The sequence below is a fragment of the Vallitalea pronyensis genome (genome assembly GCF_018141445.1).
In the GTDB taxonomy this organism is placed as follows: Bacteria; Bacillota; Clostridia; order Lachnospirales; family Vallitaleaceae; genus Vallitalea; species Vallitalea pronyensis.
Genome location: NZ_CP058649.1, coordinates 3,030,902 through 3,088,572, shown reverse-complemented (window position 1 = coordinate 3,088,572; position 57,671 = coordinate 3,030,902). Strand labels below are relative to the sequence as shown.

Genomic DNA, 57,671 nt, shown 5'->3' with positions numbered 1-57,671 from the left:
TAAACATAATCCCAATTGTCATAAGCATCAATGTCACCGATAATGCTGAAATTGTAGGGTCATAATAATACTCCACATAACTCATCATTTTAATAGGCAGTGTGCTTACCCCCGGACCTGTCAAGAATATGGATATGGGCACATTGTTAAAGGAGTTGATAAAAGCCAGCATGAAAGCTGCAATAACCCCAGATGTTATATTGGGAAATACTACCAAAATAAACGTTTTCAATCGGCTTGCTCCCAGACTCACAGCAGCCTCCTCTATGGAATAATCAAAACCTTCTAAGCTTGAAGCAACAACTCGAATAATATAAGGTAAGATGACAATGGTATGACCGATTAATAAACTGGTGTAAATAGGTAATTTCCATTTGATAATCACAAAATTAAAAAGAGAAAAACCAAAAACAATCCCTGGTACAATGATTGAAGAGAAAAATATGTTTTTTATAAGACCCTTACCCTTATAATTAAATCGACTCATAGCATAAGCCGCAGGAACACCTATAATCAAGGCAATAATTGTGGCAATAACAGCTACTTGAATACTAATTTGAAAGGTTTTCATAAACATATCCGATGTGAAGATATTTGCAAACCATTTCATACTAAATCCCTTGACTGGAAAGGTAATCACGTCATCTGACCCAAAAGCTGTCATGATAATAATCACTATTGGGGCAAAAAGAAATAGGTAGACACAAATTGTAAAAAAGGTTAACCCTCTACTTCTTTTCATTTAAATTCCCCTTTCGTTTAATTTACCTGCTAATTTATTGATCACACCGATAACGGTTAACGTGGTAATAATCATGACGGTTGCCACCACTGAGGCACCTGTCCAATCCCCTAGTGTCATGGCCCTTTGGTAAACCAGGGTAGACAAGACAATATTTGTATTCCCACCTAACAGCTGAGGTGTTGTATATGCTGTAAAAGCACCTGTAAAAACAAGTACGCTTCCTACGATAAGTCCTGGAACACTAAGAGGAACAACCACTTTAAAAAAAGCGGTCAATCGGTTAGCCCCTAAGCTTTCAGCAGCTTCCAATAAATCATTTTCGATATTTTCCATTACACCCACTAAAGATACAACCATTAAGGGTAGAAATAAATAAACCGTACCGATGATAATGGCAAATTCCGTATAAAGGAGTTTTAAAGGGCTTCCTATAACATGAACATTCATTAATAGATTATTAATAACACCATTTTTCCCTAAAATGGTCATCCACGCAAAAGAACGTACCACGGAATTCGTTAACAAAGGGAAAACGGTACAAGCAATTAATACACCTCTTATACTTTTTTTACTTCTGGATATATAATAAGCAACAGGTATGCCCAAAATCATAGAAATAAGTGCCGTGATCAGTGCAATTTTAAGGGTTCTACTAAATATTTTTACATAATACCCATCTGTAAAAAAAGTAGTATATCGACTAAAAGTAAATCCTGAATCCCCAATAAATGTAGAGCCTATGGTATAGATGAGGGGAATGAATAAAAATAGGATGATGATCGTTAATCCAGGAACCAATAATGTATAAAACCATTTCTTTTTCATAACAATTCTCCTTCTAGCTTTTAATTAGTCTTTTACGTCAATGGCACCAGTAGAATCACGTATAATGAGTTTAGACCGTAGACTCACACTCTCACATGCTGAATTTGTTCCTGAAATATGTTTAATAATGGACTCTATTGCTAGCTGACTCATCCTCTTAATGGGATAAGATACCGTTGTCAGCTTAGGTGTAATGGATGAAGCCAAATCGATATCATCAAATCCAACAATTGACATATCTGTTGGTATCTTATAGCCAACGGCATTCAAATAGTTAAAGGCACCAATGGCCATTAAATCATTAGCCGCTACAATCCCAGTCATATGTCCATTGGATTGCATGAGTCCTTTTGTAGCGTTATACCCAGATTGCATTGTAAAATCACCATGTTTGACAATCGTCTCATCATAAGCCATTTTATATTTTTCTAAAGCTCTTTTGTAACCTTTATGACGGTTGATGGAAATTTCCATATTTTTTGTGCCCCCTATAAAAGCAATGTGTTTATGCCCTAATTGAATAAGGTGCTCCGTGGCTAAAAATGCGGCATGATCATTATTCACTACAATGGTGTCTATTTCCATATCTTGAATTTCACGGTCTAATACCACAATGGGAATGTTATTTCCTTTAACGCGGCTGATAACATCCAAAAAACGATAAGAGGATGTGTAAATAACCCCATCTACCCGACTACTAATAAGGTCCAATAGGAAATCGCCACCATCGTTCTTTAACCCACTTACGTTTATCAACAAGATGTTATACATCAACGTATTGGATATCTGACTTATTTCCTTTGTTAGTTTGGCAAAAAATGGGTTTTCAATGTCTGGGACAACAAGTGCTATGGTTCTTTTGGTGTTAGTTTTTCCGTCTCTTTTAAGGGGCCGATAGTCCAGTTCTTTTACTGCTTTTAATACTCTTTGCTTCACTTCACTGCTCACATAGCCTGTTTCATTAATGACGCGAGAGACTGTGGCCGTTGATGTTTTTGCTAATGCAGCTACCTCTTTAATATTATGCATCCTTTCACCTCTATCTCCTGTGTAACACTTTACATATTTTCATGTAAGGCGTTACATGAAATACAACAGAAAATGAATAACCTCTATATAACCACTAGAAGCGTATTCATTTACTTCACAAAACATTTCTATGTAACTTTGATTATTATAGTATACCATGTCGAATGATGAACGTCAATGTCATGTTATCTTCCCAATCTAACCACTTACACAGTCCCAAGGCATCAATCAAACAAAGTTAGTTGCTCCTGCCCTGCTTGTAAGCGGTAGTTCTTGATAATATCACTCATTTTATAATATAACCCATGTTCTTTACAGCTTGCTCGGAATTGTTCACCAAGTTCTTTGGCGTGTAAACTATGACATCTATAGTCATCCCTAAAATGCTGCATATAAAGCTGTTTAACGCCAGGAAAGGCTGTATCAAGCTGTTCATAGTAATAATAGCGCTGATTTTGTCTAAGGGTAACACCCAAGCCAGGGTATATGAATTTTACCCCAGCTTCACTGGCCCTTTTAACAATTCCTTCAATGTTGTCCCATGTATCATTAATAAAGGGTAAGATAGGCATGAGTAAAATACCAGTAAAAATCCCTGCATCTGCTAGAATCCTTAAAGTTTCAAACCTTTTTGATGATGCATCCACATAAGGTTCAATCTTGCGACTTAGCTGATCATCTACTGTGGTAATGGTCATCTTAATGCATACAGGTGAATGACCGTTAATGGATTTGATGATATCCATATCACGTTTTAGCAAAGAACTCTTAGTGGCTAAACCAAGGCCAAATCCATAGTGATCAATGTGTTTAAGAGCCTGCCTTGTTAATCGGTGCTCTTTTTCAAAAGGATTATAAGGGTCACTCATGGCTCCTGTACCTACTACACCCCATTTTTGTTTGGTACGAAGTTCCTTTTCAATGATGCTTGTTGCATCTTTTTTAGCTCGTACACGGTCAAAATCTTCAATGCCATAGCAATCGCTTCTTGAGTCACAATAAATACAGCCGTGACAACAACCTTTGTATATGTTCATGTTATAGTCATGACCAAACCAATATTCTGGATTTTTATTTCTTTGGATAATGGTTTTTGCTGGTATATAATCCATTGGTTATGCCTCACATAGTGTTTCTATTGTCTTGGTAAACTTTTTCTCAGCCATCAGTTCTTGTGTGATGAATTTACCTTTATAAAACAGGCTGTATATGGTAAATGGGGAGGGGTTATCCATTGCTTTTTCTTTACTGTCAAGTAAGATAGCTTCATAGGGTATATGATGCTCATCGGCTACCTTTTTTTGCAGATTTACATAATAAGACATGTAAGGACATTGATGTGAATAAAAGACTGTAAACCCTCCGTTATCCTGACATTCACCTTCTTTTACCGTATCTCTAAACACAGGTTTTTCCACATTCTCTTGTAATGGCATGTATAATAACTCAAAGTAAGGCTTCGTCTGATCACAAACCTCAAAACCCTGTTTCAAGAAAAATTTCTTATCCGACATGAAAGGTCGTTTTTTATCACTACATAGAACCACAATCCCTGCTTTATCTTGTTTCTTACAATCCTCTATACACCGTTTTAGAAGCTCTTTTCCATGACCGGACCCTTTATATTTACCAGATATCCAGAAACAATTAATCACCATATAATTATCTGCTTTAACAGGTAAATAAGCAATTTCTGATGGGCAATATTCCATAAATACTTTTCCTCGAACATTGAGCTTATTGAATGTATATCCCTTGTCCAGTTGCTCTTTTAACCAAGCTTTTTTAGCTGCGTAGCCTTCTACAGATTTTTTATCCGATATGGCACAACATATATGTTCATCATCAATATTGTCTTTAGTAATTGTAACGTATTCCATAGGATAACACCTCCAATGTGTTTGTTTATTATATAGTATACCACTTTTAATATGACAGCTGCATGTCATATTTTACAAGTAAATGGTTGATTAAGGAAAAGCCAAGAATCACAGGTATACGTAAGATTCTTGACTTTTTTAGTCCTAACAGAGTGTATATAAAAGATTATTTTGAAAAAAACGCTTCGTCAATTAATATTTAAAGGCCATCATGCTATGGTGATAACGTCTATAGTGTCGTACACTTAATACAATGTAAGTCACACACAATCCCATATACACACCTAGCATTCCCCAATTTATAAGATTGCTTAGGGTATATATGAGTAGTATGCCTAATATATTAATGACCATACCATTGAGAAATACCCACTTTTCCTGACCTATACCTTGCAGGCTGTACTTATAGATTGTATTAGGAATTGTACAAATATAAGTGATAATTGCCATGAGTAGATAATTGATACCATGGGTAATCAGGTCTGTATCATTTGTAAGACCATGAGCTAGTGGATATTTAAATATCCATATGCCTATACCAAGGCTTAGACACCATCGTAAAGCTAGACGTAAAGCACATCTTGGAATATGCATTATTTTACTGTAATCTCTTTTTCCGCGGTGTTCACTGACAAATGTTAATGATGTAGAAGCGTATGCATACATGGGCATAAGAAGTATGTTCATCATGCCCAATAAAAAAGTATAGATAGATACTTCAAGGACGCCTATACGGGATAAAATAGCATTAATACATACAACTAGAATAGTTGATTCAAGAACCTCTTGACCCATAAGGGGGAATGAATCATTTATAAGCACTCTTCCTACTGCAACAAATTTTTTGATAGACAATATACCATAGGATACGAATTGATGCCTCTGTACAATCATGACATAAATAATCAAATTCAATGTTAAAGCAATCACAGAACCTATACCAGCCCCCTTAACCCCCATTGGTTCTATACCAAACTTACCAAAGATTAAGATATAGTTTAATATCACATTCGTTATGGTAGCTGTTATATTTCCTATGAATAGGTACCTGGTTTTATTAAGAATCTTAAACAAAGCTGAATGCATGAATAGCAGCATATTCAAACCAACTGACAGACTGAATACATGCAAATAATTAACAGATTCCTTCAGAATATTTCCTTTCAAACCATACCCATACTGTAACAAAGGTGTTCCAAAATATAGGCAAACAACCCAAAACGCTAGACCAATTATCCATGCAAGATAAGAACCCGTTAAAAAAATATCTCGCAATCCACATGGATTGCCTTGCCCTTTACATCTAGCACCAGCAATATTAAAGGCGATTGAAATTGCACCTAATACACCTGTTATACTATTAATGGTGGAACTTATTAACCCAACTGCTCCAAAGGCTTCCAATGATATTCGCCCGATCATAGCCATATCAATAAGACCTATAAGCATCCCAATAACCGAATTAAAGAGCATGGGTATTGCCATCTGATTAATTTCCCTAACCATTAATGTATCTATTTTTATGAAGTTTTTCATTTTTGTCTCCCTTCTTTTTTAGCTCATTAAAAAAGAAGGGATGTTACAGGCGCATAATACATGTTGAAGCCTCCTTTGATGTTTAACTATTGTATATCATACACTCTTATTTCCGGTTGACTATTTATTCTGAGGGGTATCCTGGATGTTCCAAGTCCCCGATTAATGGTAAACAACATGGTGCTATTTAACCGTTTATCTCCAATGTGATAATGACCATATGGAAATTTCACGTGCTTACCTAGATTAATTTGTTTTCCATGGGTGTGACCCACTAATAAATGATTAAAGCCAATACCATGTTTTCGTATATAATGCATAATATAGGGTGAATGGGCTAACACAATACGATACATGGACGTTTGTTTATGAATATGAAAAGCTTCATTACCATATTGTGACTGATCAAACCCATAGATTTGAACTTCCTTATTCCCATGATGATACACCATGGGTTCATTCATGAGCAAATGAATGTGCTTGTATTTTTTTACTTCATCTAAAATCATGTCAAAGTTAATGATTTCTTTTTTAAAAGGATTGTTAACAAAGTTCTTATACTCATAATTTCCTAATACCATATAGATTGGACTTTTTATAGTACCTAACGCTTTAAATACCCTTGGGTATTGACGTATGTTATTGGCTAAATCTCCTGTAACCAAAACAAAATTAGGGTTAATTTTGTTAATTTTATGGGCTAATTGTCCATTGGTAAATTTGATCTTACCATGGATATCTGTAATATGCACATAGCTTAGACCACTTATCCTCTTATCTTTTATGACTTGCTTATTTATTGTAACACGGTTGGTTGAAAACTGATACATTCTCCATATGACGAACACAAAACTTATAATCCAATACATGACTCATTTGCCCCTTATCTTCATACATTTATCCCATTTATTATCTATAGTATGTACATGTCTCATTATACTATATACTTAATAAGTCATCATGACAATACTTATGTATATAATCTTGTTTGAAACGAAATTAGTTGGATGGTTTATGGCTATACAGATTGGACTTAGTTAATGCATGCATTAACTAAGTCCAATCTTATGTTTACTATGATACTCTATACATTAATTCAACCCAGAAAAGTATTCTTTTACAACTTCCTGCATACCTTTAGGTATGTCGGAGCTGTTCATGGTTTCATAGGCTTTGCTTTCATATTCACCAATAATTCGATCATAAGGTATTTTTTCACCGGCTATGGATACACCTTCACGGACCAATTGCAAATCTGAATCTTTGTCACCTCGTTGACCATTTACTTGTTCGTCAGACGTTGTACCATCAACCCGTTGTCCATCCGTACCTTGATTAGCACTACCACTTCCCCGTCCACTTCCTATTCCAGAACCATTGCCATTACCGCCTTGCTGATTGCCATTTCCAGAACCGTTACTACCACTACCATTACCTGAGCCGTTTCCATTACCAGAATCGCTTCCGCTACCTGATCCACTACCATTGCCTGACCCATTATTGCCACCATTGTTTTGGCCACTATTGCTCGAACCGCTGTTACCTTCACTTGAACGATTCCCATTTGATGCACCAGGCTGTCCATCAGATGCATTGTTACCATTACTCAAAGCGTATTGACTGTTTCCTAACTGATTATTGGTAAGTTCCATATCACTGGCTAACTGATTAAGCGCATCAGATAACTGTTCCATGTCAATGCCTTCTAATTGCTCAGAGAGACTGCTCAATAATGCGTCATAATCCTCATCTGACATGTTGCTCATATCTTCCATAAGCTTGTTAATTTCCCTCTTTGCTAGATCGAAATCTTTATTTTCAAGAGCTTTACCAAGAGCTTCTGATTTCTGGTTAGCTAAAAGCTTTTCTGTGATATCCTTGAACCTTTTTTCTTTGGCTTGATCCTTTTTAAACTTCATGAGTTCTAGGTTTGCTTCTGCCCGCTTTTCCAATTCTTTTTCATTATCCGCATGGAGAATATCTTTGTTTAACTCCGATATGACTTTTTCCAAGTCTTTTTTTACTTCTTCTGTTAAGTACGTATCTTCTTTGATCTCTTTTTTAATCTTTTGAACGTCTTTTTGGATTTCCCTCTTAGCTATCTGTACTTTTTCTTTTTCTGCAACCCATGATTCGTGTTGGCTGGGAATCATCCATGTTATGATAAGTATGCCTAAGAGAGCTAATACCCTAGCCAAGCTTTTAACCGGAGGTAGGATAGGCATCATTGTCTTGGGTTCAATTTTACTAAGATGTGCATAAGCATCTTTTTTAATCAAGTCTCTATAGGGATGTGGGTATTGGCTTGACATGATTTCTATAGCTGTGATGGTTCTTTCCTTCAGACCAAAACCATCTATTGTCTTAGCTGTCTCCAACTCGCTTGGCAACCGTAAAAAGCTATAGATGAACCCTATTCCTAGACTTATTGCCAATAGAATACCCAATTTCGTATAGATGAACGTGATGGGTATGAAAAGACGCATCAACACCAATACAATCCCTATCATTAAGCCGCCACATAGCCCATATAGGCAATACTTGATTAACCTGCTTATGATCCATCGACGTCTTACACGGTGCACCATTTGTTTTATTTTTTTATCTATTTGCTCCATAAAATCATCTCCATACACGGGGCATTTTTATCGCTTTCTCCATTTTTTTCGGATAGGATTAAGAAAATAGGCGGATAACCCTATTAAGATGATGGATAAGACAACAAATATACCTGTACTGATTAACCAAAAATTTTCATTACGACCTATCATGAATGTAAATCTTTGTATGTCACCAAACTGTTTCATCAATATCGCCCAGAAAGTTAGTCCAGGGTTGAAGTAAAGGGGCCAAAACGTTACATGCTCATAATAATGATGTGCTCTTGTCATGTCGATGTATAAAGCAGTGCCTATGAGCGTACCAACAGTAAGTACAATCATCACCAAATAGGTCATGACAATAGAAGTCAAGGTCTTCTTAAAGATGACGGAGAAAAATACCCCAAGGGCTCCAAAGAATATGGATATTACCACATAAAAGAGCACTAAATATAAAATGGATATCAGATTGATGCCACCAAATAAAAAAACAAATGAAAAAATAGGCAGTGATGCTACAATGAGTAATAACACTTGACTAATGGATGTCATGAGTTTTCCCATGATGATGGACATGGGTCTTAAATGGGTGCTTAATAAAATATCCAATGTTTGTTTTTCACGTTCAAGGGAAATGGAACCCGCTGTAATAATCGGTACAATAAAAGAGATCATCAGCACTTGTACAATCGTAATGGCTATAAACACTTCTGTAAAATTGTTACTAAAATTTATAAGACCATTTCGGTTATAGACTTGATTATAAAGCATGAGCACCACCGTTAATCCTAATAATATAATATAGGCGGTAATCATGCCCACTGTTTTCCATGTACGCATTCGAATTTTTGCTTCTTTTAAGATAATTGATTTCATTGTTTCATCCTTCCTAAGCTTAATAAGCCGAATTAATCCATCCTAAGCTTCTTTTGTAACTTCTAAGAATACATCTTCTAAGTTCTGGGTTTTCTTGTTTAAGGTAACGACGGGGATATCTTTTACAATAAGGGAACGTAACAGGTGGCTAATGTCCCTATCATCCCCTTTCACCGACGCCTCAATACGATTGCCTGTCACTGTGACAGCCTCTACATAATTAAACTCCTTTAGAATTAATTCCGCTGCATCCGGATGCTTCATGACTTCAATTTCAATGGTTTTATTATGATATACCTTGTTGGTTACATCCTCTACCGTACCATTAATAACCATGTTACCTTGGTTAATGATGCCAATGGACGTACATATTTCTGATAACTCCGATAGAATATGGGAACTGACAATAATGGTTTTACCCATATCTTTTAAAGTGTAGAGTACTTTCTTCATATCTGCCCGAGCTCGCGGGTCCATACCTGACAGGGGTTCGTCAAGGACAAGCAGCTTAGGATTATGCACAAGACATCTTGCTACACATAATTTTTGTTTCATACCCCTTGATAAATTATCCACGAAGAAATCTGCTTTATCCGTTAGGTTAACCAATTCAAGAAGATCCGCTATCATTTTATCCTTTTCACTGCCTCTAATGTTATAAATAGATGCATAAAATTCCAGGTATTCTGTTACTTTTAAATTATCATACACCCCAAAAAAATCAGGCATATAACCAATGTATTGCTTAGCCTCTCTTATGTGTGAAAGGGCATTAATACCGTTGATGGTAACCTCCCCGCTTGTGGGGTTTAACAAGCCACATACAATCCGCATGGTCGTTGTTTTTCCAGCACCATTAGGTCCTATGAATCCAAAAATCTCTCCTTCATCCACATGAAGATCAATACCCTTAAGTGCTGTGAATTTCTTATAATTTTTACGAAGTCCCTTTATGTCTAACATTTATTTTCCAATCCCTTCTACGTATATTTCAGGAATCTCTATATCATTCATATCTGATTCTAAGGTTATGTTTAAAATAATTTCTCCATCATCTGTGAGATATTGATCTAACCCGTCGCCAGTTAATGTGATGATCTCACCAATATTATCCGATAGCATGTCGCCATTCTTTAAACGAATTTCAGCTTGATACCTTCCGATAATGGGCCTGATTTTAATGGTTTTAACGTCCACTGCATCCATTGGTAATTGAAATACAAGATCATATACTTTGGCATGACTATAGTAATGATCATCCACATATTTGCCATTAACCTTACCACGTAATTCTCCAAAATTCAACACATACTGAATACCTGATTGATAGACGACAGGTTCATTCACACAGATAAGTGTTTTTTCATATTTTTTAACTTGTTTATTGTCTACCGTAAAACCTTGGTAGAAACTATGGTTTGTCCAAGCCAGCATCACCAACTGACTTTCGTTAATATTGGAATATCGTACTAACGCGTTTTTAATGCTCTGTTGTTGATCCATGATTTGCTGCTCTTGATGGGAATCAAGCTGCCATTTTCTTTCCCAAAAATACGAGTTGATGGAATCGTATGGTCCTATTGGTGTTCGATTTGTTAAGTCAATGGTTTCTCCTGCTCCTAAGTGGTCTATTTCATAAAAAAGACTTTTAAATGTCACTAAACAATCATTTAAATCAAAATCATACTGATTGGTCACTGTTCCATTAAGCCTATTGCCATCATAGATAAGTTGTGTGTCAATCTTATTGGAATCTGGCAATTCCTTAGAGGGATCAATTTCAAAATTATAGTTCCCAAACACACGTGTTTTTTTAAATTGAATGTTCGGTTGAGTACCCATTGTCTTCTCATATGCCACCTGAAAATCTTCATATACTTTAACGGCATTATCTGGATTATGATAGTAATGGCTTGTATCTATGATAGGTATCATTTCCAATCCATCAATGGATGCTACTGTTAAATTGGATTTATTCGTATTAATAACCGTACCATAACTGGCTTTTGACCCACCTGACGTGTTAAAAAGAATCATATTTACCACCTGAGATACAGGTGCTTTGATTCGCGTATTCATACCTGTAACAAACATAACGACCACAAAAGCTACAGCTAAACATGGTACCACTATCCACATGTATTGTCTCTTCTTTTTACGTTTCAAAATCAAATACAAAATAGGGTTAATAAGAAGTACGTATATGATAATAATGGTTATAATCGATGATAGTGTAGGCAGTTTTATATCAGGAATGCCCCATAAAAATGGATTCACTCTATTATGAAGCTGATACCGATAGGGCTCATAATACTTATTATATTGATCAACAGCACCTACTATGAAGTGCTTTAGCACTTCTTGTTTATAACGATAGGTATCCATTGGTGCCATGCCAAGATCAAAGGCAAATAAACGAACCATACCATTTCCTTTAGGAATATGATAAACTAGATTCTCCAGTTCTACTTGGGTTGTGGTATATGTTGCCAACTTATCACCATCAAAATTAGCAACCGTAAGTGGAATGCCACTATCAGCAGTTTCTTCTATTGGCTGACCTATCACGGTATTTAGTGTATGAACAGGTACTTCACGGGTATCCGTAACACGAATCATCGGTAAAAAGTCTTCCAATGTTGACAGGGTCTTGGTATATCTGGCACCAGTACCTAAGATTAATTGACCCCCATTGCCTACCCATTTTTTTAGGGTATCCAGTTGATTTTTTTGTAGTTGAGATAAATCATAATTGTTAACGACTAACGTATCGAACATATGTATGCCAAATATATTATCTGGAAAATTCTGATGATCAAGGGGTATCTTTACAAATTCTCCTGGCGGCTGAATATAAGAGATAGCATCACGATCATCGGATAAAATCCCCATGATGGTTTTATCTTTAAAAACACCCTGTAAAAAAGGCAGTTTAATTGTCTGATTATAAACCTCTTTTCCATCTTCCATAAGAATGACCCGTAACATGTCTAAATCCTGTGATACACTGTTCATGGTGAATTCCACGTCTTTTTGACCATCTTTTTCAAGACTTACCCTTTGTTTTAGTATGGCATCTTTGTCATAACTAACATGATACCTGATAATTACTTCACCATCAAAGGCATCGGACCCATTGGTTATATGAATGGTTAGAGGCAAGTAATCACCGTATCGAAAAACATTGTTATAACCAAACTCAACTTCCACATCGATGTTTCTATCATTTGCTGCATGGGTGCCCAGATTCCCTAGTACCATGAGTAGCATGAGTAGCATTCCCATGACTACGTGTCTCATCCTTTTCATATGCATATCTCCTCTATTTCTTCTTATTTAAACTACCTAAAAGTTGATCCGTATTCAGTCCACCGGATGCTTGCTGTGCCTCCTTGGACTTGGATGGTTTGGAATTCTTTTTTGATAGGTTGTCTTTTTCATGACTTTTTATTTGTTGCTCAATAACTTCAACAGGTTTATGACTTTTATTATCATGGTCCATAACCTTTTTATTTTTTTGTCTATTACTTCCTATGGCCTTACGGTATATATAACCTATGCCACGACTCATAGGGGCAACGATGCGTCGTTGAAGCTTCGTCATCACATTGAGTCTTCGCATGGCGATATCCACGATCCAAATGATCATAGCCATGATGAGAAGTCCATTAACCACACTCTTTTTGCTCTTCACTGGATGATCCAAAGGACCAAATACGTCTTCGGCACGTTGAATGTATGCGCCACCTACTTGATCAACAAAATGCTTAAAGGTGGTAGCCTTAGCAACTTTATATTCTTCTGAGTAAGGCACTGTGATGCCACCTAAACCCGTTGCTAATACTTGTTCTTCATCTTTTTGAACACCTTTTAACATATAAGACCCTATTTCATCTGGTAAAAAACGACCTCGATAAACGCCCTTTCTAACAGGCTCTAGGTTAAGGGTTATGTTTTTATTGGAAGGCGTTTGTACCTGAACGGATGTGTCCAGTAACTGGTCATCTTCACCTGATGTGGTTAAGGTTACTTCTACTTCACCATCCTTAAGAGTACTCTCCAACTCAATGGGTTCTCTGGAGTAATTCTCGATGGTGTAATGGATGATATTCTGCCAGAGGATGTGGTTACGCCCCCATGCATTATACTCACGACTCCATTGACCCGATAAATCAGAAGTCCAGGCTACTGTTTTCCCTAGTCCATATTGCCAAGATACCAGTATAGGGTCTTTCACCGGGCTTGTCAATAATACCGTTGCTGCGTCTTTTGGTGATGTACCTACATAACCATGTAACGGTGGTAAACCTTCATCATATACACTGGATAAAATACTGTGATACGATGTGATTTCTGGGGTAAACGTCATGTTATTTAAGTATGTGCGTGTGGCTAAAAATGCTTCTTTTGCAAATATACGGGGAATGCTGAGACCATCCTTGGTGAGATAAAAACGTCCATTACCTGAGGATGCCAAGTAACTCAACAATCCAATATCCGTATCTGAACCAATACCAACCGTTGATAAGGTTATTTTATTGTCATTCATGTTGGTAAGTAAACCTTCATAGCCTGTATTTTCTGCTTGACCATCTGTGAGTAAGATAACATGCTTAATTTCAGCTTTGCTAAGGGAAAGTTTCTCATAAGCTTCTCTTAGGGCAGGAAGTATGGATGTACCACCACCTTGCTGAATACCTAGGATGCTTTCTTGTATACTTTCACGGTTTTCAGCCTTTTGGAGATCAACCACATTATAAGCTTTATCATCAAAGGCTACCACACCAATCTCATCTCGATCTTCTAATACGTCAAGGGTTCTTACAGCCGCTTCTTTGGCAAGCTTGAGATTAATACCTGCCATACTGCCGGATTTATCAATCACAAGCATCATGGCAACTGATGGTTTATCTTTTATGCCGCGCATATGCATGTTCACAGGCAGAACCGTCTCTAATGGGGTTTTATAGTAACCACCAAGGGCAAAGGCATTCTCTCCGCCTACAGCCACCATACCGCCCCCAAAATCTTTCACGTAATGTTCTAATTGTTCAAGAAAGCCATTGTCCAACTTATCTGCTGATACATTACACAACATAATACTTTTATAGGTTAACAAGTTTTCCAGTTGGGTTGGTGCAGTATGACTGGCCATGCTGTCATATTCAAGGCCCAGACTATCTGCTATTTTTTCTAACTGTACTGCATCATTCTCTTCATCATACAATATAAGAATCTTTGGACTGGTTTCCACCAATGTATAGGCGGAGTAGCTGTTATTGATGGTCATGGTATCATGGACTGGCTCAATCAATAACTCATAGTTGACAAAACCCATTTTCTTAGCGGTATCGTGCAACACATATTTGTTTGACCCTTGGTTAAGGGACATGGTTTCTGTCACCAGCTTTTCTCCATCTGCTATGAGGGTTACTTTTGTTTCTGTGTCCACAGTAGCATATATATCCATATGCACTTGAAACTGCTCCCCTAGATTAACTTTTTGAGGTATATAGAAGCTGTCCACATAAACCTCATCGTTTATCTGCGATTCTAATAATTTTACCTTAATATCAATTTTTTGTTCCTTTATGGCATGAACAAGTGTACCCACATCGCCTTTGTTTTCTTTTCCATCTGTCAGCAAGACAATCCGTTTATTGGTGTCTTTTGGCATCATGGTCATGCTTTTAACAAGCCCTTGTTCAATATCTGTATGGGAAGTGTTAATGGGACTGTCAAGAATGTTCCCTGTAAGGTTATCTGTTACCTCCCCTTCTAATTCCACATCTTTTCCAAAAACAACAGAGGCTACACGGTCTTCCTCCTGTTTACTTTGCATTGCCTCCAGAATAAATTGCTTCATATCCTCTTCATTGCCTGAAACACTGTTAGATAAATCCGATAAGAAGATCGTCGTTGTATCCTTTGACATGTTAACAATGGACATATCTGCTAAAGCCAATATCAGGCATAATAGAAAAATTCCCCGTATGGTTAAGATAAGATATTTCTTAACTTTATTCGTATGATATTTTCTTGAAAGAAAGATGACTATTCCCAACATCAAGGGATACAATAACAGCAGCCATGCCCTCGTAAATTCAATCCTCATGTGACACCTCTAACCTTTAACATATTTTTTCCACTCATATAACGAAACCATCAGAGCCATCACAATAAACAGTTTTATAAAATCTGTCTTCTGCTCTCTACGATTAGTGCCCTTTGTCTCTTGTTTCTCCTGAACACTCACCACTTCTTCAATGTCCGATTCTAATCGGGTGTGATAACCTACGGCTATGACATCTATTTTCTTTTCTTGTTCATGATTCTCTTGAACCAGTCTATAAAGGCCTAATGCCTGGGTTTCATCATAATACGTCGTGGGATATTGAATGGCCAGATTTGTTTTTTTATTCTCCGGATCAAGTATATGAGCTGTTTTTGTTGTGCTTAGTGGTTCAAAAGCAATACGATCACCTGCAAAATACTTGGTAACTTGTTCTGATCCATCACCTAACAAGTGTCCTAACAGCCGGTCCATAACTACTGGAAAACTCATACTAACTGGGAAATCACTATTATGAATAGCAAAAGACAAGATACTATATTTCCTGCCATCTATTTGCCCAATGGCCATGATCGGCTGACCACCCACACCAGCTATAGGCTGCATATCCCCATGCATACCAATAGGTGAATAGGCAGAAGCCACAAACTGTTCCTTCATGATATATTTGGTGATAGGGTGCTCCTCAAAGGATACAAGACCACTTTTTTTAGCAGCCTCTGTTGTATAATAACCTTCTACTTCCGGTATATTCACAAACATCAGATGACCTTCAGATGGAATACTTACAGGTCTTATACCATCAAATATATAGAGATCATAGGTATCTTCCGTCATGTCAGCTGTATTGGTTTTATATAACTCATAACGTCCTGTTGCCAAGATACCTTTTTCTAGAAATATGTTACCTTCTGTGACCAATAATACTCTCTTCGTTTGTTCTTTATTCAAGATACTGTACCGTTTATTATCTTCTATGATTAAATCTTTTTCTTGTATTTCACCATAAATAATGTCCCCATTATAAGTGATACCATCTAAGAAAATACTTTTGCTTTCCCTTGGCCCTAAGGTTATTTCTTGTCCTTTTAGCAGTTGATCATCTTCTGTAAATAGCTGCAAATGAACCGTTGCATTCTTTTTGTAACGATTTGTTACCTTAGCAAGTACTTCAATGGCATCATTTTCTTGTCTATGGGTTGACATATAGTCAAGGCTTACATTTGTATCTGGCTGGTTAATAATCTCCGTATACACCTGTTCATCCTCTATACTTGTATCTGTATACACCCTAATACCATAGGCTTCAAAGCTCTCTGCTATGGAACGAATAAAAGGTATATGATCCACAATTTTCTCTGCCCCATAAGACGGTTTTATTGCTTTTATGGCTTTCAAAACACTTTCTTTATCATCGCTTCCAGATACAATAAGATTGACATTGTTTCCAACAGTGATGAGCGTAACAGGTGTACCATCTATTAAGTCTTTAACCCGATTACTGGCTGACTTTTTAGCATGTGCTAATCGTGACATATTCTGATCGTAGACTGCATTCATACTGGCACTTGTGTCCATGACAATAATCTCCGCTTCACCTACCTCATTTTCTTGATACAGGTAGGGTTGAGCCAATGCACCAACAAGAAGAATAGCCATTAGAATCTGTAAAATCATCAAGATATTCTTCCTTAACCTTTGCCAAGGTGTTTGCACCTCATCATCCTTCGTTGCCATATCCCAGAGAAAGGTACTGGCAACTTTCTTTTCTTCAAAATTCTGTTTTAATATATACATGAGTATGATTATAGGAATGGACAAAAGCCCCCATAAAGCATACGGATTACCAAAACGCATAACGACACATCCCTCTTAGACCTCAAAAGTTGAAAATTTAATTCCATAGATAGCATTGTTCTTCACTGTTCCAGATAATACTATCTTTATGTTTATGTAGCCAAGCCTCTAGTTGCTGCTCTAATTTATCCAAAGGCATATGCCAATTAATATCAGAAAATAACCTTAATATGCTTTTTAAATGATTAATGCGTGTTTGCGCATAATATTTATTACGACTAATATGTCTCACATACATGTCAATATTTGTTGGAAACAAACCATACATAACTTTTCTACCCATATCATATTGGATAGGCTTAAAATCAGTATCCTTCCATAATTTTAATCTTCTTATTTTCCCTTTATCCATTAATTCATTAATAGAATGATATCTTTGTTCGGGAACAATCCAACCTTCAATCATATCAGGTACTATATGTGCTATAAAACCATGTAAAGCAGAAGACATATATTCAAATGTTCGAGCTTTCTCTGGTTGAACTAAGGCTTCATGAGCGCTGTGGTTAAGTACCGCTGTCATTGTATTTGCTGTTCTGTTATTCACAACTAACCCATAATAGCTTTTCAAATATTGACTTGGGTTTGGTCCAAATCCTTCTATGTAAGTCAAAGTATTTTCATAACCTGTTTTAAAATATAGCTTTTGGTCCTTTAAAGTACATATCTGCATTTCTTGAGAATAAACCCTTGCCATGTCAATCAGTTCAGGATGGGTGATCGGTATAGCAGACTTATAGCCTGAAATTGATACTGAAATATACTGTTCATCTCTGCATCTTGGCTTGGTTAATCCTTCTTTATCAAGTTCTTCAATGTATTTTATATCCGTTCCATAGTAGATAGTACCTCTATCATTTACATGCATAGTATTCTCCACCTTATGTAATCTTTTATAGTGTTACAAAACTTCCTAATAACTCTTCTAAAATAATCTTCTCAATAGAGTCCCTTGCATTGACAGAAACATAATGTGCATCATATTTATAACTGATATCTTTCATGTGATGCTGAAACTTATCTAATGCAAGCTGATATTTACTAAGTAGTTGAGGCGTCATCATGAGATTTTTTTCTTCACCGGTTTCACTGTCTGTTAGTTTCAAACGACCATCTAACTGGGGGTTTAACTCTTCTTCGGATAAGACATGAAGCAATAAGACCTGTTGACGTTTGTAACGTAAGAATTTCACAATGTCCTCCATCTCATCTTCTATAAAAAAATCCGATATAATGATACTAAGACCACTCCCCTGGACATGCATACGTTTTATGTTATCCAAGCGTGAAGAAGCACCCTGAAATGATATCCTTTCTAGGTAATGCATATAATGTCCGAAAGCATGTTTGCCTTGTCCCAAAAAGACATTTTCCTCGCCTGCATGAAGGGGATTTAACAGTACCTTGTCCAAATGATTAAGGGCCAGATAAGAGAACGCTCCTGCCAACCGCAGTGCCATCATGTCCTTTCCCCCATAAGACATGGATTTGCTATTATCTATGAATAAGCGAATAATCGCTTCTTTTTCCTCCATAAAAAGTTTCACATATAATTTCTTGAATCGCCCATAAGCATGCCAATCAATACGACGAAAGTCATCAGAAGGTACATATTTTCGGTAATCTGAAAACTCCACAGACATACCTTTAGCCTTGGATTTGCGATTGCCTGCTCCTCCATGACTCATTAACGCCGTAACATGCACCGATAAGCGCTCTAGTTTATTTAAAAAATCGGATGTAAATATTTGTTCGTTCATCATTTCGCTCCTAGTGAATATGGATTCAACATTGTAAGACGCTATACTAAACTTTGATATAGCTTATGCTTTGATAGCTTGTAATAGCTGGGCAATAAAACCATCAGCGTCGATACCATCTGCTAACGCTTCAAAATTGAGAAGAAGTCGGTGTCTAAGACATGGTAGGGCGACATATTTGATATCGTCAAAAGATACGTTATAACGACCTTCTAATAGGGCATTGGCTTTAGCCGCTTTTAAGATGCTCTGAGCAGCACGTGGACCTGCTCCATACTTTAGATATTTTTTTGTCATGTCGGGTGCTTCAGCCATATTGCCATGAGTCGCAACAACCAGTTTAAGTGCATACTCTTTTACATATTTAGCAACTGGTACTTGCCTTATATAGGTCCTAATCTGAAGGATATCTTCACCATCCATGATCTTCTGAGGTTCACTCCCATGCTCCTCAACTGTTAAGTCCATGATTTCTGATAACTCGTCAAGGGTAGGAAATTTAACTAATGTCTTGAACATAAAACGATCCATCTGAGCTTCTGGTAGAGGATAAGTCCCTTCCATCTCAATGGGGTTCTGGGTAGCTAGTACAATAAATGGTTTGGGCAATTCATATGTTGTGTTACCCACGGTAACGGTCATTTCCTGCATGGCTTCTAACATAGCCGATTGTGTTTTAGGTGTTGCCCGGTTAATTTCATCTGCTAAGACAAGATGAGCAAATATAGGTCCTTGCTGGTATTGAAAATACCCTTTCCCATGGTTATCTTCCATAAACATATTGGTACCAACAACGTCTGCTGGCATTAAATCTGGTGTAAACTGGATTCTTGAAAACGATAAATCAAGGACCTTTGACAAGGTTTTTACCAATTGGGTTTTACCCAGTCCTGGAACACCTTCCAACAAAATATTGCCACCTGTAAAAATCCCCAATAGCACTTGTCTTATGATTTCCTTTTGACCAATAATCCCCTTAGCTATTTCATCTTCGACCTGACGAATACGCTGTATAACGTCCTTCATGGCTTCCTCATTCATGTTTATTGTACCTTCCTTCACTTCTTTATTTTAGCTCCTATAATCTATGAGAAGTATAATGCTTATTAATTCCTATGTATTTATCATACACAAATTTAAGCTTCTTTTAAATGATACAAAAGATTTATTAAAATTTATCTTTATATATATTAAATTATCATTAAGTTTCGCCCTTGAGTTCTCTCAAATTCATCCTTCACTATAAAAAGTGTACCAGCCTAAGCCAGTACACTTTATATAAAAGCCCCATGTAGGATATACATGAAACCTTGTTGTAAAGAGAATTCTTCAATTCTCTAACTTAGGAAATAGCACCAACACGTTTCATTTCCTATTGATTACCGTATCTTCAAGTGACAAAGCACTTTTATGATTTACTATATTCAGGTGCTGACGATAATGTGACACATCCTGTATCGAGCATTTTTTGTAAAGCTTTCATAACACCAAACTTTGCATGGTGCCAAGATAAACCCCCTTGAAAAAACACCGTATAAGGTGGTTTGATGGGAGCGTCAGCACTGAGTTCAATGGATGAGCCCTGTACAAATGCCCCGGCAGCCATAATCACTTCTGAATCATAACCCGGCATAGCCCATGGTTCAGGCACAACATAACTGTCTACAGCAGCAGCAGCTTGTATGCCTTGACAAAAAGCAATGACACTTTCAGGGGAACCCAGTTCAATGGCTTGGATAATATCATGACGAGGTTCGTGAGCATCTGGCAAGACACTGAAACCTAATGTATCAAATACTGTGGCTGCAAAAATAGCTCCTTTTAACGCACCTGCTACAACTTGAGGTGCCATGAAAAGACCTTGAAAAAAGGCTTGATTAAGACCAAGGGTTGCACCTACTTCTTTACCAAGTCCAGGAGCTGTTAAACGATTAGCGGCATGCTCAATACATGTTTCGGTACCTACAATATACCCTCCTATAGGTGCTAATCCACCTCCAGGATTCTTAATCAGAGAACCTACTGCCATATCTGCACCAACTTCTGTTGGTTCTATGGTATCCACAAACTCACCGTAGCAGTTATCCACCATACAGATTACATCTTGTTTAATTGTTTTTACAAAAGCGATAATCTCACCTATTTGCTTCACAGAGAGGGTGGGACGTGTGTCATAACCTTTTGACCGCTGAATGGTAACCAGCTTTGTTTGAGGTCCTATTGCCGCTTTTACACCATCATAGTCAATCTGTCCATCTTCTAATAACTCAACTTGTCGATAGGTTATACCATACTCTTTAAGTGAGCCTTTTGTTTCTCTTATACCAATTACTTCTTCTAATGTATCATAGGGTTTACCCACAGGTGATAATATTTCATCACCTGGCCTAAGATTACCGGATAAAGCAATGGTTAAAGCGTGGGTACCGGATATAAGTTGTGGTCTGACTAAAGCAGCTTCTGTATGAAATACAGAAGCATATACACTTTCTAATGTTTCTCGACCGAGATCATTATAACCATATCCAGTTGTAGCAGCAAAATGAACATCGCTTACTTGGTGCCTTTGCATGGCTGTAAGGACTTTTAATTGGTTACATTCTGCTACATCCTCTATGCTGTCAAACCTTTCTCTTAACCCTTGTTCAATGTGTTTACAGTATACATAAACCCTGTTATCTATACCCAGCTCTTGATACATCTTTTGTGATAAATCTGTCATTCACTCAATCCTTTTAGTCGTCAACACTAAGAGATACTTCTCTTGAAGGAATAACTGTGGATATAGCATGCTTATATATCATTTGCTGTTTTCCTTCTGTTTCTAAGATCACAATAAAGTTATCAAAACCTTTTACATAACCTTTTAATTGAAATCCATTCGTTAAATATACGACAACTGTCGTCTTATCTTTTCTTACTTGATTTAGAAACAAATCTTGTAAATTAATTGGTTTACTCATCTTATCGCCCCCCAATGTATTTTATTTATAGGATATTAAACCAAATATCTATTCATATGTGCATTGCTAATTTTATAGGTTTCTAATACTATTGTATTATATTATTCCCATTTCTTCAACATCTTTTAGTATTTTCTTTAAAATTACTTCTGTCTGCATATTATAATCATCCACATGTATCCATCGTACATTTTTTTCCCTTTTAAACCATGTTAACTGACGTTTAGCAAAATGTCTTGTATCACGCTTTAAAATATAAATGGCTTCATCTAGGTCATATTCCCCATCCAAGTACCCATAGATTTCTTTGTAACCTAATCCTTTCATGGATACTAAGTTTCTTGAATAGCCCATGTCTTTTAATTGCTTTACTTCATTAACCAACCCATCCTCAATCATTCTGTCAACGCGATAATCAATACGTTCATAGAGTAAGGGTCTATCCATGGTTAGTACATAGAATAATAGATTATATGGAGAAGTCTTTCTCCTCTCCTTTTCATTATGAACAGAAATGGGTTCACCTGTATCACGATAATATTCCAATGCTCGAATGATGCGTTTTAGATTATTGGCATGAATTTTCTCATAGGAAGCTGGATCAATAGCTTTTAGCATCTCATGAACATAATTGTTACCTTTTTCACAAGCCAATTGTTCAAGTTCTTTCCTGTAAGCCATATCCTTTGTTGTATCATCAAATGTGATATCATAGATTAACGACTGAATATAAAAGCCCGTTCCGCCTACTAAAATGGGTATCTTGCCATTTTCTCTAATTCTCTCCATGCTGTCTTTTGCCAACTTTTGAAATATATGCACACTAAAATCTTCATCTGGATTAAGGGTATCCACTAAATAATGCTTTATGCCCGCTGCTTCCTCTTCCGTCACCTTAGCTGTTCCAATGTCCATATACTTGTACACCTGCATGGAATCAGCCGATATCACTTCACCACCTATGCTTTTCGCTAGGTTAATGGATAAACTGGTCTTACCTACCGCAGTGGGTCCAGCGATAACAATTAACGGCTTCTTCATGGTATATCACTCCTTGGTCTTACTGTATTCGCTTAAATTTCTTTTCTAGTTCATATTGGGTCATGGATATAATGGTTGGTCGTCCATGGGGACAAGTATAAGGATTCTCAAGGGATAATAGTTCATCAAATAATTTCTCATATTCCACTAGGGATAACCTATCATGGGCCTTAACTGCGGCTTTACAAGCCATGGTAGCTACATCTTTTAGAATAACTTTGTATTTATCCTGTTTATAATGATCATCCAGCCCATCCAATATGTCTAAAAATTGATCTGCTGTTAGCGACTTGGTAAAGATATAAGGCACACTCCTAATGGCATAAGCATCTTTCCCAAAAGGTTCAATTTCAAAACCCAACTCCTGAAAGACTTCCATGTAATCTTTAATAAGCTGAATTTCTTTCATGGATACGTGAATTATGAGTGGTTGCAACAAGCCTTGAGACATTACCCCAGAATGGGCTAATTCATCCATCAGTCGTTCATAGAGAACCCTTTCGTGAGCTGCGTGTTGATCAATGAAATAGAATTTTCCTTCTAATTCTACAATCCAATAGGTATTGAATAATTGTCCTATGATTTTATGATGTTTGAGGGTCTTTTTATCCACCAGTTTAGCATCAAATAATAACCCTTGCTCATTGGGTATCTGATGGGTCTTGTCTTCTGATTGCTCATGTATTTGTACCTGTTTTTGCTGTACCGATTTTTCTCCCACATATACTTGGTCCAGTTGATCAAGTGCTTTACGATTCCCAATAACCGCATTTTGTTTGATGTGACCATCCATAGTAGTCTTGTGTAATGGCTTCTTAAGATCGTTAGCCTTTGGATAATCAGGGGTCTGCTCCTTAATACTGCTCATATTTGAAGATTGTGTGGTATGAAAGTGTTCTTTATTAGCAACTGGCATAGGTGTCTGTATGTCTTGTTTACGGTCATGTATCGGTGTTTGTATATTTGCCGTTTGACTGGATTGCTGTCTTCGTTTATGTTCAAATGGTTCTGGAAGGCGCTTATCGTAAGTTCTTCCGTCAGATCCTGTTTTGGGTTTATCAAAAGGCACTTCTGGAATGAGATCCACTTGGCGAAGATGTTGATGAATACCATTTTTAATCACCTCATAGATTTCCATCTCATTGTGAAAACGTATTTCCATCTTATTCGGATGAACATTCACATCAATTAAGTCCGGATTAATCTGCATATGCAATACCACAAAAGGGTATTTATGAACTGTCAACTTTGTCTTATAGCCATCCTCAATAGCTCTCATCATCAGCTTGCTCTTTACATACCGGCCATTGATATAGTAAGTCTCATAAGTTCGATTGGCTCGACACAATTGTGGTTTTCCGATAAAGCCATGGATATCAAAATCATGACCTTCCACAGCAAAAGGCATGATGTTTTTCACGATTTCTTTGTCATACACATTCAGAATACAATCCTTAAGTACATTATTACCGGAAGTATGTAATTTTATGGCGTTATTATAGATAAATTTAAAGGATATACCCATATGGCCTAGTGCCAATTTATTGACGAACTCACTAATATGAGCCCCTTCTGTAGCGGGTTTCTTTAGAAACTTTTTTCGTGCAGGGGTGTTATAAAATAAGTTTTTAATGATGATCGTCGTCCCTTCTGGGCATCCAATTTCCTCCATGGACATTTCCTGACCACCTTCAATCACGTAACGAATACCCGTCAAATCATCATAGGTTTTGGTAATCACTTCTATTTGAGAAACGGCGGCAATGCTGGCCAAGGCCTCACCGCGAAAACCAAGTGAAGATACGGTCATCAAATCTTCTATGGATTTTATTTTACTGGTCGAATGACGTACAAACGCAGTTTGTATATCTTTTTTAGGGATACCTATACCATTGTCTGTTATACGGATAAAGGATATTCCACCTTCCTTTATTTCAACGGTAATAGCACTAGCTCCTGCATCAATAGCATTCTCCACAAGCTCTTTGACAACGGATGCTGGTCTTTCGACGACTTCCCCAGCGGCAATTTTGTTTATGGTATGTTGGTCCAGTAACTTAATTTCTGGCATTTAACCGACCTCCTTAACTAGGATAAGGCTTTTTTATGTAAGGCATAGAGCTTATTGAGGGCATCCATTGGTGTCATCTCTACGATATTTAGTTCCTGTAATTCCTCAATTAACGCACTGTGCTCACTGTTCATATCAAACAAGCCTAATTGAATAGGTTCTTTTACTTGTTCTTCAGGCTCTTTATGTATAAGTTGTTCTTGCTGCACTTCTTCTTTATATATGGGTTCTATTCTATCTTCATTTTGTGTCATATTGGTTACAGCAATCTCAGCAGCCAAACTGTTTTCAGCAATTCGCTCTGCGTTCTTGGTAATATCTGCGTCACTTAACTCGGATAGCAATACTTGTGCACGACGTATTACTTCCATGGGTACACCTGCTAATTTGGCTACTTGTATACCGTAGCTGTTGTTTGCATTCCCTTTCATAATCTTTCTTAGGAAGATAATGTCTTCTCCTTTTTCTTTCACGGCTATACAGTAGTTCTCCACACCATCCACAGTGCCCTCAAGCTCTGTTAATTCATGATAATGGGTTGCGAACAAGGTCTTCGCACCAATTTTATGCTTATTGACAATGTATTCCACTACAGACCATGCAATGCTAAGCCCGTCAAAGGTACTGGTCCCTCTACCAATCTCATCAAGGATCAGTAAGCTGTTCTTGGTAGCATTACGGAGAATATTGGCGACTTCCGTCATCTCCACCATAAATGTACTCTGACCAGAAGCTAGGTCATCGGATGCACCAACTCGGGTGAATATCCGATCAACAATACCGATATGTGCTTCCCCTGCTGGCACAAAACTGCCAATCTGAGCCATCAACACAATAAGGGCTGCTTGCCGCATATATGTGGATTTACCTGCCATATTAGGGCCTGTAATAATGGAAAAGCGGCTTTTTTCTTGATTGAGAAACGTATCATTAGGGATAAACATATCGTTATTCATCATTTTTTCCACAACAGGATGGCGGCCGTCTTTTATATCGATAACCCCTTCTGTATTAAGGGAAGGTCGGGTGTATTGGTTTCTTGTTGCAACTTCTGACAGGGATGTAATCACGTCTAAGATGGCAACACGGTAAGCTGTCTCCTTAATCCGCCCTACTTCTGCCCCAATTTTATGTCTAAGTTCAACGAACAGTTCATATTCAAGAGCAACTATCTTTTCCTCTGCCCCTAGAATGGTATTTTCCATTTCTTTTAGCTCCGGTGTGATGTACCTCTCCGAATTAGCCAGAGTCTGTTTTCTTACATAGCGTTCTGGTACTAAATTTAAGTTAGATCTGGTCACATCAATATAATAACCAAATACTTTGTTGAATTTAATTTTTAGGTTCTTAATGCCCGTTAAGTCTTTTTCCTTGGCTTCTAATTCGGCTATCCACTGCTTGCCACGGGTACATGCTTCTTGGAGTTTATCCACTTGGGGATGATAACCTGTCTTGATAATGCCTCCTTCTTTTACTGAAATAGGCGGTTCATCGACAATACCTTTCTCAATGAGGTCAAAAAGGTCACTTAGATCATCAAATGTATCTTTAATCTGGTTTAAATAGGCTGTTCCTGTTTCTTGAAGCAGTTTCTTAATAAAGGGCAACATCTCCAAGGACGTTTTGAATGCGATTAAATCCCGGCAATTTGCTGTCTTAAGACTAATCTTACTCATAAGACGCTCTAAATCATAGATAGGACCTAAAAACTCTTTTAATTCTTCACGTACCATGGGCTTATGTATCAACTCTTCTATGGCATCCAAACGCCCTTCAATCTGGTCCTTGGATACCAAGGGTTGTTCAATCCATTTCCTTAGAAGTCTTGACCCCATTGCTGTTTTGGTTTTATCAAGGACCCATAGGAGTGATCCTCTGCGTTCCTTTTCTCTTAAGGTTTCCACCAGCTCAAGGTTTCGCCTGGAGGATAGGTCAATCATCATATAAGAGTCAGCTAAATAGGGTGTTAACTTGGTAATATGGTCAATGGAACTCTTTTGTGTATTATACAGATATTCAAGTAATGCTCCTACAGCGGATACACCTGACGTATAGTCTTTCATGCCAAGACCATCAATGGTACCAATATGGAACTGTTCTTTTACTTTATTTTCTGAACGATCATAGTCAAAATACCATTCCTCTTCCACATTTACATAAGCATGAAAACGGTTTTTGATCTCATCCACCATCTCTGCTTGATCACCAACTATTGCATTGCAGATAATTTCTGATGGTGAAAATTTTGCAATCTCATCCATCAGCTTTCGATGTTCTGTTACTTCTGTTACGAAGAAATCACCTGTGGTAATATCCACAAATGCTATACCATAACATCCTTTGTGATAATAGATACTCATCAAGTAATTATTCTTGGTCTCATCAAGGGACTGCATATTCAGATTGGTTCCAGGGGTGACAATACGTACCACATCTCTTTTAACAATACCCTTTGCCTGCTTAGCATCTTCAACTTGTTCACAGATGGCTACTTTGTAACCTTTGTTTATCAGCTTATTGATATAGTTTTCAGAAGAATGATGAGGTACACCACACATGGGTGCACGCTCTTCTTGTCCACAATCCCTTCCTGTTAAGGTAATGCCCAATTCCCTTGATGCTGTTATAGCATCATCGAAAAACATCTCATAGAAATCTCCCATACGAAAGAACATGATACAGTCTTGATGGTGTTTTTTAATATCCATATATTGTTGCATCATCGGTGATAATTTTTTCTTCATTTGTAACCTCTTTTCATGATACGATGTAAACATATGGCGTGTTTATGTTTACTATCCATAGTTCTATTTTATTATAAGAAAATATGATTCTATTGTTTATATTATTTATGTGGCTTTTCCTTATGCTTGTTGGATGCTTTCTCCTAAAAGGTAGTAGGTCTTATTCTCTACAATTGTAACAGGCACAATCTTACCAATTAAGACTTTTGTACCCTTTAGGTGTACAATATGGTTGCTGCTAATACGTCCTGTTACAAGACTATCATCCTGACGGTTCACTTGTTCCACTAGAACATCCTCAACTTGTCCTACTTTTAACCCACTGCGTTTTGCGGCTACTTCATTCATCAAATCACATAAACGATTAAAACGCTCTTTTGTCACCTCTTCAGGAACTTGTCCTTCCATGGTAGCAGCAGGTGTACCTGTACGTTTCGAATAAATAAATGTAAAAGCATTATCAAACATCACTTGTCGAACCACATCCAGCGTTTCTTCAAAATCTTCCTCTGTTTCACCTGGAAATCCAACGATAATATCCGTTGTTAGTGCAACATTTGGATTAGCTTCTTTAATCTTTCTAACCAATTCTAAATATTGCTCTTTGGTATAACGGCGATTCATCTTCTGAAGCAACCTAGTACTTCCTGATTGAAAGGGCAAATGTATATGGTCACTTAACTTCTTAGACGTTCGAATAACATCAATAAGCTCGTCGGATAAATCTTTTGGATGGGATGTCATAAAACGAATACGCTTAAGTCCCTCTATCTTTTCAATGGCTTGAATAAGCGCTGCAAAAGACATAGGTTTGTCCAAACTTTTTCCATAGGAATTCACATTTTGTCCCAGTAATGTTATCTCCACTACACCATCTGCAACTAATTCTTGTATTTCTTTCAGAATGTCTTCTGGCTTTCGACTTCTTTCTCTTCCCCGCACATAGGGTACGATGCAATAAGTACAGAAATTATTACATCCAAACATGATGTTCACACTTGCTTTAAAATCAAATTTACGTATACTAGGCAAATCTTCTACAATTTCTTTGTGATTATCCCATATATCGATTACCATCTTACCTGTATCCAGACGCGTTTGGATTAATTCAGCTAACTTGTATAGGTTATGTGTTCCAAATAAAATATCCACATGGCGATAGGTTTGCTTTATTTTTGAAATCACTGCGTCTTGTTGCATCATACAACCACATAGTGCTATGAGCATGTTAGGGTTATTTTTTTTATTGTGCTTCAGTGACCCAAGCCGACCATATACTTTTAATTCTGCATTTTCTCGTACACAACATGTGTTATATATGACAAAATCAGCATCCGATTCTTGGTCTGTTGCTTCATAACCAATTTCTTCTAGAATCCCTTTTAATTTCTCTGAATCATGAGCATTCATTTGACAACCAAAAGTTGAAAGGTGATATTTAAGTTTTTTACCCTTAATATAGACAGATAGTTTGTCCATAATTTGTTTTTGACGGATGCTTTCTTCTATGGGTACATCTATTTTCTTTTTCATGCATTAATGCCTCCAATATTTAATATTAAACCATTTTAAATGCTAATCTCATCATATATGATTAAACTGTTCAACCAGTTTTCTACAAATTGATACATATAGTATTGTACATAAATACAGATAATTTTTCAACTGTTGTTCCGCATCTACTTGACTAAATTTAAATATTATTTTTTCTTTAGTTTTCTCTTTTTGGGTTTGTCTTCTAATCGACATTGTCGATTATGCAACATGCAGTTGACCTCCTGACTTGATCTGGTGAGTCCAGAAGCCCCTAATCCAACATATAAACCTTCAATAGCACAACCTCCTAAATCGGTATTACAGATAATCATCCCGATTACTAAACCTACTGCAAGATTAATAAATGGTACATATTTACACGGTATACCAGCAATTCTCAGGGTTTCTCCAACTCCTGCTACGATAGGTATCAACGTTATTGTCGAGTAATCCATAACTTGTCCTCCTTTCTCTTTCTTACTATATAATATGCTAAAAAAGAGAAAAGGGGTACAAGCCCTCCACCCTAACCTGATCTACAAACTTAAGAAGATGAATCATGAAAACACCATAATAGGTCAATCAATTGCCCTGCAAACATAAAAGAATACCTATTGATTCTATCTCTCTATTAACTTATAATACAATTATTATAAACCATATATGTCATAATCGATTTAGAAGTTGAGGGATACAGATGATTACGGTTAAGAGAAAGCTACAGATGGATACAAGTCATTTATACAATCAGTTTGAAGATATAGAAACACGCCTCTTTTTTGATATTGAAACCACAGGTTTTTCCTATCGAAAAAATATGGTCTATCTAATTGGGTGTGTTTATATTGAAGATCATCAGGTTTATCTGACACAATGGTTAGCTGAAGAAGACCACGACGAATATACCCTTTTATTTAACTTTATCCAGTTAAGTCAGGGTTATAGACAATTAGTCCATTTTAATGGGTCTACATTTGATATTCCTTTTATATCAAAAAAAGCTAAATGTTATCATTTAACTTTTGATGGCAATGATTATATACATTGTGATCTCTACAAACATATACGCCCATGTAAACACATCCTAGGGCTAGAAAACTGTCGTTTAAAAACAGTAGAAAAGTATTTAGGGATTCATCGAAATGATCCTTATTCAGGCAGCGAACTGATTGAACAGTTCCTGCAATTTATGGCTTCTAAGGATAAAACAATCAAAAACCATCTTCTCCTACATAATGAAGAAGACATCACCTCACTTGTACATATGACGAAGCTGCTTTCACCTATACAATTGTATCATCACATAAAAACATCCTATGAGGATTATATCCTTTATGATTGTAAGGTTGTTGAGCAGGTTCTTGTTATACAATTAAGGCTATCCCCATTGTTTCCTTTTAAGTATACCTATAAGCATAAGCACTATCATATTGAAGTAAATGAGGATAAGATTACATTACATATCCCTCTATTAGAAGAAGAGTTAAAATACTATTTTGAGGCCTATAAGGATTATTATTACATACCCTCTGAGGATCAAGCCATGCACAAGCAGGTAGCTAAGTATATCCATACGAGCAACCGTATCAAAGCCACCAAGGATACATGCTACATTAAAAAAAGAGGTATTTTCATACCCCTCGTGCATACGAACCGTTTAGATGATGTACGTGTTTTTCACCGTTCAAGAAAAGATGCTACCACATATGTACTCTATCATGAGGATTTATTATCTAATGATCATTTGCTTAAAAAACTATGTTTTATCTTTCTTCGGCATTTATAAAAGATCGTCATCTTTTCGGTAGAAAAAGGACCGAAGGGACGTTAATTTATACTGCCCAGAACCTATAATCTGCTCTGTACTTCCCACAAATAGTATGCCATCTTTTTTAAGAGCACCATTAAACTTTCTGTAAATTTGGTGTTTGGCATCATCTGTAAAATAAATCAATACATTACGACAAACAATAAGGTCACAACCTGTTGGATAGGCATCTTTTAATAAATTCATCTGTTTGAACGTAATGCACTTTTTAATGGTGTCAGTAATCTGAAAAGATGCTCCATTTTGTTTAAAATATTTGCGTTTAAAGTCTTCTGGTAATCCAGAAAGACTTTTTTCTCTATAGAGACCCGTTTTTGCTGCTTCAAGAACTTGTTTATCAATATCTGTAGCAATAATATTTACCTGGCTAAGAGGCATGAACTTACCAAGAAGCATTGCTAATGAATAAGGTTCATCGCCAGTGGAACATGCAGCACTCCATATCTTTAAGTTTCTACCTGAAAATTTCTCCAGAAGATAGGGTATAATCTCTTCCTCGAGGACCTTCCATTGGGCAGGATTTCGATAGAATTCTGATACATTAATGGTTAAATAATTAATGAACTCTTCATATATGGCTTGATCTGTCTTTAAAATATGTACAAACTCTTCATAATCCTTAGCATTATTTTTACGAATGAGTGAGTCAATACGTCTTTTCATTTGGCGTTCTTTATAAGCATTGAGATCGATAGTTGATAGTTTTAATACGGCATCTTTAAAATCCTCGTAATCTTTAATCATGTGGCTATCCTCTCCTTTATCGTGTCGTTAAGAAATTGCATGATGTTGCGTATCCCTCATTCAAAAAATGCAAGGCACACAAGACTCATCCCTCTATAAAGAAAACTACAAAAAATATGAATATATCTTTTGCAGCTTCCGTGAATTCTATATGTTTTGGGTCTAAGTATTACTCTTGCACTTCTTCTACAACAGATTCTTCTTCTACAACTTCTGCTGCAACAGGTTCTTCTTTCATTTCTACAACGGCTGGTTCTTCTTTTACTTCCTCTTTTACTTCCTCTTTCTCTTCTTCAAGAGCTTTGATGCTTAGACTTATTTTTTTAGCTTCTTCATTAAAATCTAAAACTTTTGACGTAATTTTTTCACCAATCTTTAATGCATCCGATGGCTTTTCAACATGTTTCTTAGAAATCTGAGAAACGTGTAATAAGGCGTCCACACCTGGCTCTAACTCAATAAATGCTCCAAAATCTGTCATACGTGCAACGGTACCATCAACTACATTACCTACAGCATATTTTGTAGCAGCATCATTCCATGGGTTTTCTTCATCAAACTTCATAGATAAGGATACTTTATTTTTGTTTTCATCAATACCGATAATTCTTACTTTAACTTCTTGACCAACTTTCACCACATCACTTGGCTTCTTAACACGTCCCCATGACATTTGTGAAATGTGGATAAGACCATCAACACCTTCAATATTAACAAACGCACCATAATCTGTTACGTTTTTAATCTGACCGCTAACAACCTTACCAACTTCTAATTTACCCATTGTCTCTTTTAATTTAGTTTGTTTCTCAGCCAATAATAATTGCTTTCTGTTACCAATAATACGTCCTTTTTTCATGTTAAATTCTGTTATAACAAAAGTAAGTTCTTTACCCTTAAAATCATTCAAGTTTTCTACATATTCATCGGAAACAAGTGAAGCTGGAATAAAGATTCTAACTTCTTCAACAATGACAACTAAACCACCAGCAAGTACTAAAGATACCTTAGCTGTGATTTCATCTTTGTTTTTGTAGTATTCTTCAACTTTTCGAATACCTTGCTCTGCTAATATTCGCTTATAAGTTAATAATACTTGACCTTCTCCATCGTTAACGCGTAAGACTTTAACTTGAAGTTTGTCGCCTGCTTTTACTGCTTCCTTCAAATTAATTTCAGGGTAGTTGGAGTATTCACTCTTCGGTATGATACCGTCAGATTTGTAGCCAATATTAACATATACTTCACTATCATTAACATCTATAACGGTCCCTTCAACTATTTCTCCCCTGTGAATTGATTTTAGGGATTCTTCTAACATTTCTTCAAAACTCTGTACTTCTGACATGTGTAATAACCTCCTGAATAATGTTCTTTGGAGTTGAAGCTCCTGCTGTAATTCCTATTACTTCATCATTACCAACCTTAAGCAACTCCAAATCTTCTATAGTTTCAATATGATAAGTTTTATCACATTGATTCTTACATAATTGGTACAGCTTACGTGTATTCGAACTGTTTTTACCACCTATAACAATCATTCTATCTGCTTTTTTTGCTAATTGGGTAGCTTCTTCCTGACGTTCTTTTGTCGCTGTGCATATTGTATTCTTTATATCTACATGATACCCTTTATGGACAAATATTTCAATTATTTCTTTGAATTTTATTGGATTAAATGTAGTTTGTGCAATAATACATAACCTCTTGTCCATTGGTATATCAAGGTTTTTCGCTTCTTCTTTTGTTGAAACAATAAAAGGTTTTACGGTACTCCAACCTTCAATCCCAATAATTTCAGGATGGTTAGCATCACCGACAATAATAATAGTATCACCTTTTTTGCTAAATTCATTTATGATACGATGAATTTTTTTTACATAAGGACATGTGGCATCAATAATATGAAATCTTTCTTTTTCTAAAGCTTGGTAAACATCTTCACCTACACCATGGGATCGAATAATCATATTACCTTTTTCTGCTTGTTCTAATTCATCTATATGGTTAACGACACGAACGCCCTTATTTTCCAAATCTTTAACAACTTGTGGATTATGAATAATTGGGCCATATGTATACAGTGGTTGATCGCTAATGTGGTCATATACTGTTTTAACTGCTTTATCTACGCCAAAACAAAAACCCGCAGACTTGGCAACAATAATTTGCATAAAATCTACCCTTTCATGATGAAACGATTTAAAGATGCGCTTAGGGTAACATAAAATACACCCTAAGCGTCATGAATTATAACGTTTTTATCAATTGTAAAATCTTGTCAACAACCTCATCAATTGTTAATACAGATGTATCAATTTCTACTGCGCCATCTGCTTTTTTTAGGGGTGCAAATGCTCGATTCATATCACGATAATCACGCTTTGTTATGTCTTCTTTTATGGCTTCATACTCTTGGTGAATACCTTTTCTCTGTAACTGATCAAAACGTCTCTTTGCACGGACATCCACACTTGCCGTTAAGTATATCTTTAGATCAGCGTGAGGAAGTACATACGTACCTATATCTCTGCCATCCATAACGACGCTCTTTTTCTCAGCAAGTTTTTGTTGCAGGTTCACCAATTTCAAACGCACCTGCTTAAATGCAGAAACTTTTGATGCCATTTTCCCTACTGCTTCATCTCGAATGAATGCGTTAACAACTTCATTATTAAGTATCACTTGCTGTTCTCCATTTTCAAACCGAATACCGATATGGATATCATCTAATATGTCTATAAGGGATTTCTCATCTAAAGCTATCTGATTGCGTATACAATAGAGTCCAAATGCCCGATACATAGCACCAGTATCCACATAAATAATCTCTAAAGCTTTCGCAATTTTTTTGGCTATGGTGCTTTTCCCTGCACCTGCAGGACCGTCTATTGCAATGTTGATTTTACTCACAACATGACCTCCGAAATAATATTATCACCAATAATAAACTATAAACCGTATTGAGCCAACTGTCAATACTAAGTTTTATGAAATTTTGTAATTTCACAATTCAAAATATTAGTTAACTAAATCAGGTCGTAGAACCTTAGCCCCTTTTAGATACACATGCTTTGCTTGGTCTTGGGGCAAATTAATACTGAGTTGAATCATAACCCGAAGACACATGGTTAAGCTGTTCTCCACATACATTTCGTTTAAGCATAAGATAGCTGCTCCAACAATACCAAGTTCTCTTGCTGCAACAGCAGGGTAAGCTGCTGTCAAATCTTTTGTTGCAGTAAAGATCACCGATACTATTTGGTCATTGGTTATATTATTTTTACGAATAATCTCTTCCAATAATATTTTTGTTTCCTTTAATATGTTTTCTTTTGTATTCGTTTCAACGGTAATAGCGCCTCGTATTGCAATCATTATGTTCACCTCTATTGTCTCATTCATTTATGTTATTTTTATTACAACTTGTTTACAACTTACTGACAACTTATTCACTAACTGCTAGCCCTGCTAAATAAGCTGTTGAAAAAGCAATTTGTAAATTGAATCCACCTGTTAAAGCATCTAGGTCTAATACTTCGCCTATGAAGTAAAGCCCTTCTATCTTCTTAGATTCCATGGTTGTGGGGCTGATTTCTTTTGTGGAGACACCACCACAAGTAATAATGGCTTCTTTATAGCCTCTAGAACGGGTAATGTGACAATTTAGCCCTTTTAATAAATGGACCAGCTTTAACCTTTCTTCTTTTGATATCTGGTCAACTTTTTTATCGGATGGTATACCTGATAACTTAATCATTACAGGAATGAATGTTTTTGGCAGTAAGTCATCGAGTGCATTTTTAAATTGCTTTCTGTGATATTTGTGAAAGTCTTTCAAGATGCGTTTATCTAATGTATCATCATCAAGAGAAGGTTTCAAATCTATACTTAATGTAAGTCTATGTTTATGGTATGGAATAAGATACCTACTTGATGATAAAATTAAAGGACCTGTAACACCAAAATGTGTAAAAAGCATCTCACCAAAACCCGTAAAGACTTTTTTGTCACCTGCTGAAACGTGGATCCTTATATTTTTAAGGGACAAGCCTTGGAGGTCCTTCACCCAATCCTCCTTTATTTCCAAAGGTACTAAGGATGGGTGTGTATCCACTATGGTATGTCCTGCCTTTTTTGCATACCCATAGCCATCACCTGTTGACCCAGTAGATGCATAGGATAAACCACCTGTAGCAATGATTACCCTGTCACCTTCAATCATGGATTGGTTGTCTAAACGTACACCTGTTGCTCTTTGATCGGTTAAGATAATGTCCTTTACCTTTGTATCCAGATAGATGTTAACACTTAACCGTTTCATCTCTCTCATCATGGCACTAATCACATCTGATGACTTATCCGATTCAGGAAATACCCGATTACCTCTTTCAATCTTGGTCTTTAGACCTAATTCATGAAAAAAGTCTATCAATTGAAAACTATCAAGGGTATAGAAGGCGCTGTACAAAAATTTATTGTTGGATGGCACGTTCTGTAACAAAGTCTCTACATCCGATGCATTGGTAATATTGCATCTACCTTTTCCAGTAATATATAACTTTTTCCCACATTTTTCATTTCTCTCAAAAAGGTGGACTTCACAACCATTACGAGCAGCTATAATAGCTGCCATCATGCCTGAAGGTCCACCCCCAACGATCAAAACTTTTTTCAAAGTCTTCATTTCCTTTCGCTCTATTGTAACTCGTTAGGTGCCAAGTAATTCGTAACATATTCTTCATCATTTTCATATACTTGATATTCCGACCAAATCTTTTCCAAATTCTCTAAGGTATCCAGTACTTCATCTTTTTTCTTAATACACAAAGCAACAATAAGGGCATTGATTAAACTAAGTGGTGCAACCAAAGAATCGACAAATGAGGCCATATCACTTCTTGCGATTAAACTACAATTTGAAAATTGGATTAGAGGTGATAGCAGGCTATCGGTGATAGCAATGACTTTGGCCTTACGACTTTTGGAGAACTCCATGGCTTTTATTGTACGTTTTGAGTATCTGGGGAAACTAATACCGATGACAACGTCTTCAGGGCCAATCTTATAAATCTGTTCAAACATTTCACTTACACTGTTGGTATGAATTAATTTTGTGTTATCAAATATAAGATTAAAATAGAATCCTAAGAACCCAGCTAAAGCAGAACAACTTCTTACGCCAAGAATATATATTTTTCTAGCATCCAAAATCATATCAATGGCTTGGTTAAATATGTTTTCATCAATCTCTTCAAGGGTATGTTTGATTTTCTCTGCATCTGATTGCAATACAAACTTAAGTACATGTCCTTTGTCTATTCGATCTGACGTCACCTCAACCCGTTGAAAAGAGGTAAGCTTCGTTTTAACAAGCTCTTCAAGTGCTCTTTGAAGCTTAGGATAACCATCATATCCAAGTTCATTAGCAAAACGTACAACCGTTGATTCACTAACACCTACAATTTTTCCTAATTTTGCAGCTGTAAGGAAGACTGCTTTCTCATAATGTTCCAAGATATAGTTAGCTAATAATTTCTGTCCTTTGCTAAGCTTTGGATAAGCATTTTTTATTCTCTTCATCAAATCATTTTGTTTATGCATATTCATACCTCTCAATCAAGTATGGTCACCCATTCATATAAGTAAATGACGCTTATCTTCTATGAAGAATGATTGTACAGTTTATTTTCTTTCTTAATTATTATATAGTAATACCTTTCATTTTACAATATATTTTAAAAATTGACGTTAAATATTGCAAATCTGTTATTTTTTGTACGTTGCTGTTATAAAGTATCGGTGATATGCAGGAGAACATGCAAGTTAGCCTCTTTGGAATGTCTTAATATAGAAATAATAGGATAGATTTGGTGAAGAATCCTCCTATCTCATTTGTTAAATTGAGAACTTTCCTATAGAATAAAAAACTGGCATCCATAGATACCAGTTTTTTCTCTTATACAGGATACACTTTATGATCATTATCCGCCATGTTAGGGTCTATCTTTGTCTGCTGAGCCTCTCTATATTTGAAAAAATCTTCAGCTACTTGTGGGAATAAGGCATAAGATAATACATCTTCTTCTTGTTGCTTATAGTGTTTCATCTCAGCTTCAATCTTTTTAAGTTCTGGCTTGATTAAATCCGCTGGACGGCAAGTGATTTGCTCTTCGTCACCGATAATGATTTTTTTAATATCATCTGGAATAGGTACTGGTGTACGTCCATATTCACCACGTACAAGGGCTTTTGACTCTTTTGTTACCATCTTATATCGCTCACCAGATAAAACATTCAGTACAGCTTGTGTACCGACAATCTGACTGGAAGGCGTTACGAGTGGTGGATAACCATAATCAGCTCTTACACGTGGAATCTCTTCAAGCACGTCATAAAACTTCTCTTCTGCATTCTGCTTTTGAAGTTGCGATACTAGATTAGATAACATACCACCTGGTACTTGGTATAGTAACGTCTTAATGTTGACACCTAGTACTTTTGGATTCATCAATCCTGATTCAAGAGCTGCTTCTCTTTGTGGTCTGAAGTAGTCCGCAATCTCTGATAATAAGTCTTGATCAAATCCTGTATCATATGCTGTTCCTTTGAAGGTTTCAACCATAACTTCTGTAGCCGGTTGAGCTGTACCCATAGAGAATGGTGACATGGCTGTATCAATAATATCAACACCTGCTTCAACAGCTTTTAAATAAGTCATGGCAGCAACACCGCTTGTGTAATGGGCGTGTAGCTGAATAGGCACTTCTACAGTTTCTTTTAATGTTGTTACAAGTTCTGTAGCAGAATACGGAACGAGTAAGCCAGCCATATCCTTAATACAGATAGAATCAGCACCCATGCTTTCTAATTCTTTTGCAAGATTAGCGTAATATTCAAGTGTATGCACTTCACTCAGTGTATAGGAAATAGCCACTTGAGCATGTCCACCTTCTTTTTTTGTGGCATTAATTGCAGTTCTTAGGTTTCTAGGATCATTCAGGGCATCAAAAATACGAAGAATATCAATACCATTAGCAATGGTTTTTTGAACGAAATATTCCACTACATCATCCGCATAATGACGATAACCTAGTATATTTTGTCCTCTAAGTAACATCTGTAATTTTGTATTTTTAAATCCAGCTCTTAACTGTCTAAGTCTTTCCCATGGATCCTCTTTTAGGAAACGCAAGCAAGCATCAAATGTTGCTCCACCCCAACATTCAACTGAATGATATCCAACTTTGTCGAGCTTATCAACAATAGGAAGCATATCTTCAATTTTCATTCGCGTGGCTATGAGGGATTGGTGAGCGTCTCTAAGTATGGTATCTGTAATTTTTACAGGTTTTTTTGTAACAGCCATAACTTAAACCTCCTATAATCATTGACTTTTAAATCTATAAACTTATCTGAACGTGTTATAAATCTCTCGTTCTCTATTGGTAATCCTGTTACTTCATATATAGTGTTAAGAATACACCCGCTGCTACAGCCGATCCAATAACACCTGCCACATTAGGTCCCATGGCGTGCATTAATAAGAAATTGGTTGGATTTTCTTTTTGTCCAACCTTCTGCACAACCCGAGCAGCCATGGGTACAGCGGACACACCAGCCGCTCCAATAAGTGGATTAATCTTACCACCAGATAATTTACACATAAGCTTACCAAATAATACACCTGTTGCCGTTCCAATGGAAAATGCAACAAGACCTAATAAAAGGATTTTAATGGTATCCCATGTTAAGAATTTCGATGCACTTGTTGTTGCACCAACGGTAATGCCTAAGAAAATTGTTACAATATACATCAGTGCATTGGATGCTGTATCTGCAAGCTTCTCTGTTACACCTGATACTTTAATTAAATTACCAAACATCAGCATACCAATAAGTGGCGCTGTTGATGGTAATATTAGAATAATAACCACCGTCACAACAATGGGAAACAATATCTTCTCTAGTTGAGATACCGGTCTTAATTGCTCCATCTTAATTTGACGTTCTTCCTTAGTGGTAAAAGCCTTCATAATTGGAGGCTGAATAATTGGCACTAAGGACATATAGGAATAGGCTGCAACAGCAATGGGGCCTAATAGATGAGCTGCTAACTTAATCGTTGTAAAGATAGCTGTGGGGCCGTCGGCACCACCAATGATACCGATTGATGCTGATTCTTCTGGGGTAAAGCCAAGAAGAAGGGCACCAAAGAAAGCAAAGAAAATACCAAATTGAGCTGCTGCTCCTAATAGGAAACTCTTTGGGTTAGCAAGTAATGGACCAAAGTCCGTCATGACACCAACACCCATAAAGATTAATGGTGGAAATATACCCAATTTGTTACCTTGATACAAATAATGCAAAAGACCGCCTACTATTTTACCATCAGGTTCAGCCATGACACCACTAAGGGGTAAATTGACTAACAGCATACCAAATGCGATAGGTAATAATAACAAGGGCTCATATTCTTTTTTAATAGCTAAATATAATAGGACTAATGCAACGATTATCATTACTATATTTCGCCAAGCTTGGTTTTCCCCGAAAAAATTATCAAATATCCAGTAGATACCAGTATTTTGCCCGAATCCAATGAGGGCATCTCCAAGCTTACTCCAAAATTCCATTATAGCGTTACCTCCCTACTATGTTAAATGCTTAGTTTAGAGATACGATTAAATCTCCTGTCTCAACACTCTGACCAGCTGAAACATTAACTGAGGCAACTGTACCTGCCGCTGGAGCAACAACTTCATTCTCCATCTTCATGGCTTCGAGAATAGCTAACACATCCCCAGCTTGTACTTGTTGACCTTCAGAAACTTTTACGTCTACAATTTTACCTTGCATAGGAGCAGTTACTTTTGTAGCTCCTGCAGATGCTGCTGAAGCTGCTGGCTTCTGAGCTGCAGGTGCTTTTGGAGCTGCTGTTGTGGCTGGAGCGGTAACTGGTGCTGCTGTTACCCCGCCACTACCAATTTCCTCTACGGCAACCTCGTATGTATTACCATTAACAGTAACTTGAAAATTTCTCATGATAAATCCTCCTAACAAATCATTAAGTTATAATTACATCATCTCAGTATTCACCAATTTAAATCATTAAAGTTCTAAGGCCTATAATGCCACATCATTACCATCTTGAGCGATTTGAACCAATTTTTCTAAAAGATTTTACTTGTAGCTTATCCGTTGAGGTATCTAATTGTGCTGCAATAGCAGCTGTAATAACAGCAATGAGTTCTAAATCATCTGTTTGTTGCTCTTCTTCGTGTGTGGTAACCTGAGCGGGTACAACTTCAATTACTTTTTCCTGGGGTTGCTGGATGAATTTAAATAGCCATATAATAATAGCAATAAGAATAAGAACTAAGAATACAATACCCATTCCACTAATCAGTGCAACGACACCTTCTTGTAAAATATTATCCATTAAATATTCACCTCTTTATAGGGTTCCATGTTTTTTATCCGGTCTTGTCTCACGTTTGCTGTATAACATTTCAAGAGCAGCAATCACACGTTTTCTTGTGGCTGCTGGTTCAATAATATCATCCACATAACCTCGGCTTGCAGCAGCGTATGGACTAGCCTGCATGTCTGTATACTCCACTGTTTTGCTTGCTATATCTTCAGCAGTTACTTTTTCATCTTTTACTTCATCAGCATACATAATACGTACCGCAGAATCCGCATTCATCATGGAAATCTGGCTGTTAGGCCAAGCATATACAATATCCGCTCCTATATGCTTACTGTTCATTGCTACATAAGCTGTCCCAAATCCTCTTCCTACAACCACATTAATCTTAGGTACTGTCGCATCAGCAAAAGCAGAAACAAGTTTAGCAGCCATCTTCGATAAACCTACTTTTTCTTCCGATACTGAAGCGTTAAAGCCGTCAATATCTGTAAAAGATACAATTGGTATGTTAAAAGCATCGCAGAATCTAATGAATTTTGCAGCTTTTTCACAGGCGCTGGACGTTAATTTTTCGTTCTCAACGCTTTGATTAGCTACAACACCAACAGACTGGCCATTAAGATTAACAAATCCTGTAACCATAGAAGGTGCAAAGTCTGCTTTTGTCTCAACAAACACGTGATTATCAGCAACATGTCCAATAACAGCTTTCATATCATAACCTGCTGTTACATCTGCTGAAGCCATTTCATTAAGATCATTTGACACACGGTTAAGGTCATCATTTGTATCAAAGATTGGTGCCTCATCAAAGTTGTTTGATGGTAACATGTTTGTTAAATCCCTAACCGATTCAAGAAGCGACTTTTCATCCTCGCATATAAAATCAACAATACCCGTTTCTTCTGCATGAAACTTGGCACTTGCAATGGACTCTAATGTTTCCGTTTTACTATCTAACGCATTAGGACTATTAACAAATAAACTTGTAGCTTCCTTGGTCATAAATGTAAAATCAGATAAAGATGGCATAATCGTAGCTCCACCACCACACGTACCAAGAATTGCTGTAATTTGTGGTATAACTCCAGATGCTAATGTTTGCTTTAAGAAAATTTCTCCGAAACCATGAAGTGCATCTGTAGATTCTTGAAGTCTAAGACCTTTAGAATCAAGCAAAGCAATGATTGGCGCACCCATTTTCATAGCCATATCATAAACCGTACAAATTTTCTTAGCGTGCATTTCACCTAATGCCCCGCCTAAAACAGTTACGTCTTGACTGAATACGTATATTAATCGACCTTCTATTGTCCCGTAACCAGTTATAACGCCATCAGCTGGAGTGTCTTTAACACTTAAGTTAAAATCTGTTGAACGGTGCTTCACGAAGGCTCCAACTTCAACAAAACTGTTCGTGTCAAGTAATTCTTCAATTCTTTCTCTAGCCGTCATTTTAGATTCTGCGTGTAATTTATTAATTGCAGCATCTCTGCCACCTGTTTCAATAGCATGTCGACGGTTAGTGAGTTCATTGATCATGTTTTGAATACTCATGCATTAACCCTCCATTTTCTTTATGTAAAACAATGCAACTTTCACCGGTTATCATTTTACATGAAACTTTGGCAATTTTCAAGTTAAAACCGGAAATATTACTATTTTTTTCTAATAGGCAATCCTACTATTAAAATATTTAGTTACAAGTACAATTATCTTTAAATAATATACTCTTATTAAATCTTTTTCCTAACTAAATAAATACTTTTAGAGTTATATTATTGGCTCATTCACAGAGCTTATAACAGCTTCACCCAGTCCCATATTAGTGTAACCCTATGGGACGTATTTCTTTCATCTAATTATTCCATTTGTGACAAAAAGGGCATTTTTTACCTATCAAAAACATCTATATTAGCACTTATCCTATCACATCTTTCAACAAAAAACAATCCCTTAGGTAAGTGCATGTCTATAAATAAAGATAGCATCTTTCCTTTGGGATTGCATATGATGTACCCTACTCACAAGAGTCGTATTTTTAGTACCTCTCAACTAATTATTGTAAAAATAAACAACGTCTAATACCGCTCTCCATCAAGGTAGATAAATAAAAGGTTATCCATATCCCATATCATTCATTGATACATGGGATCTATACCACCATTGGCTGCTGGTATGATACTGCTATTACCATCATCAGGATCTACTTCTACAAAATATCCATCACCATCTTGGTCCACACGATTAGGCTCTGTGGCAACATAGGGGGTTCCATTAACCGTATAATGGGTTCCATCCGTTGTCTTGATGACAATATGACCGGATACGATTGCGTTACCTATGTCCGTTGACGTATCACCTCTTTCTGTTAAGTATACGTCACTGGTAGCTAACACGCGGTCCATAACAGCTTGACGAGGGTGCCCGTATGGATTAGCATCCCCAACAGATATAATGGATACTTCAGGGTCTAATTGATTAACAAATGTTGGATTGCTGGAATGGTCACTGCCATGATGATTGACACGATAAACATCTACATCCCCAATTTCTTTTGCTGCACTTAATTCAATATCGTGGTAGGTATAGTTAAAGATGCTTGAAGCAAATTCACCAGATAAATCGCCACCAATCCATTCGTCAAACTCGCCATAACTTATGTTGACACCTATGCTATAATCATTTTCAGATGGTGGTATGGTGTTACCGCTAAAATCGCCTTGAATCATGGCACCATTACCATCTGTAACAAGAATATTGACCACAACCCCACCACCTAAATTAATCTGGTCCGTACCTTCTATGGCTATTTCTGGATTTAATTTACTATGACCTGTACCTTCTAGATATGTCTTCCAATGATTAAATGTACCGCTTGTGGTACCTAAGTAGTTGGTATAATCCCTGTGAATCATTTTTCCCACTGTAAAGTTCTGTTGTTCCACAAGATGCCATAAGCCACCTTTCCCCACATATCCAATATGGTCAAGATGAAAATGGCTAATAAGGACATAGTCTAACGCCTTCTTCCCGATAACAGCCTCAATATATGGTCCTATAACTTGTGCATCAGCACTGCTATTCCAATAGGATTCTCCTGCATCTAATAGCATACTTTTTCCTGACGGACTTACCACCAAGGTAGCATCTCCTTGTCCAACATTGATATGATGAATCTCTAATGTACCAGGTGTCCAGCTGCCACTGCCAATAATTGCAGCACTTTGTGGCGTTCCATATCCTCCATTATAACTTGCTGTTGAAGTTACCCAATTGGATGCATCGGTACCACTTCCTGTTTTGTCCACTCTTTCCATGGTGGCCTTTAAGCTATTATCACCTGCATACCATGTACCAGTGCCAACGGTATCTATTAATACCCCTGATGCATCACGAAGTTCAAGTACTTCTCCAGCATTTTCTAATGATCCTGTGTAAATCACATCAGCCGCCACATGGCTTACAGACGTATCATCTGTCCTTTCAAGGAGAAAATAGCCATCAGCAGGTATGGTACCACTTAAGTTAATAGATGGCTTACCATCTATTGCTTTTAAAGTCCACCCATCTAAAGGAATAGCACTATGGGTGTTATTGTAGAGCTCTATCCATTCATCAAGAAAACTGTCTGTAGTACCCATCCAAGCCACCTCACTTATGACGATATCCCTATTGGAATGAGCCATTGTAACATGAGGTACATTAAAAAGTACGAAAATGATTAGCAATACAATCGTTAAAAACTTATTTTTCTTTTGAAACATTATAAAAACCTCCTTCATCTATGGTATGTACCAATTATAAAGGAAATTTAGTAAATAGTTTGTAAATTCCTGTCACCAAAGTTATTTTCTGACCATTTCACCCTGCTAGTCTTTTGATAAATAAGGTAAAAGTTCCATTAAAACACGCACAAGTGGTTATTATCAGTCGTTTTCTTTATATTGTTAATATTTTAATTATTCATTGACTTTTTGAAGGAAGTATGATAATATTTTTATTGAATTACTTACTCATAGGTTTTCTTTAATTGTACATAAAGATTTTACACATGCGAAGAATGCTTATTGAGTAGTCGTTAATCCATTTTATTACCTCCAGTATTTATTTTTAATCATAACTGAGGGGCGAGAAATTCGTTCTCGCCCTCCCTTTTATGTTACTCTTACCTTTTATTTATGCCTTTTGTGGCTCTTAACTTTAATAAGGTTATGCTTAATCAAATTTCATTGGTCAATTCACCTTTTTAACATAAAGTTGGGCTATCTCTTTCTATAGGTACATATCAAATCGATAAGGTTAGAAAATGAGTGATGCGTGAATGGTGTACCAATAAGATAGCCCCTGGCTAACTGATTAAAATAACTTCTTTTGGGATATACATCTGTCTTCTTTTTCCTAAAAGCCTGTACACTTTTATCGGTTTAATAATGTCATTAGCCCTATTGATTAAACCATGTGTCATTCTGTATCATTCTTAGTCAATGTCTTCATCACATATGAATCTGACCTTCTCCTAATAAACGAATAAATGGATGGAATACCGTTCATGCTTGTCTACATATCAAGCATTAGTTGGTATACTCTATTATATGAAGCTTGATGCTTACTTGTTACTTTTCATCAAAAAAACCCTCTGTTTAGAGGGCTTTACTTTGCTCAGGTATTATTTATAATTTTCTTAGATAATGAATTTCTTCTTTTGTTAGGGGGCGATATTTTCCATGTTTTAACCCACTTAATGTTAACCGGCCAATGGCGGTTCTTTTTAACTTGGTCACGGTAAATCCTATATGTTCAAACATACGTCTTACTTGTCTATTCTTACCTTCATGGATACAGACTTGTAATGTGGTTAAACCTTCTTTGGCATCAACAACCCGAATTTTGGAACGGGAGGTTTTATACACACCTAGATTGACTCCCTTACGTAATTCACCTAATTGTTTTTCCGTTGGCACACCTTTTATGGTAACAAGATACTTTTTCTCAACTTCATGCTTAGGATGTGTTAACCGATACGTAAGGTCTCCATCATTGGTTAATAGAAGTAGACCGCTTGTGTTATAATCTAATCGTCCAATAGGGTATAGTCTTGTAGGATAATCAATCAAGTCCATCACTGTTTTTCTTCCTTTCTCATCAGAAACAGTGGTGATATAGCCTGTTGGCTTGTTTAACATGAAATACACATGACGGGTATTTTGCTTAATGACTTTTCCCTCATATTTTATGATATCTTTTTGAGGATTAATTTTCGTACCTAAAGCCTTGACCGTCCTCCCATTAACTGTTACCATACCCTCTTGTATAAGTATCTCAGATTTTCTTCGTGATGCTATACCTGCATCTGCTAAATACTTCTGTAATCGAATCTCCATGTTGATTCTCCTTTAGTCTCTTATTGCTCATCATTTGAGAATAGTACAAATGCGTTAAGTACTTTGTGGAATGTATAGGTAAAATCTATTTTTTCAATAGCTGTGTTGGTGATTAAAGGGCTAGAAGCGTACAATTGGCCATCCACATATATTTCTGCGCTACCTACATGTTGCCCAATTTCGACGGGTGCTATTAGATGAGGTTCTACGTTATAGAGTATGGTCACCTCTTCGTCTGCACCAAGACAGATATCAATATCTTCTGTGGTGTAAACATCGATATCTTTACCTATACCTTGATCAACAGGAAGCTGAGAAACATGCTGCCCGCTGCTCAAAACAGACTTTGTTTTAAAGTTACCAAAACCATAATCCATAATCTTCTTGGTATCTGCCCAACGATAAGTTCTGTTATTTGGCCATCCTGAAGCCAAAACAACGGATATCAATTCCATATCACCACGTTTTGCTGAGCCAACGAAACAATAACCGGCTTTTGATGTAAAGCCTGTTTTGACCCCATTTGCTCCTTCATACATATTCAAGAATGCATCTTTGTTGGTAATATTAAAAGGACGATTTGATGTTATTTCATTAAAAGCTATTGAAGGTGTATTGACTAATTTAACAAAAGCTTCATTCTCCATAGCATAACGCGTAATAAGCGCTAAGTCATATGCCGTGGTATAATGCCCTTCAGCATCTAATCCATTAGGTGTTTTATAACTTGTATTAATGGCGCCTAATGCTCTCGCTTTTTGAGTCATTTTATTACAGAAATCTTCTGTTGTGCCGCTAATATGCTCAGCTATAGCAATGGCTACATCATTAGAGGATATAAGCATCAATGCATGAAGCAAATCCCCCAAATAGTATTCTTCATCTGGCCGAATATACATCTTAACTTTTGGCGCTCTGGACGCTTTTTCACTTACTTTCACTATTTCATCCATTTTACATGATTCAAGGGCTATGATACAGGTCATGATTTTTGTTGTACTGGCCATGGACCTTTCTTCATAACCTTTTTTATCCCATAAAACGCGACCACTGTGTTTATCCATTAATAGAGCTGAGTAAGCATGTAATTGCTCAGGTTCTTTGCTCTTTTCTTTTTCCGAATCAGCAAAAACCATGTTACCCATTAGTGTAGATAACATGATGACTATGTATAGCACGACTCTTATTTTTTTCATATCATCATCTTTCTTATAATAATCCCTTATAATAATTTATAAGAAAAACCATGAAATTATGCCTGTAATCTGTATCGCTTTAATCCACTAATTCTAATTCCTCTATTGCCTCTTTTTCTGCTTCTAATTGAATGCTCGTTAGGCGGTCTTCTTCAATAGGTGGTAAATCATTCACAGACTGAAAACCAAAGTTCCTAAGAAAGTCTTGTGTTGTACCAAAAAGAATAGGACGACCTGGTGCATCCATACGTCCTTTTTCACATATCAAATTATACTCAATCAGTTTATTGACACAATGATAAGCGCTAACGCCTCTTATTTTTTCAATCTGCGCCTTGGTAATGGGTTGTTTATAGGCAATAATGGATAATGTTTCAAGCAGTACATCTGTTAAGACATAACTCTTGGACTTTTGATTCACCCGCCTGATGTATTCATAACACTCTGTCTTGGTGCACATCTGGTAGGCATGATCAATCTCTATAATCATAATTCCCCGCTCAGGACTATCGTATTTATCCATCATGTTTCGAATAATCTTCTTGGTCGTCTTCTTATCATGTTCAATGGCATCTGCTATTTTATCTAGCTCAACAGCTTCTCCCATTGAGAATAATATGCCTTCAATAATGGCTTCTAGCTTGTTCAACTGTATTCCTTCTTCCTATGATTTCCTAATGACAATATCGTCAAATAAGTCTTCTTGAATAATATCAATGCTTCCCATTTTGATGAGTTCCAATATAGCAAGGAAGGTCACAATGAGTTCAACTCTTGAATGTCCTGATTCTAAGACCTCACGAAAACTTATGGTTTCATAATCCTCTGTTAATGCCATAATATAGTCTATTTTTTCATTCACCGTATATTCTTCTTTAACAATTTCACCAAACTCACTACGAATATGGTCCACCTTATTCAACTGCTTTTTCATCACGGAACGAAATAGTTGATAGATTTTTGAAAAATCAATGTCATGAAGAAGCTGGCTTGGGTCAATCTCTTCTTGATAACACAAGACTTCATCAGGAATAGAAGGTTCCTTGAATATGACCTTTTCCGCATCAATCTGCCTTATCTTTAACTTATCCTTAATGTATTTAAATTTCTTATATTCAATCAGTTGCTCCATTAATTCTGCACGAGGATCAATATCTTCTTCTTCCTCTTCAGGGGCAGGCAATAGCATCTTAGACTTAATGTGAATAAGTGTGGCTGCCATTTCAATGAACTCACTCATAATGTCCATGTTGTTCTCTTCTAACCGCTTAATATATGCCAAGTATTGATCTGTAACTAGGACAATGGGAATATCGTATATATTCAATTTATTTTTATCGATTAAATGTAATAATAGATCGAGAGGTCCTTCAAAAACCTCTAATTTTACAGGTATACTCAATAAAAAGCTCCTCTCGTATCGACTAATTGCATCACGATTCCAATAATGCTTTCTTCTTATCCTATCATATTTAAAATATTTGGTACAAAAGCATTATACGTTAATACTACAAATCGTCTCACAAACCCAATAGCCAAAGCTAAAATGAAGAAAGCCTGTATCATCTTCTCATATTGTATAAATCGGAAATATGTCTGTGGATTAACCGCTTGAATAATCTTAGCCATATCAAAAGGTGGAACAGGTAACAAGTTTACAATCACCATCACCATGTTAAACTCCATCAATGCAGATATAAACATGGATAGTTCTGGGTTAATATAATAAACATTCGTATACACTGGCATTAAAACCGTTAAGAAAAGTAAATTGGATAAGATACCCGTTAAAGAAATGGCTAATAACCCTTTGTTCTTATCTTTCAATCGCCCATAATTAAACTGAAATGGCTTTTGCCACCCCACTCTAAGAAACACAAAGCAAATTAGACCAAATGGGTCTATATATTTCTTAGGGTTAAGTGAAACCTTTGTTTGTTTTTTATATATTGGATGTTCTAGATATTTATAAACAAATATTTTGGGATATTCATGTATACACACAACCACAACGGCAGCAATTAAAAAAATACCATAACTCTTTAATAAATTAAGCATTTCTATACACCTCATTCTATGTTTATTACGTTTAAGTCATCACGATACCCATTAAGAAATGTTATCATAACCAATAAAATCCTATCATTTCCATATACACTAGTTATTGTACTAATAATTGGGTATAATTTCAAGGAATATTTATTGAGCGGTCTAAAAAACAGGTTATTGACACTAAATGGATTAATCGTATATTATGATGTGTTGTTAGAAAAAGATTTTTTTATATTAAAAAAGCTCTCTTTATTACGTGCAGTCTAATGCATAACTGTGACCAATAAAGAGAGCATATCGCTTCTCTGATTTGTCGAATAGTATCATGATAATAGATAAGTACACATGATTATGCCACAAAATTATTTTTAAATGCTATTAATATTTCCGGTTCTGCTGTAATTAATGACACATACCATCCATCAAGTTCAATAATTAATTTTTGTTCTTTTGCCCATTCTATCTCTTCTTGAAGATTGTCCACCTCCGTTATTGGTCTGTCTTTTATAGCAGCAAGAGCTTGTTTGTATGATATCATTCGCATAGATTTCGTACCCGGTAAGCCTCTTGTATCCATTAACATATAATTTCTTTCAGATGCCTTGGTTATATGAAGTTTAGGGATGGCATTCCCCTCCCAACTTTTTTGCCATTTTTCTATGATTGATTTTATTTCAATCATAACCGGTTCATCTTCTTGAGAAAAGTGTTTGTATTCTCCCACGAAATCATAAGCCAGTTTATCAGCATCAACGTTTTGGGGTAAGAAATTATCATAGCATGGTATAGGCATTAGTTGACTTATACCAAAATGCTCAGGTTGTTCAAAATAATTGCTAAATCTCTGTAAAGATATCCTGCTACATACTTTGGGTGGCTCAAAATGCGAAATAAGAGGTAGTAAACTCAATGTCTCTTCATATTCCAAGGCTGTATCTCCTGGAAATGCATAAAGTAAATTCCAACTAGCAGCTAACTTTAATGAACGAACGTTTTTTAAGAACATGACATTTAATTTGGCTGTAGTGCCTTTACTCATCCTTTTTAAAAGGCTGCTGGATAATCCTTCAATGCCAGGCTGCAGATGAAATACACCTGCATTTTTTAACTTAATCAGCTGTTCCAAAGGCATGTTTGATTTAACCTCATAAAACAAACGAATATCTGGAATTTCATTAAGCAACATGGGGATTAGCGTATCAATAAATGTATAAGGCATGATACTGTCTACCATAATAACAGTGTTTGAAGGGTGCTTATCCAATAAAATTTTTAATTCTCTAATGATTTTATCACATGATTTTTGATTAAATACAATATCGTCACCATTCAAACCGCAAAAGTTACATTGGTGCTTTTGGCCCCACCAGCATCCCCTGCTTGTCTCATATAACAACAGTATTTCATCCTTAGGAATTATCTCGTCTAGAGAAAAATGACGCATCTGTTCATAATAATGAGTATAATCCATAAGAGGAATGTCTTCAACATCTACAGGTTCACCACTTTGAATGATTTTGTTTTTAGGAAGATTTGAATGAAAAACTGCCTTCAAAAAAGAAGGGAATGTTTCTTCACTTTTGCCCGAAAATACATAATCTATATTATCACTTAAGGAAAGTATACCTTCTCCCATTTCTCGCTCACAATTGGATCCTCCCATCATCGTAATGATGTTAGGATTTTTTGACTTAATACGATTTAACAAAGCGATACTAGCTGATGTCTGATTAAAAGTTGTTGAACATCCAATGACTTTATAATCCAACTGAAGTATGCCATCGGTTATTTTATCCAATATATCGTCTAACTGAGCATGGACACTTTTAACCCTCTCTTTATCGATTTTTTTAGATGAAGATTGATTAAAACACGTATCAAAATCATATTCAGGTTTTGTAAAAGGAGAAGTGCCATAGGCAATATCAGCAAAAAAAGCCTCACCTATCATCGTATCGTGAAATGAGCACATGGCATTATACGTTTCACTTCCAAGCAAATCTGAAAAGATCATATTGATGTATCCCACTTGTACTGAAAAACCGCTTTTTTCTGCACAAGCTTGTAAAATATGAAGACCTATAGAAGGGGCTTCAACATACGCAAAAGGTGGCAAAATAAGCAACACATCTGCAGGTTTTAACAAATTCTCTTTAAAATAACTATCCATCGATATCCTCCTTTTTTATATGATAGTATATTCATTTATGTAAAACATATTTTTATTCATTATACATTATAAATTACAATATTTCCACTATTTTTGAAATAATTTAATATTTTTCTCATTGACATAATGATTGAATTAATGTATTATTCTATATGTATAACAGTTGTTTTTTGATTTTTTAGTTCTATACTTTAAAAAGGTGTGCATTATATATGATTAATAATTCAAACAAAAAAAGAATAGTGATACTTCTTAATATAACCAATAATTGCAACATGGCGTGCTCCTATTGCTACTATCAGCATGAGATGGATTCTCATCCTGGTAATATGCCTATAGACACCTTAGAAGCTATCATCAAGGGACTAGCTGAAAGTCCTTTTGAAGAAATCGAATTTATATTTCATGGCGGCGAACCCCTTATTCGACAAGAAACTTTCTATGAGCAGTCCATAAGCCTGCAAGAAACATATCTCCATAACAAGACATGTTTCAATTACATACAGACAAATGGAACACTGTTAACAGATGAACTATTAGATATGATTGTAAAGCATGGTTTTGAAGTAGGCATATCCTTTGATGGGCCTGAACATATCCATGACCATTATAGAAAGTTCAAGAATGGTAAAGGCTCTTATAAATGCATAGTAGAGAATATCCATAAGCTGCAACAAAAAAAAGTAGATATAGGTATACTTTCTGTATGTAGTGATAAAACCTTGGAAGATATCGATGGGTATTATGAACTATTTAAAGGATTGACACATATTAAGGGCATTGATATCATTGCACCTGAATTAAACGAAACAAGCATCATATTGCAACAAGGTAATTATGCACGTTTGGTCATTGCACTGTTTGACAAATGGTTCTATGACACGTTATGTGACTTTAACATAAGGACTTTAGATACGATTATTAAGGGGTTCGTTTTTTCCACTCCTTTTATATGTTACTTTATGAAAAACTGCATCGTTCAAAACCCCATGTTATCCATTAGTCCAAAAGGATATGCTTCACCATGTGATAATAATACGGATATTAATCTGGGTAGCATTTTTGAACATTCACTGGAATATATGTTGTTTGAAAATCCCGTGAGAAAGCGGTATGGAAGAAAAGAATCCGACAGAGTAGAGAAATGTATTTTCTGTGAATGGTATGATGATTGCCATGGTGGCTGCCCTACCCTTTCTAATGAAAAAAAAGGCTATCTGTATTGTGAAGATATGAAAAAAATATTCTCACACATCAGTCATGTTCTACAAGATATGCATTTATATAAAAGTAAAGTATTAGTTCGTAAAAATATTGACCTCATACCCAATAAAGTTTTAAGAACAAGCATCATAAAAGTTTATGAAAACCTTAACTTGGATAATGTTATAGGATAAACATATGGCATGGTAATGACCTTAGTATTTATTACAGTTCATGAATAATCTAAAATACATAAATGATGAAAGGAGAGATAAATATGGCAAAAGTTCTTAATGCACCTGCTCTTAATATTCCTGTTGCAAAACAAGATAGTGGAATTAACAAGGGTGTTAGCGTTGGCGTATCTTGGTCAAAAAAATTCTAATATAAATTAATAATTTTGTTCAATCACATATAACATGAACCCATTAGATTAAACTGTATGATTATCATGCCATATTATTCTTATTCTATGTATGAAATACCACTATTAAAAACAGCAGTAGAAGTATCGATTTTCGAGTTTTGTCATTCTAAAAGTCATATTCTATAAGGAGGAAGACCTATGGATACATTAGATAAACATTTTTACATCTTTAAAAATAAAAATAATATTGAATTCATATACTCTGGATATAGTGGATTAGTATTAGAATATAATTCTTTTATTAAAAAATCAGTTAATCATGCTGATGAAGTTGATGCTGAAACTTACGCATATTTGTTTGATGACCCCTTTATCAAAGTGGATTTTCCTTATTTAACAAATGATGCAGAAGTAGATACCATAGAAATTATGATCAGAGATCATACTGCCTGTTCTTCTTGTCAAACTCATATAGCAGATACAAGTAAGAGCAATCCAATTGATCTACATACATTCCAAGAAGGTATAGCATACTTTATTTCCACATTCACACATACGGATATATTGAATATCTGTTTTTCCTCCGTTCAAAATACGGAAGATTTTTACACCATACAAGAAGTTGTAAAACGCTTAAAGAATATTCAACAGGATTATGAAAATATTACCTTTTATTATTCTGTTATTGTTAACGAAGATATATCCTATGATAACACTATACGGGATTTTCTCATTGAAAATGATTTCGAAATTACCATTAATATTGGAGAAAAAAAATGTACAAGTTATGATGATTTAGTGATGGATAGTGATTGTATACAAAATATATGTGACTATTTAACCGTTAAAGCATCCATCGTTATCCCCTATTTTGAAACAGATTTACGTATTTTATATGAACAATTATGTAATTTAGGTATTAAAGAAATAAGTTTGCAGTTCCCACTGGAACATGACATTAACGATATAGAAGAAGCCAAAGCAACTTTAGCAAAAAATATTAATACACTTGTTGATTATTTTATTGCCAATATGCATCAAAAAAAACTGTTACGCATAACAACATTTTTAGATGCACTCTATGCCATTAATTATGGTAGTCGAAAGGGGCCAAGATATTTTCCTTGTTCTGCAGGAAAATCTATTTATTCCATTAATATTAACGGTGATATTTATCCTTGTAGAAGGCTGGGTGGAATAGAACAGTATAAATGGAATAATATCAGTCAGCCATTTGATAACGACAGGAGACGAGAATTTCTTAGTAATCACATGGTATTCATAAGAGATTCAGGCAAATGTCTAGAATGCTGGGCAAAATATTTGTGTGGTGGAACGTGTTATTATGGCTCCCATAAAGCACATAATGATACAAATAGTATCTGGGACATGCAATGCTATTTCAATCGTTTAATATTGAAAAAAGTCTTATATATTTATGCATCATTGGAAGATGATGAAAGAACCGTTTTAAGCAAAGTTATGTAGATTCTATTATCAATCATGTTTTATTAGAGAGGTGTTTTAATGTGTTTGTATTACGAAAGATGATAAAATATCTCAGGATATGTGGGAAAGAAACCGTTTATTCACTGTTCATCATTATGGTTGCCACAGCAACAACCGTTATTTTACCTTTGATGTATCAAAATCTTGTAGATATAGGCATCATGAATAAAAATCTTAACGTTTTACTTTGGAATCTTGGTTTCTTAGTATTATTAACTTTGCTAAGGGAATTATTTGATTTGCTACATACCATTGTAACATCCAGTATTCGAACAAAAGTTTTTTCAAAAATACGCATGGATATTTATGGACATCTGCAAAAAATGTCTTTAAGCTATTATGCATCTAAACAAACTGGTAGCTTAGTAGCTAGGATTATCAATGATGTTGATTCATTGGAACATCTGTTAATCGAAAAATTTCTTAATCTCTTTAAGAATTTATTAATGATCGTCATTATTATGACTATTATATTTAGGTTCAATCATAATATAGCATTCATGTGTTTTGTATTCTTCCCTCTTTTTATTATTTTTTTCAAATTATTTACGACAACTGTATATAATATGAGCTATCAGGTCATTGAAAAACAGGAAAAGCTTATGGGAAGTCTTCAAGAAGGTATTTCAGGTTTTGAAACAATACAATCATATGACGTTGATAAAAGTAATGTAGAGGCTACCTATAAAAAAATTGCTGAAACAGAGCATACAAAAAAACGACTGAACATTAAAAAGGCCATGTCAGAATTTTCGTCTGTAAGTATATCCATTTTTTCTTTAGTATTATTATGGGGCTATGGAGGATACAAAGTTTTAAATGGCACAATGTCCATAGGGGGTTTAATAGCCATATCCTATTATGTGAATTTTCTATTGGAGTATACGACTGATACATTTAATCTTGTGATTAATATGAGAATATCCTTTCCAGCCGCCAAAAGAGTTTTTGACATATTAGATTTAGAACCGGAAATAAAAGATAGTGAGCATGCAGTGGAAATGCATACAATACAAGGTAACATGGTATGGAAAAATGTTGACTTCTGTTATAGTGCCGATAAAAATATATTAAAAAATGTTAATTTAACATTTGAATCAGGCTCATTGAATGCTATTGTAGGCGAAAGTGGCCAAGGTAAGACGTCATTTATACGGCTTATTCCAAGATTTTATGATCCTGTAGAAGGTGATATATTTTTAGATGGGATAAACTTGAAAGACATTAAGATCGATTCCTTAAGAAAACATATTGCAGTGATTACACAAGATACTTTTCTTTTTAACGCAAGTATAAAAAGTAATATTGTGCTGGGTCGACAACAGGTTTCTATGAATCAAATTATAAGCGCAGCAATAATGGCTAATGCACATGATTTCATTATGTCTCTACCAGAAGGGTATGATACCATTGTTGGAGAAAGAGGAACCAAGCTGTCTGGTGGTCAGAAAAAGCGTATTGCCATTGCTAGAGCCATATTATTTGATCCTAAAATCATTATACTTGACGAGGCCACAGCTGACTTGGATGAGGTCACAGAACAGTCAATTCTTCATGCTATGAAACGTATTTCAAAAGACAAGATTGTCTTTATGATAACACATAAGATAAGCAACCTGAGTTTTGCAGACAGAGTTTTTGTACTATCAGGTGGTGCCGTAACAGAATGTGATGATATAGACATCTATAAAAAATCATTGGCCATGAAGCAAATAGAAAATAATGTAACGAAACTTGTATCTCCATAATGGATTAGGAGGTAACTCACATCTGCAATTAGCTTTTTAAGTGTCAAATTTACAAAGTAAAGGTGGCATTATACTACCTTTACTTCGTAAAAGTGAAGACTAATGAGAATACTCTTGGCAGTGCTTAATCACAACTGATACTGCATGTATTCGGTGAAGCCATTAACATGGCCAATGCTATTGAATTCAACTTGGATTTTTCACTATCTGCACGTGATGTTACGATAATTGGCACTTTCGCACCTACTAGTAAGCCAGCCGCTTCCGCTCCCCCTAGAAAAGCTAAGGCTTTATATAAGATGTTGCCTGATTCAATGGTAGGTACCATCAGCACATCTGCATAACCTGCAACTGGGTGTTGAATCCCTTTCAGCTTAGCTGCCTCAGGAGATACTGCATTATCAAGGGCAAAAGGACCACCTACTATACAACCTGTTATATCATCCTTGTTGTACATGTCTACTAATGCTTCAGCATCAACAGTAGCCTGCATCTTAGGAT

General features: G+C 36.0%; 47 protein-coding genes (2 of these 47 running past the window's edge). 4 read left to right on the top strand and 43 right to left on the bottom strand.

Annotation, left to right across the window (positions count from 1 at the left end; genetic code table 11):
- From HZI73_RS12880 to HZI73_RS12770, 23 genes are all read right to left on the bottom strand, one after another.
- A protein-coding gene (locus tag HZI73_RS12880; RefSeq protein WP_212698624.1) for an ABC transporter permease crosses the window boundary here: on the bottom strand, positions 1–742 show its 5' portion. It extends 41 nt beyond the left edge of the window; the window shows 742 of its 783 coding nt (coding positions 1–742); it begins with the start codon at positions 740–742; the stop codon falls past the left edge of the window.
- The gene (locus tag HZI73_RS12875) at positions 743–1,570 is read right to left on the bottom strand and encodes an ABC transporter permease (RefSeq protein WP_212698623.1); all 828 of its coding nucleotides are present in this window, start codon (positions 1,568–1,570) and stop codon (positions 743–745) included.
- Positions 1,571–1,594: 24 nt separating this feature from the next.
- Complete coding sequence (locus HZI73_RS12870; protein WP_212698622.1) at positions 1,595–2,599, bottom strand: LacI family DNA-binding transcriptional regulator; 1,005 nt, start codon at positions 2,597–2,599, stop codon at positions 1,595–1,597.
- A 224-nt stretch (positions 2,600–2,823) separates the two neighbouring features.
- Positions 2,824–3,711, bottom strand: a complete 888-nt coding sequence (locus HZI73_RS12865; RefSeq protein WP_212698621.1) for an SPL family radical SAM protein — start codon at positions 3,709–3,711, stop codon at positions 2,824–2,826.
- Positions 3,712–3,714: 3 nt separating this feature from the next.
- The gene (locus HZI73_RS12860; RefSeq protein WP_212698620.1) at positions 3,715–4,479 is read right to left on the bottom strand and encodes an N-acetyltransferase; all 765 of its coding nucleotides are present in this window, start codon (positions 4,477–4,479) and stop codon (positions 3,715–3,717) included.
- A 192-nt stretch (positions 4,480–4,671) separates the two neighbouring features.
- Positions 4,672–6,015 carry an MATE family efflux transporter gene (locus HZI73_RS12855; protein ID WP_212698619.1) on the bottom strand — a complete coding sequence of 448 codons (1,344 nt, stop codon included), beginning with the start codon at positions 6,013–6,015 and terminating at the stop codon, positions 4,672–4,674.
- Positions 6,016–6,101: 86 nt separating this feature from the next.
- Positions 6,102–6,884 carry a metallophosphoesterase gene (locus tag HZI73_RS12850; RefSeq protein ID WP_212698618.1) on the bottom strand — a complete coding sequence of 261 codons (783 nt, stop codon included), beginning with the start codon at positions 6,882–6,884 and terminating at the stop codon, positions 6,102–6,104.
- Between the two features lie 222 nt (positions 6,885–7,106).
- Positions 7,107–8,633 carry a hypothetical protein gene (locus tag HZI73_RS12845; RefSeq protein ID WP_212698617.1) on the bottom strand — a complete coding sequence of 509 codons (1,527 nt, stop codon included), beginning with the start codon at positions 8,631–8,633 and terminating at the stop codon, positions 7,107–7,109.
- Positions 8,634–8,660: 27 nt separating this feature from the next.
- Positions 8,661–9,491, bottom strand: coding sequence for an ABC transporter permease (locus HZI73_RS12840; RefSeq protein ID WP_212698616.1), 831 nt, complete (start codon positions 9,489–9,491; stop codon positions 8,661–8,663).
- A 42-nt stretch (positions 9,492–9,533) separates the two neighbouring features.
- Positions 9,534–10,454: an ABC transporter ATP-binding protein gene (locus tag HZI73_RS12835; protein ID WP_212698615.1), complete on the bottom strand. Its 921-nt coding sequence runs from the start codon at positions 10,452–10,454 to the stop codon at positions 9,534–9,536.
- Positions 10,455–12,800, bottom strand: a complete 2,346-nt coding sequence (locus HZI73_RS12830; protein WP_212698614.1) for a hypothetical protein — start codon at positions 12,798–12,800, stop codon at positions 10,455–10,457.
- A 13-nt stretch (positions 12,801–12,813) separates the two neighbouring features.
- Positions 12,814–15,606: a VWA domain-containing protein gene (locus HZI73_RS12825; protein WP_212698613.1), complete on the bottom strand. Its 2,793-nt coding sequence runs from the start codon at positions 15,604–15,606 to the stop codon at positions 12,814–12,816.
- Positions 15,607–15,615: 9 nt separating this feature from the next.
- Positions 15,616–17,421: a vWA domain-containing protein gene (locus HZI73_RS12820; RefSeq protein ID WP_212698612.1), complete on the bottom strand. Its 1,806-nt coding sequence runs from the start codon at positions 17,419–17,421 to the stop codon at positions 15,616–15,618.
- Between the two features lie 37 nt (positions 17,422–17,458).
- Positions 17,459–18,289 (bottom strand): hypothetical protein, encoded by an 831-nt coding sequence (locus tag HZI73_RS12815; protein WP_212698611.1) that lies wholly within the window; start codon positions 18,287–18,289, stop codon positions 17,459–17,461.
- Positions 18,290–18,314: 25 nt separating this feature from the next.
- Positions 18,315–19,184 carry a DUF58 domain-containing protein gene (locus HZI73_RS12810; RefSeq protein ID WP_212698610.1) on the bottom strand — a complete coding sequence of 290 codons (870 nt, stop codon included), beginning with the start codon at positions 19,182–19,184 and terminating at the stop codon, positions 18,315–18,317.
- Between the two features lie 60 nt (positions 19,185–19,244).
- Positions 19,245–20,207, bottom strand: a complete 963-nt coding sequence (locus tag HZI73_RS12805) for an AAA family ATPase (RefSeq protein ID WP_246552497.1) — start codon at positions 20,205–20,207, stop codon at positions 19,245–19,247.
- Positions 20,208–20,589: 382 nt separating this feature from the next.
- Complete coding sequence (locus tag HZI73_RS12800) at positions 20,590–21,903, bottom strand: methionine gamma-lyase family protein (protein WP_212698608.1); 1,314 nt, start codon at positions 21,901–21,903, stop codon at positions 20,590–20,592.
- A 13-nt stretch (positions 21,904–21,916) separates the two neighbouring features.
- A complete protein-coding gene (gene hfq, locus HZI73_RS12795; protein ID WP_212698607.1) occupies positions 21,917–22,144 on the bottom strand; it encodes an RNA chaperone Hfq in 228 nt (75 codons plus the stop codon).
- 96 nt (positions 22,145–22,240) lie between these two features.
- The gene (gene miaA / locus HZI73_RS12790) at positions 22,241–23,185 is read right to left on the bottom strand and encodes a tRNA (adenosine(37)-N6)-dimethylallyltransferase MiaA (RefSeq protein ID WP_212698606.1); all 945 of its coding nucleotides are present in this window, start codon (positions 23,183–23,185) and stop codon (positions 22,241–22,243) included.
- Positions 23,186–23,204: 19 nt separating this feature from the next.
- A complete protein-coding gene (mutL, locus tag HZI73_RS12785; protein ID WP_212698605.1) occupies positions 23,205–25,256 on the bottom strand; it encodes a DNA mismatch repair endonuclease MutL in 2,052 nt (683 codons plus the stop codon).
- Positions 25,257–25,273: 17 nt separating this feature from the next.
- Complete coding sequence (mutS, locus tag HZI73_RS12780; protein WP_246552496.1) at positions 25,274–28,000, bottom strand: DNA mismatch repair protein MutS; 2,727 nt, start codon at positions 27,998–28,000, stop codon at positions 25,274–25,276.
- Between the two features lie 120 nt (positions 28,001–28,120).
- Entirely contained in the window at positions 28,121–29,533 is a 1,413-nt protein-coding gene (gene miaB, locus HZI73_RS12775; RefSeq protein WP_212698604.1) for a tRNA (N6-isopentenyl adenosine(37)-C2)-methylthiotransferase MiaB, read from the bottom strand.
- A gap of 167 nt (positions 29,534–29,700) precedes the next feature.
- Positions 29,701–29,991, bottom strand: coding sequence for a hypothetical protein (locus HZI73_RS12770; protein ID WP_212698603.1), 291 nt, complete (start codon positions 29,989–29,991; stop codon positions 29,701–29,703).
- Positions 29,992–30,260: 269 nt separating this feature from the next.
- On the opposite strand from HZI73_RS12770, the gene HZI73_RS12765 reads away from it, so the two are divergent.
- Positions 30,261–31,322, top strand: coding sequence for a ribonuclease H-like domain-containing protein (locus tag HZI73_RS12765; protein ID WP_212698602.1), 1,062 nt, complete (start codon positions 30,261–30,263; stop codon positions 31,320–31,322).
- On the opposite strand, the gene HZI73_RS12760 is transcribed toward HZI73_RS12765, so the two are convergent.
- From HZI73_RS12760 to HZI73_RS12670, 19 genes are all read right to left on the bottom strand, one after another.
- Positions 31,317–32,108: a CheR family methyltransferase gene (locus HZI73_RS12760; RefSeq protein ID WP_212698601.1), complete on the bottom strand. Its 792-nt coding sequence runs from the start codon at positions 32,106–32,108 to the stop codon at positions 31,317–31,319. The genes HZI73_RS12765 and HZI73_RS12760 overlap by 6 nt on opposite strands.
- Before the next feature lie 169 nt (positions 32,109–32,277).
- Entirely contained in the window at positions 32,278–33,456 is a 1,179-nt protein-coding gene (rpsA, locus tag HZI73_RS12755) for a 30S ribosomal protein S1 (protein WP_212698600.1), read from the bottom strand.
- Positions 33,434–34,282, bottom strand: a complete 849-nt coding sequence (ispH, locus tag HZI73_RS12750) for a 4-hydroxy-3-methylbut-2-enyl diphosphate reductase (protein WP_212698599.1) — start codon at positions 34,280–34,282, stop codon at positions 33,434–33,436. Before ispH ends, rpsA begins: the two co-directional genes overlap by 23 nt.
- A 76-nt stretch (positions 34,283–34,358) precedes the next feature.
- Positions 34,359–35,021, bottom strand: a complete 663-nt coding sequence (gene cmk / locus HZI73_RS12745; RefSeq protein WP_212698598.1) for a (d)CMP kinase — start codon at positions 35,019–35,021, stop codon at positions 34,359–34,361.
- Between the two features lie 108 nt (positions 35,022–35,129).
- Entirely contained in the window at positions 35,130–35,486 is a 357-nt protein-coding gene (aroH, locus tag HZI73_RS12740; RefSeq protein WP_212698597.1) for a chorismate mutase, read from the bottom strand.
- 70 nt (positions 35,487–35,556) lie between these two features.
- Positions 35,557–36,786 (bottom strand): BaiN/RdsA family NAD(P)/FAD-dependent oxidoreductase, encoded by a 1,230-nt coding sequence (locus HZI73_RS12735; protein WP_330619743.1) that lies wholly within the window; start codon positions 36,784–36,786, stop codon positions 35,557–35,559.
- A 20-nt stretch (positions 36,787–36,806) separates the two neighbouring features.
- Entirely contained in the window at positions 36,807–37,712 is a 906-nt protein-coding gene (locus HZI73_RS12730) for a MurR/RpiR family transcriptional regulator (RefSeq protein WP_330619742.1), read from the bottom strand.
- Positions 37,713–38,067: 355 nt separating this feature from the next.
- Positions 38,068–39,477 carry an oxaloacetate decarboxylase subunit alpha gene (locus HZI73_RS12725; protein ID WP_212698594.1) on the bottom strand — a complete coding sequence of 470 codons (1,410 nt, stop codon included), beginning with the start codon at positions 39,475–39,477 and terminating at the stop codon, positions 38,068–38,070.
- An 88-nt stretch (positions 39,478–39,565) separates the two neighbouring features.
- Positions 39,566–40,744, bottom strand: coding sequence for a sodium ion-translocating decarboxylase subunit beta (locus tag HZI73_RS12720; RefSeq protein ID WP_246552495.1), 1,179 nt, complete (start codon positions 40,742–40,744; stop codon positions 39,566–39,568).
- A gap of 31 nt (positions 40,745–40,775) precedes the next feature.
- Entirely contained in the window at positions 40,776–41,153 is a 378-nt protein-coding gene (locus HZI73_RS12715; RefSeq protein ID WP_212698593.1) for a biotin/lipoyl-containing protein, read from the bottom strand.
- 97 nt (positions 41,154–41,250) lie between these two features.
- A complete protein-coding gene (locus tag HZI73_RS12710; RefSeq protein ID WP_212698592.1) occupies positions 41,251–41,550 on the bottom strand; it encodes an OadG family transporter subunit in 300 nt (99 codons plus the stop codon).
- Between the two features lie 15 nt (positions 41,551–41,565).
- Positions 41,566–43,098, bottom strand: a complete 1,533-nt coding sequence (locus HZI73_RS12705) for an acyl-CoA carboxylase subunit beta (RefSeq protein WP_281418884.1) — start codon at positions 43,096–43,098, stop codon at positions 41,566–41,568.
- A 581-nt stretch (positions 43,099–43,679) separates the two neighbouring features.
- Positions 43,680–45,308 carry a lamin tail domain-containing protein gene (locus tag HZI73_RS12700; RefSeq protein ID WP_212698591.1) on the bottom strand — a complete coding sequence of 543 codons (1,629 nt, stop codon included), beginning with the start codon at positions 45,306–45,308 and terminating at the stop codon, positions 43,680–43,682.
- A gap of 906 nt (positions 45,309–46,214) precedes the next feature.
- A complete protein-coding gene (locus HZI73_RS12695; RefSeq protein ID WP_212698590.1) occupies positions 46,215–46,925 on the bottom strand; it encodes a pseudouridine synthase in 711 nt (236 codons plus the stop codon).
- Positions 46,926–46,945: 20 nt separating this feature from the next.
- The gene (locus HZI73_RS12690) at positions 46,946–48,085 is read right to left on the bottom strand and encodes a D-alanyl-D-alanine carboxypeptidase family protein (RefSeq protein WP_212698589.1); all 1,140 of its coding nucleotides are present in this window, start codon (positions 48,083–48,085) and stop codon (positions 46,946–46,948) included.
- Positions 48,086–48,200: 115 nt separating this feature from the next.
- Positions 48,201–48,776 (bottom strand): SMC-Scp complex subunit ScpB, encoded by a 576-nt coding sequence (gene scpB / locus HZI73_RS12685; RefSeq protein ID WP_212698788.1) that lies wholly within the window; start codon positions 48,774–48,776, stop codon positions 48,201–48,203.
- Between the two features lie 9 nt (positions 48,777–48,785).
- Positions 48,786–49,523 (bottom strand): segregation and condensation protein A, encoded by a 738-nt coding sequence (locus HZI73_RS12680; protein WP_212698588.1) that lies wholly within the window; start codon positions 49,521–49,523, stop codon positions 48,786–48,788.
- Between the two features lie 56 nt (positions 49,524–49,579).
- The gene (locus HZI73_RS12675) at positions 49,580–50,179 is read right to left on the bottom strand and encodes a site-2 protease family protein (RefSeq protein ID WP_212698587.1); all 600 of its coding nucleotides are present in this window, start codon (positions 50,177–50,179) and stop codon (positions 49,580–49,582) included.
- 343 nt (positions 50,180–50,522) lie between these two features.
- Entirely contained in the window at positions 50,523–52,343 is a 1,821-nt protein-coding gene (locus HZI73_RS12670) for a RiPP maturation radical SAM C-methyltransferase (protein WP_212698586.1), read from the bottom strand.
- 212 nt (positions 52,344–52,555) lie between these two features.
- Here HZI73_RS12670 and HZI73_RS12665 point away from each other — a divergent pair, with 212 nt between their 5' ends.
- The 3 genes from HZI73_RS12665 (at position 52,556) to HZI73_RS12655 (ending at position 57,170) form a co-directional block, all read left to right on the top strand.
- Positions 52,556–53,740, top strand: a complete 1,185-nt coding sequence (locus HZI73_RS12665; RefSeq protein WP_212698585.1) for a radical SAM/SPASM domain-containing protein — start codon at positions 52,556–52,558, stop codon at positions 53,738–53,740.
- A 371-nt stretch (positions 53,741–54,111) separates the two neighbouring features.
- On the top strand, positions 54,112–55,401 hold the full coding sequence (locus HZI73_RS12660; protein WP_212698584.1) for an SPASM domain-containing protein: 1,290 nt from the start codon (positions 54,112–54,114) through the stop codon (positions 55,399–55,401).
- Positions 55,402–55,460: 59 nt separating this feature from the next.
- Positions 55,461–57,170 (top strand): ABC transporter ATP-binding protein, encoded by a 1,710-nt coding sequence (locus HZI73_RS12655; RefSeq protein ID WP_212698583.1) that lies wholly within the window; start codon positions 55,461–55,463, stop codon positions 57,168–57,170.
- 124 nt (positions 57,171–57,294) lie between these two features.
- Here the strand turns inward: HZI73_RS12655 and HZI73_RS12650 are convergent, their stop codons facing one another.
- Positions 57,295–57,671 carry the 3' portion of a phosphate butyryltransferase gene (locus HZI73_RS12650; protein ID WP_212698582.1) on the bottom strand. The gene runs 550 nt beyond the window's last position, so 377 of the gene's 927 nt are visible here — the last part of the coding sequence; its start codon lies beyond the right edge, outside the window; the stop codon is at positions 57,295–57,297.

Coding starts and splice junctions, on each gene's coding strand:
- HZI73_RS12875 (WP_212698623.1), bottom strand. CDS start 1,570: ATGAAAAAGAAATGGTTTTATACATTATTGGTTCCTGGATTAACGATC.
- HZI73_RS12870 (WP_212698622.1), bottom strand. CDS start 2,599: ATGCATAATATTAAAGAGGTAGCTGCATTAGCAAAAACATCAACGGCC.
- HZI73_RS12865 (WP_212698621.1), bottom strand. CDS start 3,711: ATGGATTATATACCAGCAAAAACCATTATCCAAAGAAATAAAAATCCA.
- HZI73_RS12860 (WP_212698620.1), bottom strand. CDS start 4,479: ATGGAATACGTTACAATTACTAAAGACAATATTGATGATGAACATATA.
- HZI73_RS12855 (WP_212698619.1), bottom strand. CDS start 6,015: ATGAAAAACTTCATAAAAATAGATACATTAATGGTTAGGGAAATTAAT.
- HZI73_RS12850 (WP_212698618.1), bottom strand. CDS start 6,884: ATGTATTGGATTATAAGTTTTGTGTTCGTCATATGGAGAATGTATCAG.
- HZI73_RS12845 (WP_212698617.1), bottom strand. CDS start 8,633: ATGGAGCAAATAGATAAAAAAATAAAACAAATGGTGCACCGTGTAAGA.
- HZI73_RS12840 (WP_212698616.1), bottom strand. CDS start 9,491: ATGAAATCAATTATCTTAAAAGAAGCAAAAATTCGAATGCGTACATGG.
- HZI73_RS12835 (WP_212698615.1), bottom strand. CDS start 10,454: ATGTTAGACATAAAGGGACTTCGTAAAAATTATAAGAAATTCACAGCA.
- HZI73_RS12830 (WP_212698614.1), bottom strand. CDS start 12,800: ATGAAAAGGATGAGACACGTAGTCATGGGAATGCTACTCATGCTACTC.
- HZI73_RS12825 (WP_212698613.1), bottom strand. CDS start 15,606: ATGAGGATTGAATTTACGAGGGCATGGCTGCTGTTATTGTATCCCTTG.
- HZI73_RS12820 (WP_212698612.1), bottom strand. CDS start 17,421: ATGCGTTTTGGTAATCCGTATGCTTTATGGGGGCTTTTGTCCATTCCT.
- HZI73_RS12815 (WP_212698611.1), bottom strand. CDS start 18,289: ATGCATGTAAATGATAGAGGTACTATCTACTATGGAACGGATATAAAA.
- HZI73_RS12810 (WP_212698610.1), bottom strand. CDS start 19,184: ATGATGAACGAACAAATATTTACATCCGATTTTTTAAATAAACTAGAG.
- HZI73_RS12805 (WP_246552497.1), bottom strand. CDS start 20,207: ATGAAGGACGTTATACAGCGTATTCGTCAGGTCGAAGATGAAATAGCT.
- HZI73_RS12800 (WP_212698608.1), bottom strand. CDS start 21,903: ATGACAGATTTATCACAAAAGATGTATCAAGAGCTGGGTATAGATAAC.
- hfq (WP_212698607.1), bottom strand. CDS start 22,144: ATGAGTAAACCAATTAATTTACAAGATTTGTTTCTAAATCAAGTAAGA.
- miaA (WP_212698606.1), bottom strand. CDS start 23,185: ATGAAGAAGCCGTTAATTGTTATCGCTGGACCCACTGCGGTAGGTAAG.
- mutL (WP_212698605.1), bottom strand. CDS start 25,256: ATGCCAGAAATTAAGTTACTGGACCAACATACCATAAACAAAATTGCC.
- mutS (WP_246552496.1), bottom strand. CDS start 28,000: ATGAAGAAAAAATTATCACCGATGATGCAACAATATATGGATATTAAA.
- miaB (WP_212698604.1), bottom strand. CDS start 29,533: ATGAAAAAGAAAATAGATGTACCCATAGAAGAAAGCATCCGTCAAAAA.
- HZI73_RS12770 (WP_212698603.1), bottom strand. CDS start 29,991: ATGGATTACTCGACAATAACGTTGATACCTATCGTAGCAGGAGTTGGA.
- HZI73_RS12765 (WP_212698602.1), top strand. CDS start 30,261: ATGGATACAAGTCATTTATACAATCAGTTTGAAGATATAGAAACACGC.
- HZI73_RS12760 (WP_212698601.1), bottom strand. CDS start 32,108: ATGATTAAAGATTACGAGGATTTTAAAGATGCCGTATTAAAACTATCA.
- rpsA (WP_212698600.1), bottom strand. CDS start 33,456: ATGTCAGAAGTACAGAGTTTTGAAGAAATGTTAGAAGAATCCCTAAAA.
- ispH (WP_212698599.1), bottom strand. CDS start 34,282: ATGCAAATTATTGTTGCCAAGTCTGCGGGTTTTTGTTTTGGCGTAGAT.
- aroH (WP_212698597.1), bottom strand. CDS start 35,486: ATGATTGCAATACGAGGCGCTATTACCGTTGAAACGAATACAAAAGAA.
- HZI73_RS12730 (WP_330619742.1), bottom strand. CDS start 37,712: ATGCATAAACAAAATGATTTGATGAAGAGAATAAAAAATGCTTATCCA.
- HZI73_RS12725 (WP_212698594.1), bottom strand. CDS start 39,477: ATGGCTGTTACAAAAAAACCTGTAAAAATTACAGATACCATACTTAGA.
- HZI73_RS12720 (WP_246552495.1), bottom strand. CDS start 40,744: ATGGAATTTTGGAGTAAGCTTGGAGATGCCCTCATTGGATTCGGGCAA.
- HZI73_RS12715 (WP_212698593.1), bottom strand. CDS start 41,153: ATGAGAAATTTTCAAGTTACTGTTAATGGTAATACATACGAGGTTGCC.
- HZI73_RS12710 (WP_212698592.1), bottom strand. CDS start 41,550: ATGGATAATATTTTACAAGAAGGTGTCGTTGCACTGATTAGTGGAATG.
- HZI73_RS12705 (WP_281418884.1), bottom strand. CDS start 43,098: ATGAGTATTCAAAACATGATCAATGAACTCACTAACCGTCGACATGCT.
- HZI73_RS12700 (WP_212698591.1), bottom strand. CDS start 45,308: ATGTTTCAAAAGAAAAATAAGTTTTTAACGATTGTATTGCTAATCATT.
- HZI73_RS12695 (WP_212698590.1), bottom strand. CDS start 46,925: ATGGAGATTCGATTACAGAAGTATTTAGCAGATGCAGGTATAGCATCA.
- HZI73_RS12690 (WP_212698589.1), bottom strand. CDS start 48,085: ATGTTATCTACACTAATGGGTAACATGGTTTTTGCTGATTCGGAAAAA.
- HZI73_RS12675 (WP_212698587.1), bottom strand. CDS start 50,179: ATGCTTAATTTATTAAAGAGTTATGGTATTTTTTTAATTGCTGCCGTT.
- HZI73_RS12670 (WP_212698586.1), bottom strand. CDS start 52,343: ATGGATAGTTATTTTAAAGAGAATTTGTTAAAACCTGCAGATGTGTTG.
- HZI73_RS12665 (WP_212698585.1), top strand. CDS start 52,556: ATGATTAATAATTCAAACAAAAAAAGAATAGTGATACTTCTTAATATA.
- HZI73_RS12660 (WP_212698584.1), top strand. CDS start 54,112: ATGGATACATTAGATAAACATTTTTACATCTTTAAAAATAAAAATAAT.
- HZI73_RS12655 (WP_212698583.1), top strand. CDS start 55,461: ATGATAAAATATCTCAGGATATGTGGGAAAGAAACCGTTTATTCACTG.